Below are 57671 nucleotides of genomic sequence, written 5' to 3'. Positions count from 1 at the left end.
ATCACGTCTGCGACACTTTCCATGCCGAAGGCGAACGGCGCGAGGGCAAGGCCGCCGGTGAGGTTCTGTACACCGTTGCCGATCCACAATCCGCCGTTTGGCGCGAACCGCTTAAACAGGATCGTGCCGCCAACCAGTGAGACAAGAGCGCCGACGGTCAAGGCGATGCCGAAGGGACTGTCATGGCCGCCGGCAATCCTGCCTTCGACGATAAACGCCACACCGCCGACACCGAGCACGAGTCCCGTCGCCTCCACAGCCATCGGCAACCAGAATCACGTCCTTCTCGTGCGCCTGGCGCAGGAACTCGGCGCAGATGTCAGCAAGATCAATACCGCCGTGTTCGGCGGTGCCTCGGAGTCGACCGTGGCGCTTCTGGGCAACAACATCGACTTCTCGATCTCCGGCGGCGAGACTTTCGCGGGCTATCAGAAATCGGGTGAACTGAAGTGCGTGGCGGTGTCAGGCGAAGGCCGGCTCGGCGGCGAACTCGCCGACGTGCCCACGCTCAAGGAACTCGGAGTGGCCCTGTCCTACAGCCCGACGCGCGGCGTCATAGCCCCAGGCGGACTGTCGACCGAGCAGATCGCCTTCTGGGACAAGACGTTGAAGTCTATGAGCGAGAGCGCCGCGTGGAAGCAAGCCGCCGAGAAGGCCTACTGGCGCGTCGACTACAAGGACTCGAAAGCAGCCACCGAGGCCAACGCCAAGGATCGGGATGAGCTTCGTGCGGTCTATTCGACTCTGGGCATCATCAAGAAGTAACCGGCAAGCCGGCATCGCGCGGGCCACGAAAGCCGCAGGCCGCCTGCGCGGCCTGCGGATCAAACAACGGCAGGCAAACCGACTTTGAGGTTCGGCAAAGGCCCCAAAGGAGTCGGCGTCTGGCAGCGCCGGCAGGGTGCGGCCTGTCCGGATCTTGACTAACCCCCCGGCTCCCGCATATGCAGGGCGGCCTGTTCCAGGGTCCAGTTTCTGACGATCTTGACGACGTTGCCTTTGGAGAGCTGGCTTTCCGAAAGGTAGTATGTCCACGGGCTGGCGGCGCGCACCGGGAAGGGCTCGATCAAGAGACCGCGAGCTATGTAGGTTCTGGCGAGCGAATATTGCGTGGCGACGCAGCCCGCGCCCATCGCCGCGAGTTCCAGCGCGATGTTGGAGGCATTCGTGGTGATGCCTTTCTCATAGTCGGAAATGTCGATCTGCAGCGCGTCGCCCATGCACTGCCAGTATTCCTGGCGTCCATGCACGAAGATCCAGTCGACGCCGAGTATGTCGCTCGGCGCCTTCAGCGCCTTGGGGCCGGACAGCAGACTTGGCGCGCAAAGGATGGCAAGCTGGTCGCTCCACAGTTGTACGGCGCCCGGCGGCAAGTCGTCGAAGCGGCGGGTCGAGATGGTGATGTCGGCGATCTGCTCGCTGAGGTCCTCCCATATCGTGCCGTGCAGAACGACCTCGATCTCGGGATGGACCTGGCGGAACGCGCCCATACATCCGGCCAGCCAGTTTTCGGCAAGGCTCATCGGGCAGGAGATGACGACAGTCCGGTTGCGTGACGAGGCGACGATCGCCTCCGTGGCGTGGTCGATCTGGTCGAGCGCCTGGCGCAGGGTGGGCAGGAAGGCTTCGCCCATCTCCGTCAGTTTCAGGCTGCGCGGATAGCGCACGAAGAGCTGGCGGCCGAGATAATGCTCCAGCCCCCGGACATGGTTGCTGACGGCTGCCTGTGTGTAGCCAAGCTCGCTGGCGGCGAGGGTGAAGCTCAGGTGTCGCGCCGAGCATTCGAACGAGCGGATGTAGTTCAATGGCGGAGGTGGCTTCATGGCATCGCTCCTGATCGAGCCGAAAACTAGACCATCGCGAACGGGTTTCGCAATCGCTTGCCCTCGTTTTTTTTGTACCATGGCGCCAAACTAATCACGTGATCGGCCTGCGAGACCAAATTATTCGTAGTTATCTGGAAGCGCGCGGTTGGCGAGAGGTGGGCATCATGGACCTGCGGTTGGAACGGGGCGAGCCTACTTGCACCGTGTTCGGGCGTGTCGCGGAGTTCGTGCTGCGCTCCCCGGAGAATTTCTTTTCAGCCGATGTCCTGAAGGCGGCCTCACTCCAGTTCCTCGATACGATGGGCATCGCCATAGCTGCCGGGCCGATGCAGGCCGGCCGCATTGCGCGGGATACCGCCGTTTTGCTCTACGGTTGCGGAACGGACCGGCACGCCGCAAGGATGATCTTCGACGGCAGGCGGGTCAGCATCGCGGGTGCCGCCTTCGCCGCCGCGACCCAGACCGACAATCTCGACGGCCATGATGGCTATCCGCCGACCAAGGGCCATATCGGGGTTGCTGTCATCCCGGCACTGCTTGCGCTGGCAGAGGAGAAGCCAGATTTGAGCGGGATCGAAGCGCTCGCCGCGATCGTGGTCGGCTACGAAGTCGCGGGCCGCGCCGGCATCGCGTTGCACGCGACCGTTTCGGATTATCACACCTCGGGCGCCTGGAATTCCCTTGGCGTCGCTGCTGTCGCGGCCCGCCTGCTGCGGCTGAACGACACCCAGTTGCGCGACGCCTTCGGCATTGCCGAATATCATGGGCCGCGCAGCCAGATGATGCGTGAGATCGCGACGCCGACCATGCTGCACGACGGCTCCGGCATGGGCGCACAGGTCGGCCTGTCGGCCGCGGTACTCGCGCAAGCCGGGTTCGCCGGCGCTCCGGCCATCACTGTCGAGGCGCCGGAAGTGGCCCGATATTGGGCCGATCTCGGCGATTTCTGGCAGATGCCGCTACAATACGTCAAACCCTATCCCATCTGCCGCTGGGCTCACGCCGCGATCGACGCGACCCGGTCGCTATGCCTGCAGCATGGCCTGCGGCCGCAGGATATAGGCAGGGTCAACGTCAACAGCTTCCACTACGCGGCGACGCTGTTCGACGGCATGCCCGACACAACTTCCAAGGCGCAATACAGCTTGGCCTTCGCCGTGGCCACGATGATCCTGTACGGTCGGATAGCGGTGGAGCATATTTCGGGCCAGGGGCTGCGCGACGGCGCGGTTGGGGAGATGCTGGGGCGCGTCGAGGTTAGCGAATCGGCGAGGCACAGCGCTCGTTTCCCGGAAGGGCGCTGGGCTGACGTGCAGATCGAGACGACAGACGGACGCTTGCTGGATTCCGGTGACGTCCACGCACGCGGCGGTCCTGAAGCGCCCATCAGCGAGGCTGATATCGTCGCCAAATACATGGAGTTCTCGGCGCCGGTTCTGGGCGAAGCCAGGGCGGCCGCGATCCGCGATGCTATACTCGGCCTGACCGGCACGGAAAGCCGGTTCTCGGACCTGTCGGCGCTCATCTACGAACCTCCAGGCGCTCTGGGTGGCCATGCCGCTTAGGCTCCTCAAATACGGGTTCAGCCGCGATTATCCGGTGACCGGCGACATTCCCCGGACGCCCGAGCTCAAGCCGTCCTATGACGTGGTGATCGTCGGCGGCGGCGGGCATGGCCTGGCGTGCGCGCACTATTTGTCGAAATATCATGGCATCACAGACATCGCGGTGCTCGAGAAGGGCTATCTGGCTGGCGGAAACACGGCGCGCAACACCACGACGATCCGCTCCAACTACATCACCCAGGAAGGCATCGCCTTCTACAAGGAAGGCGTTTCGCTGTTCGAGACGATGTCGCAGGAGCTCGACTTCAACGTCATGTTCTCGCAGCGCGGCCAGCTCACGCTTGCCCATACGGAGGCCACGCTGCGCGCCTTCGATCTGCGCGCCGAGATGGGCAAGCACATGGGCACCCGCACCGAAGTCATCGACGCAAAGGAAGTCGAAAAGCTGGTGCCGGAACTGAATATGGATCGCGGCAACGCGCTCGAGATTCTTGGCGGCCTGTGGCACGCCGACGGCGGTACAGCGCGCCACGACGCGGTCGCCTGGGGCTACGCGGCGCAGGCCTCGCGCCGCGGTGTGGAGATTCACCAGCGCACCGAGGTCCAGGGCTTTGAGGTCGAGAGTGGCAATGTCCGGGCGGTGATGACAAACCGCGGGCGCGTCGCATGCGGCGCGGTGCTCATCGCCGCTGGCGGCATGAACTACGACGTCGCGATGATGGCTGGGGTGGAGCTGCCGATCCGCTGCTATCCTTTGCAGGCGATGGTGACGCAACCGCTGAAGCCGTGGCTGCACACGCTAGTCTCGTCGGTTTCGCTGCACACCTATCTTGTGCAGTCCTCGCGCGGCGAGGTCGTCATCGGCGGTGGTTCGGATCCGTACCAGCTCTATTCGACTCGCTCGACGCTGGGCATGAAGGAACATCTGGCCGAGGGCGCCGTGCATCTTTTCCCCTTCCTGCAAGGGGTTCGGCTGTTGCGGCAGTGGGCGGGCATCACCGACATGACGCCGGATTACAGCCCGATCATGGGCGCCAGCCCGCTTGCCAATCTCTGGCTCGACTGCGGATGGGGCACCTGGGGCTTCAAGGCAACGGCCGTGGCCGGAAAACGCATGGCCGAGACCATCGCCAAGGGCCGGGCGCCAGACCTGCTCAAGCCCTTCGCGCTGGAGCGCTTCGAGACCTTCCGGCTGCTCAATGAAATGGGCGCCACGGCGGCGAGCCATTGACCATGAAGCAGCTTGATTGCCCTATGAACGGCCTGCGCAACATCGACGAATTCCGGTCTTTCGGTCCGGTGCGCCAGACGCTCGATGCCGATGCGACCGCCGACGCCGACTGGGCGAAACATCTGTTTCGCGCGGACAATCGCAAGGGCGTCGTGACCGAGTGGTGGCGGCACGTGCCGAGCAATTTCTTTTTCCTGGCGGAGCGCGACGTCGTCACCAACGAGATCATCCGCACCTACGCGCCGGGCGAGGGCAATCAGGCATGACCCGGCTTGCGGCACCCTATGGCTCGCGCATCGATCGCACGCAGCCGATGCGCTTTACCTTCGAGGGCAAGTCCTATGAGGGCTTTGCCGGCGATTGCATTGCAAGCGCGCTCGCCGCTTCGGACCAGTGGGTGCTTTCCCGCTCATTTAAGTACCATCGACCGCGCGGCATCATGACCATGGCCGGCGCGGAAGCGAACACTTTAGTGCAGCTTCCGTCGGAGGCGAATGTCCCCGCCGACCTGACGCCGATTTGGGAAGGCATGACGGTGACGGCGCAGAACGTCAACGGCTCGCTGCGAAATGACCGCGACGCCATCATGGATCGGCTCGGGCGGTTCATGCCGGTTGGCTTCTACTATCGCACCTTCATGGGGCCGACGCAGGATAGCTGGCTTCGCTTCTGGGAGCCGATGATCCGGCGCAAGGCCGGGCTCGGGATCGTCGATACTCGCGCCCCGCATTTAAGCTTCGACAAGGTCGATCTTCACTGCGACCTGCTGGTCGTTGGGGCCGGACCGGCAGGCCTGGCGGCGGCGATCGCCGCCGCGCAAATCGGCGCCGACGTCGTCCTGTGCGACGAGAACCCGGAAATCGGCGGTTCACTGACCTATCGCCGCTGCGATCCGGGCGTGCTCGCCAGCCTGAGGGCTGCCGCGGCGGGATTGGCCAATCTGCGCGTCATGACCGCCACCGTCTGCAACGGCTGGTACGAGGACAACTGGCTGCCGCTGATCCAAGGCAACCGGCTCTACCGCGCCAGGGCTCACGAGGTGATCCTGGCAACAGGTGCCATCGAGCAGCCGGCGGTGTTCCGCAACAACGACCTGCCTGGGATCATGACCGTCGGCGCCGTGCAGAGGCTGATGCGGCACTATGCGGTGAAACCCGGCCGCCGCGCCGTCGTGCTGGCAGGCAATGACGACGGCTATGATGCCGCGTTCGACTTGATCGAGGCAGGCGTCGAACTCGCGGCCGTCGTCGATCCGAGACAGGGCGCGGGCAGCAGCGCTGGCGAGCTTCGGGCCAGGGGCGCGGAAATCATCACGGGCGCCCAGATCGATGAAGCGGCCGGAACCCGCGGCAACAAGCATGTCAGACGGGTCCGCGTCGGAAGCCGCTGGATGGACTGCGACCTCGTGGTGATGGCCGTTGGCTCGGCGCCGGCGTGGCAGGTGCCATGTCATGCGGGCGCCAAGGTCGGCTACGACGAAGCGACCGCGCGCATGACGCTGACGCTGCCGGACGGCGCCGTCCACCTGGCTGGCGCCGTTGCCGGCAGGACGGGACTATCGTCGGCCATGGCGGATGGCCGTCGCGCAGCGCACGAGGCGCTTCATGGGCTGGGACACTCCGATCTGCCCAATGCCTCAAGTGAATTCGAACCTGAAGCCGTGGCCTGGGCGCAGAAGCTGACTGGCCACGAGAAAGGGCGCGACTTCGTCGATCTCGACGAGGATTTGCAGGTCAATGATCTGCAGAACGCGATAAAGGAAGGCTATCGCGAACTCGAGCTCGTGAAGCGCTTTTCCACCGTCGGCATGGGGTCGAGCCAGGGCAGGCATTCGGCCCTTGCCACGGCGCGGATCGTTGCCGAGGCCACCGATCGCAAGGTCGGCCAGGTCGGCGTGACCACGGCGCGGCCCCCGACGGGTCCGGAAAAGCTCGGCGTGCTCGCAGGTCATCATGAGCCGCTGGAGCGCCGCACCGCGCTGCATGCTCGGCATCTTGCGCTCGAAGCCCGCATGAAGCCGATCGGCAACTGGTGGCGACCCTATTATTACGGGCCAGAAAGCCGGAGCGAACGCCTGATCCACGAAGAGGTCGCGGCCGTTCGCGACGGCGTCGGCATGCTCGACGTCTCGACGCTGGGCAAGCTGGAGATCCGTGGTCCGGACGCCGGCGCCTTCCTCGATCGAATGTACACCATGGCCCATGCCAATCAGCCGGTCGGCCGCGTCCGCTACTGCCTGATGCTGAACGAGATGGGCACGGTCATCGACGACGGCGTCGCCTATCGCTTCGCGGAGGACCAGTTCTACGTGACGGCGACGACCGGCGCGGTCGCTCGGGTGCAGGCCGACATGTTGTTCTGGAACGCGCAGTGGCGACTGAAGGTCGACGTGCTCAACGTCACGGCCGGGTTTTCCGGCATCAACGTCACAGGCCCCAAGGCGCGGGACGTGTTGCAGGCGCTCGAGGGAGACATCGATTTTGCGCGCGACGCCTTTCCCTATCTACATGGCCGTCAGGGTCGCCTGGCGGGCGTTCCGGTGCACATCATGCGCATCGGCTTCACCGGAGAAGTCAGTTTCGAGCTGCATTGCCCGTCGAGCTACGCCGTCGCGCTATGGGATGCGCTGGTCGCGGCGGGCAAACCCTACAGTTTGCGCCCGTACGGGCTGGAGGCCTCGCGCATCATGCGGCTGGAGAAGGGACATATCCTGATCGGCCAGGACACGGATGCGCTGACCACGCCCGATGAACTCGGATTCGGCTGGGCGGTTTCGAAGAAGAAGCCGTTCTTCGTCGGCAAGCGATCGATCGAGATGCGCGCCAATCTCGGAGAATCGCGCCGCCTGGTCGGCCTTTCCTTTGAAGGATTGCGCAATGTGCCGGGCGAATCCTGCCTCGTGCTGCGCGGCGGCAACCCGGTGGGGCAGGTCACCTCGGTCGGTTTCTCGCCGACGCTCGGCCATCACATCGCGCTGGCTTATGTCCATATCGACGATGCGGCACCCGGCAGCAGGATTACGGTGAAATGCCGCGACGGCGAGCTGGTCGAGGCACCGGTTGTTGGGCATGCCTTCTTCGATCCGCAGAACGTTCGGCAGGAGCTGTAGCGATGACCGTTCCCGGATCGCGCACATTTCCCTTGTCGCCGGACGGCTCGGCAGCGGAATCCGCCTTGCCGAAGGGCCGGCTGACATTGAGCGATCTGACGGCCCGGCCGCGTTTCGGCATCAAGGGGCCTGGAAGCGCCGGCTGGCTGGAAGCGCAGGGCCTGGCTCTACCGGCCGTCAATGGCGTTGCCACGCTGGGCGGCATCCGGCTGCTGCGTCTGGGGGCCGAGGATTTTCTGGCGGTTGACGATGGTGTCGGCAACGCAGTCGCAAAATTGACCGACGCTTGGCAGGCCGCCGATGGCGCGCGCGGCTACTGGTCCTGGCGGGAGGAGGGCTGGAGCTGGATGCGGCTCTCGGGGCCGCTGACGGAACCTGTGATGGCGCGGCTTTGCGCTCTGGATTTGCGGCCCGACCGTTTCGCCGCCGACGCGATCGCGCAGACGCGGGTCGCGCATGTCGAGGCTGTGCTGGTGCGGGGCGAGGGGGGCTTTGACATCTTCTTCGACATCGCATCGACAGCGTATTTCATCAGGACAGTTGCCACGGTGGCAAAGCTAGCCGCCGACGATACGATGACCAGGGGGATCCACTGATGAACAGCGTACAAGGCGTCATTGCACCGATCCTGACGCCCTTCGAAAAAGACGGCGGCATCGCCCGCGATCTGTGGATAAGCCATGCGAAATGGGTGCTCGCCCAAGGGGCGCATTATCTCTCGCCTTTCGGCACGACCGGCGAGGCGCTGTCGCTCTCGCCGGTCGAGCGCATGGAGGCGCTGGAGTGGCTGGCCGAGGCTGGTATCCCCGCGGAAAAGATGATGCCAGGAACCGGTCTGACCGCGCTGCCCGAGACGGTCGAGCTTAGCAGACATGCGCTGGACGTAGGCTGCGCCGGCGTCATGGTGCTGCCTTCGTTCTTCTACACGGCGGCAGGCGACAATGGACAGGCGCGCTACTATTCGGAACTGATCGACAGGGTTGCCGACCCGAAGCTGAAGCTGATCCTCTATCACATCCCGCAGAACTCCGGCGTGCCGGTCTCGCCGGCACTGGCCGCCCGGCTCAACGCAGCCTTTCCAGACACGGTCGTGGCCTACAAGGACAGCGGCGGAAACTGGGACAACACTGCCGCGATTATCGCCGCGGTCCCGAACATCTCGGTTTTTCCAAGCTCCGAAGGCCAGCTCACCCAGGGGCTGGATGCCGGCGCGGCGGGCTGCATATCAGCCTCGGTCAACCTCAACGCGAAGGCGATCCGAGCGCTCTACGACAATGCGCGCGCGGGGCGAGACGTCACGGCCGCTAACATCGCCATCAAGGCGTTTCGCAAGGCGGTTCAGGATGCTGGTCTGATCCAGGGCATGAAGGCGGCTCTCGCCGTTCGTTCCGGCGATCATCGCTGGCTCAACCTGCGCGCGCCGCATGAGAACGCCACCGTGCAGGAGGGCAAGGCCCTGCTGGATGTGCTGCGGCCTCTTGCCGATCACATTCCCGGCCCGAGGCGAGGCTGAGATGTCGGCGCGCCCGACCGTCATCGTCAGTGCCGATTCGCTGGACGGGCCGCTGGCCGTGCTGGCCGAGACGCATCCCGACATCACGGTGCATGGCTGCGAAAGTTACGAGGCGCTTCCGGCCCTGATTTCGGAAACCGGCGCCGAAGTGATCTTCAGCATCAGGTTTGGCCAGCGCTCACTCTATCCACGCAAGGCGGTGGTCGAGAACCCGACAGTGCGCTGGGTTTGTGTTGGCGGTTCCGGCACTGATCACCTGCGGCCGTGGGATCCCGCGCGGGTGACGGTGACCAATTCGGCAGGCGTCGCCGCCGACATGATGGCGGAATACGTCTTTGGCGCGATGCTGTCGTTTTCGCTTGGCCTGCGTGGCTTCGCACGCGAACAGGCGGCCGGCAACTGGATCGGCGGCAAGGTCGAGCCGATCCAGGGCAAGACGCTGCTGCTTCTCGGTCTCGGCAAGACGGGGCAGGCGGTTGCCGCGCGTGCCAAGGCGTTCGGCATGACGACGCTGGGGGTGCGAGCGAATCCGAAGCCGACTGAGAATATCGATGAAGTGCACGCCATAGCGGATCTGCCAAGACTTTGGGGCCGTGCCGATTTCATCCTGTGTGCCGTGCCCCTGCTCGACAGCACCCGCGGCCTTGTCGGCAAGGAAGCCTTCGCGGCGATGAAACCTTCGGTCGTGCTGATCGACGTGTCCCGTGGCTTCGTCGTCGACGAGGCGGCGCTTCTCGCGATGCTCGATGCCGGACGGATCAAGGGCGCGGCGCTCGACGTCTTTGCGACAGAGCCGCTGCCGCAATCGCACCCGCTATGGGGCTACGACAACGTGATCGTCACGCCGCATTGCTCTTCGGTCTATGACGGCTGGGATGTGAAGTCGGTGCGCATGTTCGCCGACAGTCTGGCCCGCTACCGGCGTGGCGAGCCGCTGAACAATGTCGTCGATCCCAAACGCGGTTACTAGGAGGACAGGCCGATGACGGCGCATGACAGGCGAAGCGGTGGACGGCGCACCAGAGCAGCGGGGCGCAGCGGCGGCGGCATCGCGCAACTGCCCTGGCAGAGCGTGACGAACCCTTACGCGCCGATGCGGATGCTGGACGAGGAGCAGATGGACAAGCTGCATCGCACCTCGATGCGGATACTTTCCGAGCTCGGCATCCGGGTGATGGGCGAGAAGGTGATGAGCATCTTCGAAGCCGCGGGAGCCATAGTCGACCGAGAGGAAAGCACGATCCGCATCGACGAGAGCATCGTGACCGAAGCGCTGAAGAGCGCGCCGTCGAGCTTCACGATCACATCGCGCAATCCGGAGAAGAGGATCAGGTTCGGTGGCAATTCGCTGGCGTTCGGCCTCGTTGCCGGCCCGCCCAACGTGCACGATCGCATCAACGGCCGGCGGCAAGGCAATCTCGCGGATTACGAGAATTTCATCCGCCTCGCGCACCACTTCAATGCCATCCACATCATCGGCAACCAGGTCGTGGCGCCGATGGAATTGCCGGCAAACTCCCGGCATCTCGACACCTACCGCGCAAACCTGGCGCTTTCCGATTTGGGCTTCCACGCCTCCGCGATAGGACGTGGCCGCGCCATGGACAGCATCAACATGATGGCAATCACGCGCGGCATTCCGGTTGAGGAGATGAGGTCTTCGCCGGGCGTCACAACCATCATCTCCGTGAACTCGCCGCGCCTGTTCGACGAGGCGATGGCGGAGGGGCTGATCGCCATGGCAGAGCACGGCCAGCCGGTGACAATCACGCCGTTCACGCTGATGGGCGCGATGACCCCGGTCACGCTGGCCGCCGCCCTGGCGCAGCAGAATGCCGAAGCGCTTTTCGGCGTGACGCTGACGCAACTGATCAATCCCGGCACGCCGGTGATGTACGGCGCCTTCACCTCGAACGTCGACATGCGCTCCGGCGCGCCTGCCTTCGGCACGCCCGAAAATGCCAAAGCCAACATCGTCGCCGGCCAGTTGGCCCGCCGCTACAATCTGCCGTACCGCACCTCAAATGCGAATGCGTCGAACGTCGTCGACCTGCAGGCCACCTACGAAACAGAGATGGCGACCTGGGGCGCGGTGCTCGGCGGTGCGAACCTGATCTATCACGCCGCCGGCTGGCTCGAGGGCGGGCTGACGGCCTCCTACGAGAAGCTGATCCTCGATGTCGAGATCCTGCAGAACATGATGGAGTTCCTGCGGCCGATGCCCTTCGAGGAGGACGACCTTGGCTTCGAGGCGATCAAGTCGGTGCCGACCGGAGGCCATTTCTTCGGCTCCGAGCACACCATGGCGCGCTACGAGACCGCTTTCTACCGACCGATGCTGTCGAACTGGCAGAACTACGGCGCCTGGCAGGAAGCCGGTGGCCATGACGCGCTGGAACGGGCGACCCAGCTCTGGCAGCAGGCGCTGGCCGAATATGAAGAGCCCGTCCTGGACCCCGCGGTCCGTGAGGAACTGGATGACTACGTGGCGCGCCGGAGACTTGAGATCGGCGACCAGGAGCCCTGATCGACTTCAAACAGAAGGAGTGGACTGGCATGACCAAACTGCATCTGCTCGGTACCGCGATCGCTCTTGCCCTGACAGCGTCTGCGCAAGCCGCCGACGTCAAGGTCATCAACGACGACGCCTGGTTCGCGGAAGGCCCGATCTGGTTCCAGGACAAGCTGTTCTACGTCGAATACGGGCGCAACACCGTCGATGTGTGGGATGGCAAGAAGAACGAAATCTTCTGGAAAATGGACGGCTGCGGGCCCTCGGCGGTCCTGCCGACCGCCAAGGGCGAGTTCGTCGTAACCTGCTACGACAGCAACTCGATCGGCCGCATTTCGGCCGATGGCAAGACCCTCGATGCCTACGACAAGGACAAGGACGGCAAGCCGTTCAGCGGCCCCAACGACTTCGCGCCGGACAAGGATGGCGGAATCTATTTCACCGGCTCTGGCAAGGGCGGCGCTGCGATCGACGCGTCGGCCTACTACATCGGCAAGGACGACAGCGTGGCGAAGGTCGCGGACGACCTGCACAACGCCAACGGCCTGGTCATGTCGAACGACGGCAAGATCCTCTATCTGGTCGAAACGGAAGACAACCGCATCATCGAATTCGATGTCGCCGCCGACCATAGCCTGAGCAACAGGCGCGTCTTCCTGCGGCTGGACGACCTGTTCCCGGACCAGCCGCATATCTGGCCGGACGGCATCAAGATGGACAACGCCGGCGAGATGTATATCGGCCAGAGCCCGCGCTCGCTCGACGCACCCGGCAAGATCATCGTCGTCGATAAGGACGCCAAGCTTCTTCGCACGCTGTCGGTGCCGTCCCCGTCGATGCCGAACTTCGCATTCGGTCCGGACGAGAAGGAACTCTACGTCATGGCCTTGGACCAGATCGACGCTGCGCCATGGCACGGCAAGGTCTACGAGATACCGAACAAGTAGCCGTTATCGAGCACGACTTATCGGTTCGCAATATGCAGGCTGGATGGCCGGTCAACCCGCCATCCAACCGCCGTCGACCACTAGATTGACGCCGGTCATGTAAGTGGACAGGTCGCTAGCGAGGAACAGGGCTGCGCCGGCGACGTCGTTCGGCTGGCCGAGCCGCGGCCATGGCGTGCGGCGGCGCGAATAGTCGAGGGCGTCGGGATCGTTGGCGACGCCCGGCTTGCCGGTGATGATCTTGCCGGGCGCCACGGCGTTGCAGACGACCAGGTCTTCCGCGTGGTCGACAGCGATCTGGCGCGTCATCTGGACGATGGCCCCCTTGCTCACCGAATAGGGGAAGTCGCCGGGGCAAGCCACCATGCCGTGCTGCGAGGATATGTTGACGATGCGGCCGCGCACGCCGTTCACCGGCTCCTGCCTGAGCATCTGCAATACCGCGTGCTTCGAACAGTAGAAGAAGCCGGTGACGTTGACCGCCATGACCTTCGCCCACTGTTCTAGCGTGGTCTGGGTCAAAGTCGTCGAGGTGTAGATGGCTGCATTGTTGACCAGCACGTCGAGCCGACCGAAATGGCCGATTGCCTGCTGAGTCATGTCTTCGACCGCGCCGTTGTCCGAAATGTCGACGGACAGGAAGATCGCCTCGCCGCTTGCCGATTGGATGGCCTGAGCGGTCGGCTCTCCGCCTTCGACAGGCTCTTCGCGCACATCGGCCACGACGACCCGCGCGCCTTCCTGCGCATAGCGCCGCGCGATGGCCCGGCCGATGCCGGAGCTCCCGCCGGTGACGATTGCTACCTTGCCTTCCATAATACCCATCTCGCTGCCTTAGCCTTCCCGCCGCGCCACCTGGCCTTGCCCCGGCCGGGTCAAAATGCCGTGGCGGACGATTTCCACGCCTCGAAGAAATACCTGCCGCAAAGTTGCCGACACGCTCCAGCCGTCGAACGGTGTATAATTCGCTTTGGATTTCTGGTCCGCGTTGCGCACGGTGAAAGTCCGCTTGGGGTCGAGAAGCAGGATATCGGCGTCGAACCCGACGGCGAGCCGGCCTTTGCGCTTGCCCAGCCCGAAACGGTCGGCGGGGTTGGCCGCGCACATCCGCACGATATCGGAGATGCCGATCAGGCCTTCGTCTGCCAGCTTCAGCATCACGGGCAGCAGCGTCTGCAAACCTGGCATGCCACCTGGAATATCGGCGAATGCGGGATAGGCGGCGGCCTTTTCCCGTGGGCTGTGCGGCGCATGGTCTGTGCCGATGACATCGATCATGCCAGAGGCAACGGCCTCGCGCAGGCGTCGGACATCTTCCGGCGATCGCAACGGTGGCGAGCCCTTCAGCGTGGCTCCCTGGGTCTCATAGTCGTGCGCCGTGAAAAACAGGCTTTGTGGCGTTGTCTCGACGCTGGCATCGGCCAGATCCCGCAGGCGGTGCCACGTCTCGACGCCGAGCGCCGAATTGATCTGCCGCACATGGATACGGGTGCCGGCCTCGGTCGCTGCCAGCACGGCGCGGGCAATGCCGTTGGCCTCCGCCGCCGGTGGCCTGCTCTTCAGGAACGCCGCTATGTGGCCGTCATGGTCACGTGCCATGCTGCCTTCGAGCAGCGATTGGTCGCCGGGCGACACCCCGATTGTCGTGCCGAAAGGCACCATCACCTTCAGGGCTTGCAGCACCGCATCCGTCGTCTGGAACAGAAAATCCTTTGGGACGTCGGCGGTGAAAAGCTCGAACGAGACCGGCGCCATTTCGGCCACGGCGGCGATCAGGCCAAAATCCTTGGTAAGCACGGCCTGGAAACCCACATCGACATTCAGTTTTCCGGTCGTCAGCGCCATCTTGTCGGCGAGTTGATCCGCCGTCGCCGTCCAGGGCTCGTCTGTCGGCATGTCGAGCACGGTCGTCACCCCGCCGAGTGCGGCCGCATGCGTGCCGGATGAAAAGTCCTCCTTGTGGGTCAGTCCCGGTTCCCTGAGATGCGCATGCGCATCGATCAGCCCAGGCAACAGGAAACAGCCGGCGGCGTCGATCAGGGTGCGCGCCTCGGCGGATTCTCCGGGCTGGACCAGGGCGGCGATCCTGCCGCCATGGATCGCGACGTTGCGGCGCGCTTCTCCATCGGCATTGATGATCGTGGCGCCTGTGATGAGCGTCTCAAACATGACGCATCTCCGCTGCTAGTGGCCCTGTCTGCGGGTAAAACTGTCCTGATTGTCAATCCAGTAGCGGGCGATGTCGGCCCGGCGCATGAAGATAACGCCAGGCGTTTTCTGTATATGCTCGATGACCGCCCGCAGGCCCGCAGCCCGGTTCGGCTGACCCATCCAGCGCGCATGCACGCAGATGTTCAGCATGCGCCCGCCGGTCTCGTCGGCTTCCCAAAGCATGTAGTCGATCGCCGAGCGGCAATCCTCGGCGAAGTCGCGCGGGTTGCTGTAGCCCGGCGCGATGAGGAAGCGGCTGTCGTTGAGCGTCTTGGAATAGGGCACGACCAGGATGCGCTGGCCGCCATGGTCGACGAAATAGGGCAATTCGTCGTTGCAGGGGTCGGAGTGATAGAGAAAGCCGCCCTCTCGCACCAGCAGGTCACGTGTGTTGACACTCGGGAACGACCGGCAATTCCAGCCCAGCGGCCGGCGGCCAAGCACCTTCTGGTAGAGCGTGATCGCCTCGTGCAACTGCCTTTCCTCTTCCTCGCGCGGCATGCCGGGATAGTCGGTCCAGCGCAGCCCATGCCCGAGCAGGTCGTGGCCGCGCGCATTCATCCATTCGGCGACGGCGCGGTTCTTCTCCAGCGCCACCGCGCAGGCCGAAACCGTGATCGGCACGTTGTAGCGGTCGAAAAGCCGGGCGAGCCGCCAGACGCCGACCCGGCTGCCATATTCGAAATGCGTCTCGGTGCCGAGGTCGCGGTGCGGTGATGTGCCGTTGTTGTTGTACTCGCCCCAATTGTCGTTGCGGCCGTCGTCCAGCCAGTTGTATTCCGAGCCTTCCTCGTAGTTCAGCACGAGGTTGATCGCGACCTTCGCGCCACCCGGCCAGATCACATAGGGTGGGTTCGCCCCATAGCCGACGAAGTCGCGCGGCTGGGCGTTCGCCGGATGTGAAGCAGCGTTCGGTGCCATGGCAATCCCTCTCAATTCGTCTCGTTGGCGGAAATCCAATCCATATAGGCGTGGAAGGCTTCCTTGCCGGGGCGCGGCCGCCACCCGGTGTCGCGCATGATCCGGGCGATATCGTAGGCCCCCCACATGCCGCCTTTCAGTGACGTGTCCTGGACGATATTGGCATCGGCGCCGGCGCTGACCTCGGCCTTCAAACCTGGAACCCGCTCGCGCGTCCACCCGATGATGTCGCCGATCGTCTGGCCGCCGCCGGAACCGATATTGTAGTGGCGATAATTGAGGCGCGGCGCGTCGATCAGCGCCAGAATGGCAGCGGCGACATCGGTGGAAGTGACGTAGTCGCCGACCGATTCAAGGCTGTTCGGCCTGATCGTCTCGCCGGCCAATGCCATGTGCGCGACGCGGTTTGGAACATGGCGGAAATTCCGGCTCTCCGTGGCGCGGTCCATCGGCCCATAGACGGACGCGAGACGCACCGAGATCGCCGACAGACCGAACAGGTCGGCGTACCGATTGGCCACCATTTCGGAGGCGAATTTGGAGATGCCGTAGAGCGTGAGCGGCGCGACATAGCCGTCCTCTGGCAGCGGCTCGCCGCTCCAGTCCGGCCCGTTGTGCCGGTAGACGGAGCCGGAACTGACATAGACGAAGCGCTTCAGGGCAGGCCGCGTGCGGGCCCAGTCCAGCATGCGCACCGTGCCCATGAGATTGACGTCGACGATGCGCGCCGGGTCCTCGGCCTCAGGCTGCCGCTTGGCTTCCGAAGCGCTGCCGCGCGAGATCGGGGTGATGGTCGCACCGTGCACGATGGCCGAGATGTTCTGCCCGTCCAGCGCGGCGGACCATGTCTTCGGGTCGAGAATATCGGCGCTGACGACGGTGAGCCTATCGCGCATCGGCGCGAAATGCTTTTCGGCGGCCGCGTCGAGATTAGACCGGTCCAGGATCACAGCCCGCGCGGTCGGGTCGCGGTCGAGCCAGGCGCGGGCGACGACGCTCATGACGAAGCCGGTGCCGCCAGTGACGAGCAGGGTCATCGGATCAACCTCCAATACCGGAAAGGGGTTCAGCGTACGGCATAGCCGCCATCCACGAGAAGGTCCGTGCCGGTGACGAATGAGGCATCGGACGAAAGCAGGAAGGCGCAGGCGGCGGCGATCTCTTCAGGTTGGGCAATGCGCCCGAGCAGATGCGCCGGCCCGAGACCCTCGTCGGCCGCCTTCAGGTCCGGCCAGCGTTGCAGCAGGCGCGCGGTCGCGACAGCGCCGGGCGACAGGCTGTTGACGCGGATGTGTTGCCCGGCATGGTCGACGGCCATGGCCTTGGCGAGATGCATAAGGCCGGCCTTGGCCGCGCAATAGGCCACCGCCTTGCCGACGGCGACGCGCGCGAATTGCGAGCCGATCAGGACGATCGAGCCGCCGCCGCCGGCCGCCATCAAGGGCACTGCGAATTTGGAGACCAGGAAGGCGCCGGTGAGGCTGACGTCCAGCTCCAGCCGCCATTTGTCGAGCGCGAGATCGGCGACCGTGCCGTCGGTCGATGGGGCGGCGGCATTGTGGACCAGACCGTCCAGCCCACCGAATGCCCGGCCTGTAGTGGCGACCGCGGATTTGACCGAATCCGGATCGGTGACGTCGCAGCCGACCGCCAAGGCGTTCGATCCGAGACTTGCGACAAGCGCCTGCGTTGCCGCCATGTCGCGATCCGCGCAGGCGACGCGAGCGTTCTCCTCGACGCATCGGCGTGCGATCGCGGCGCCGATCCCGCTTGCGGCGCCGGTGATCAGAATGACCTTGCCGGTCAGGCGGCCGGGCAGGGGGGATGCGGCGGCTGTCACGGCTCGCCTCCCGAGGGCTGCACGACCACAATCCCCACCGGGCGCTGCCGCAAGTTGATGCAAGCCGCGATTGCCACCAGAATGCCGCCGGTGCCGAGCACCAACAGCATGGCCTGCGGGGCGGTGTGCTCCATGAGCGCCGCGGACAGGCCGGGCGTCAGGATATTGCTGATTGAATAGAGCAGCAGCAACGTGCCGGAAGCGGCAACCATATGACGGCTGTGCATTCGCGAATTGGCGAAGGCTATCGCCACCGGATATACGGTCAGCGCCGTGGCGCCATAGATGAAGAACAGCAGGAAGAGGAATGGCAGCGGCCTGGTTCCGATCCAGGCGATGGATGCGCAGAGCGACACCGAAAGCAGGCCCTGGATGAGCAGTATCACACGCCTGTCGAACCGGTCCGAGAGCCATCCGACTGGCGTTTGCGCCAGCATCCCGGCGATGCTGACGGTCGTCACCAGGCCGACGGTCGCGCTGGCGGATAGCCCGATCTTGGCGCCATAGATCGGGGTCAGAACGAAAACGTTCATGTTGGTGACGCCGGCCTGGAAGACGCTGACCACCGTAACGGGCGCCAGCCGCAGCAACTGGATGACGCCGTAACGCTCTTCCTTCGCCGGGATGTCCGGCACGGACGGTTCATACTGCGGAGCAGGCAGGGCAGGCCATGGCTTTGAGACGAAGCGTGCAAGCACTGCCATTAATACCGTGGCCGCGCTGACCCCGAACAGATGGGGCGAGTGCGCCCCGACGATCTCCAAAAGCACCTGGCCGAGCAGCACGGCGATCGCTGTTGTCATCATGTAGACGGAAAACAGCCTGCCGCGATTGTGCTGGTCAGCATAAAGGTTGATCCAGCTTTCGCACACGACGAACATGGCCGCCATGGCCAGCCCTCCGAGCAGGCGGAAGCAGAACCATGCCGGCAGCAGATCGGTGAACACGAAGCCTGATGTGCCGATCGCCGCGATCACGGTTATGATGAAAAAGGCGCGCTCGTGGCCTACCCGCGACACCAGTGGACGAGCAATGAGGCAACCGACGAGGAACCCGAGCGGGTAGGCGGTGAGCACCAATTGCACGTTTGGGGGCGCGATGCCCGGCGCGCTCAAGGCCAGTGACACGGCCGTCGTCAGCATGGAGCTGCCGATGCCGGCCAGGCAGATGAGCGCCATGATCGGCAGGATGGCGCGCGATCGTTCCGCCTGACGCCAGAGACGGGCCAGCGACCATGTCCTCATTTAGGGCCACGCGCCTCGTCCATGAGGGTGAGCGCGGCCAGATCCGTCTTCGGGATATGGCAGGCGATCTCGTGCGTGGGGGACATTGTGCGGATCGGCGGCGGCTCGCTGTCGCAAATAGGACCCACCTTGCGATGGCACCGGCTGGCAAAGCGGCAGCCGGTAGGAACGTTGACGGGACTAGGCGTGTCTCCGGTCAGCGTGATCCGCCTGCGCCCGGCGCCTTCCGCTTTCGTGCTGCGGATCGCCGAAATCAGGGCCTCGGTGTAGGGATGGGTGGCGCCGCCGAAGATTTCATCGACCGTGCCTTTCTCCATCACCTTGCCGAGGTACATGACCACGACCTTGTCGGCGACATGGCGCACCAGCGCCAGATCGTGGCTGATGAACAGCATCGTCGCGTGGCGGGTCCGCTGGATGTCGAGCAGCAGCGTCACCACCGCCGCCTGCACCGAGACGTCCAGCGCCGATACCGGCTCGTCGGCGACGATCAGCGACGGGTCGGAAGCGAAGGCGCGGGCAATGGCGATGCGCTGTTTCTGTCCGCCCGACAACTGGCTTGGCTTACGCGCCGCGAAGTCCGGCGAAAGCCGCACCATCTCGAGCAGTTCGCGCATGCGCTGGTCGATGGCTGCCTTGCCCGTGCGAATGCCGAATTTCTTCAACGATCGGCGGATGGAGAAGCCGGCGCTGTGCGAGGGATTCAGCGTCGAATCCGGATTTTGGAACACCATCTGGATCGATTGCAGCAATTGTTTAGGCCGAGAGGCTGCTTCGATCTTTGCGATGTTTTCGCCGGCCATGCGGATTTCACCCGATGTGGCGCGGTCGAGGCCGGTGACGATGCGCGCAAGGGTCGACTTGCCGCAACCGGACTCGCCGACCAGCGCGACGATTTCGGCCTTGCCGGCCTCGAAAGACACATGCTCGTTGGCCTTCAGCGTCCTGTGGTTGCTGAGGTGGTAGAGCTTGGTGACATCCGATACGGCTATTGCGGCCTCCGGCGCCGTTCTCTCTTCGGCCAGCGTCGGCAGGTCGCGGCGACCGAGGTCGAGTTCAGGCCAGCGCACGCAGCGCACCAGATGGTGCTCTCCCGCCGGTTCGAGGATGATTCCGGGCTGGTCGCACAGGCCGGCCTTGAAACCGGCGCAGCGCGGCCCGAACAGGCAGCCGCGCGGCCGCTCCGAGGGCAGCGGGATGTGACCCGGAATGGCAGCCAGCGTGCGGCTGTGCTTGCCGTGGTCGATGTCGGGAATGCAGTCGATCAGCCCTTGCGTGTAGGGGTGCCGCGGTTGGCCGAACAGCTCGCCTGTCGGCGCTTCTTCGACCAGTTCGCCGGAATACATGATGCCGACGCGGTCGCAGCTCTCGGCGATCAGGCCGAGATTGTGGGAGATGAACAGCAGGCTGGTGCCGTAGCGCTGGCGCAGCTCCCCAATCAGGTCGATCACCGCCGATTCCACCGTGACGTCGAGGCCGGTGGTCGGCTCGTCGAGCAGCAGCAGAGAAGGCCTGCCCAGAAGCGCCATGGCGATCACGACCCGCTGCTGCTGGCCGCCGGAAAGCTGATGCGGATACCGCTTCAGCATGTCGCCGGCGTCTGGCAGGCGCACGTCCTTCAGCATGGCTGCCGCCATGTCGAGCGCGTCGGTTCGGCTGGCGTCGAGATGGAGCATCGGCACTTCGGCAAGCTGCGCGCCGATGGTCTTGACCGGATTGAGCGCGCTCATCGGATCCTGATAGACCATGGCGATGCGCCGCCCGCGCATGGAGCGCAGTCTGTGTGCCGGCGCGCCGACCAGATCCTCGCCTTCGAAGCGGATGCTGCCGCCGGCGATCAGGCCGGTGGCGCCGAGATAGCCCATGATGGCCATCGCGGTCGTGCTCTTGCCGCAGCCGGATTCGCCGACCAGCCCATAACTTTCGCCCGGTCTGACCTCGAACGACAAGCTTGGCACGGCAACGACGGTCTCCGCCTTGGCGCGAAACTCGATGCGCAGGTCCCGGACCTCGAGCAGCGGGGCGTCCGCGGCTTGCCCCTTCGGCGCTGGCGCCAATATGTCAGCAGTCGGAATCATGGCTTCCAGGCTTCCCGCAGGCCGTCGGCCAGGAGGTTGAAGCCGAGCACCAGGCTGACGATTGCAATCGACGGCAGCACCGACATCAGCGGCCAGACGTTGAGCACGGTCGTGCTTTCCTTGACCATGCCGCCCCAATCGGGGTTGGGCGGCGGCAGGCCGAGGCCGAGGAAGCCGAGGATGCCGATGGTGATGATCGTGTAGCCGATGCGCAGGCAGGCATCGACGATCAGCATGCCGCGGCAGTTGGGCAGCAGCTCGACCAGCATGATGTAGAGCGTGCTTTCGGCGCGCAGCCTAGCCGCAGCGATGTATTCCTGCTCCTTCAGGCCGAGCACCAGCCCTCGCGTTATTCGCCCGATGCCCGGGGCCGAAGCGACGGTCGAGGCGATGACGATGTTGAAGACGGACGGGCCGATATTGGCGATCAGTATGACGTAGAGGACCAGCACCGGGAAGGCGAGGATGATGTCGGACAGCCGACTGATGAGGGCATCGATCCAGCCCCCGTAATAACCAGCGATCATTCCCAGCGTGATGCCGACTATCATGGCGATGGCGACGGAGAGCGGCGCCACCACCAGCACGGTGCGGGCGCCGAAGATCAGCCGCGACAGCTCATCGCGGCCGAGGATATCGACGCCAAGCCAATGCGCGGCCGAAGGCGTCGGGTCGGCGAGCGCCATCACGTCCTGTTCGGTCGGCGAGTAGAGCGGCAGGACCGGCGCGAGGATCGCTGCTAGTACCCAGAAGCCCACCAGGAATAATCCGATCATCGCGGTCGGCGAGCGCAGCATCCGCGCCCATTTCAGGCGCGTCCTGCCCGTCGGCTTGGCAGCCGTCCCGTCCATCGCTCTCTGTTCGGCCACTGCGTTCATTTCAACCTTATGCGTGGGTCAAGCAGCATGTAACCGAGGTCACCGAGGAACTGCGTCGTGACCGCGATGGCGACGGTGATCAGCGTGGCGGCTTCGATGGTCGCGATGTCGCCGAACAGGCTGGCGTCGAGCAGCAGCCGACCGAAGCCGGGATAGGCGAAGACGAGTTCCGTCACCACCACGCCGCTGATGAGGAAGTTGATCTGCAGCAGAAGCACCGTGAAAGGCGCGATCATGGCGTTGCGTAGGGCGTGGCGCATCACCACTTGGCGCGTGCTCATGCCCTTCAGCACCGCGGTGCGGATGAAAGGTTTTTCCATCACGCCGATCATCGAGACTCGGATCATGCGCGCGACATAGCCGAAGTCGTAGATGACGAGCACCGCGACCGGCAGCACGAGTTGCGATGGAATGGACCAGCCGCCGTCGGAATCCAGCGGACTGGTGCCCGGCAGCACCGGCCACAGGATGACGAACAGGGTAACCAGGAAAACGCCGGAAGCGAATTCGGGGATCGAGGTGAAGGTGATGCATATGATCGACAATGCCCGGTCGAGTACGCCGCCTTCCTTGAGGCCCGACAGGATGCCGAAGACAATCGACAAGGGCACGATCAACAGGAAGGCCAGTCCGGCCAGGATCGCCGTATTGCCGAGCCGGTCCCAGATCACATCGTTGACGGGCAGCTTGTTGAGCGTCGAATAGCCGAAATTGCCGAAGTACTGGGCGCCTCGCGGGTCCGTGAAATTGAGCCCGGTGCTGGGGTCCTGAAGCGGGTCCGGAATGACGCCGAGCAGTATGCCCGCCCAGCGGCCGTAACGCACCAGCAGCGGATCATCCGCCTTCAGCTTCCTGGTGAGGAAATCGACCTGTTCCTGGGTCGCGAAAGGCCCGAGGGATTTGCGCGCGACGCTGCCCGGCGTGAATTCACAGACGGCAAAAACAAGAAACGAAGCCGCCACCATGGTGAGCAGCATCATCGCCAGTCGTCTCGCAACGAATCTCGCCATCGGCCGGAATGTCCGCTCCTGATGCAATCGGGGTTGAATGCCCGGTCGCCTCGAAGGCGGCCGGGCAAATTGGTCAGGCGGCGACGACCGCGTAGTCCTTGGCGAAAATATACTGCGAAGGATGGAGTTCGAAACCCTGCACCTTCTTGTCCATCACGGTCGAGAAGATGCGCCAGAATGGCTGCACGATCGGCCCTTCGTCCTGCATGATCAGCTCGATCTTCTCCATCACCTTGGAACGCTCCTTCGGGTCGAGGATGCCTTCGGCCTGGGTGAGCAGCTTGTCGAACTCGGCATTGGAGAAATGCGACTCGTTCCACGCTCCATTGGTGCGGTAGGCTAGGCCGAGCGTCATGATGGCGAGCGGGCGATGCCCCCATGCCGTCAGGCTGAACGGCGCGCTGGTCCACACTTCCCAATACTGGGCGCTCGGCAGCGACTTGATGTTGGCTTTGATGCCGATGTCCTTCAACTGCTCGGCCATCGCCTGTGTCGTGTTCAGTTCCCAGATCGGATCGGGCCTTGTCACGACGTCGATCTCGAAGCCATCGCCCTGGCCGGCGTCGGCCATCAACTTCTTTGCCTTCTCGATGTCGCGCGGCCATTTCGGCAGCGCGGCATACTCGGGATGCGACGGCGCCACGTGGTGGTCTTCCGCCGGCGTGCCGGCGCCGAGCAGGACCGTCTGGATGATCTTGTCGCGATCGATCGCGTAGCGCATGGCCTGGCGCACGCGCTTGTCCTTGAATTGCTCGACGTCGGGATGCATGCGCATCACGATGGTCTGCGTGGTTTCGACCTTATGGATCGCGACGTGGGGGAAAGCCTTCATAGAATTGATCTGGACCGCGTCGGCTTCCGACAGTCCGTCAACCTGCTTGGAGGCCATTGCCGCGATGCCGGCGCCCGGATTGTCGCCGAGGTCGACGAACTCGAACGTGTCGAGATGCGGCGCGCCGCCCCAATAATCAGCTCGCGCCTTGTATTTCGCGCCCTTGCCGACCGTGTATTCGACGATCTCGAACGCTCCGGTGCCATTAGCGCTCGGACCGAAGGCGCCGTTGTCCTTCGGGTCGAGAATGAACATAGGATAGTGGAACAGGTGTTCGGCGACCGCGATCTGCGGCGAGAACAGGTTGAGCCGCACCGTGCTGTCGTCGACCTTCTCGATCGCCTTGTCGGACCACAGCCGGCTCGACTTCTTGGGATTGCCCTTGTCGTCCTTTTCGCCGGTGTCGTATTCCTCGACCAGGTAGCCGGTGAACAGGCCGAGCACGGAGGACCCGACAGCCGGATCGCTGACCCGCTTCAGGTTCCAGACCACGTCGTCGGTGTTCAGCGCTCTGCCGTCGCGCCATTTCACGTCCTTGCGGATGTGCAGCGTCCAAGTCTTCAGGTCGTCGCTGACGTCCCACTTTTCGAGCAGATAGGGACGGGTGATGTTGTTGCGGTCGGTGAAGGTCAGATATTCGCAGACCTGGCGAATGATGTTCGACTTCTCGGCGAAGTCGGCCAGATGCGGGTCCTTGATCTCCATGCAGCGCATGCCGATGCGCAGGTTTCCGCCTTTCGGCAAATCCTGCGCGCGGGCCTGCGTCGACGGGTCGACGAGACCGGCCATGGCATAGGCCGCTCCGGCCGAAAGACCGAGCAGCGTCGACTTGCGCAGGAAGTCCCTGCGGCTGATCGCGCAGTCGTTGAGCTGATCGACGAGTGTCGGGATATACGCGTGTGGAGCCTTATCCAAGATATTGACCTCCGAGTTGTCACAATGCGCTGGTTGGATGGGCGTCCCGGCGCTGCCGTTCGGTCGGCAAGGAACCGAATTCGCTGGCGGACGCGCAACTCCAAGGCCCGTGGTGACAATGCGTGGTCGGCGAAAAGGCTTGCCGGAAAACCGGCCTGTCCCCATGCCGCGGATGCATGTCCATAGCGGTGGCTCCCATTCGTGGCGCCGTTGATACAGCTGCTCATTTCCCCACTAGAAGCTACACCGGGCCCCCCTGTCCACAAACGAAGATTAATGTGGCTATGACCTCGTTTTTTTTGGCCAAAATCATAGCCGAAACCGGGATTGGCGCCCAATTGCAGGCTTTACAGCCATTTGTCGGGCTTTCTACACTGCCGATAGTCGAAAAAGTGAGGTCATGCCGGCGAACGTAAGCCGAGCCCAGCCCTCAGTCACCATCATGCCAATTGCAAATCTGCCTGCCCTCGGACCTAGAGCCAAAAGGAACACGTGAAATGCGGACCCATGCCCAGGCTGTTGTGATCGGCGGCGGTCTGATCGGATGCTCCATCCTTTATCATCTCGCGAAACATGGCTGGACCGATGTCGTGCTATTCGAGCGCGATGAACTGACCTCGGGCTCGACTTGGCACGCCGCGGCCAACATCCACGGCCTGCACGACTCCACCAACATCAGCCGTCTGCAGCATTACACGATGGCGCTCTACAAGGAGCTGGAGAAGGAGACGGGGCAGGGCTGCGGCGTCTTCCAGCCGGGATCGCTCTACCTTGCCCAGACCGAGGCGCGGGAACATCAGCTCAGGCTGCAGGAGGCCAAGGCCCGCCGCTACAAGATGAATTTCTACGAGGTCGACCGGGCCGAGGCTGAGCGGCTGCACCCGCTGGTGGATTTCGATGGCATACGCTGCATCATGTACGAACCCGAGGGCGGCAACGTCGATCCTTCGGGCGTCACGATGGCCTATGCCGCCGGCGCGCGCCAGCGCGGCGCAGAGATCCACCGCTTTACCCCTGTGACAGGAACGGAGCAGCAGCCGGACGGCAGCTGGATCGTGCGCACCACCAAAGGCGACGTGCACGCGCAATGGGTGGTCAACGCCGCCGGCCTGTGGGGACGCGAGGTCGCCGCCATGGCCGGGCTGGAACTTCCGCTGATCCCCACCGAGCACCAGTATTTCGTGACCGAGACCATCCCGGAAATCGCCAATATGGGCAGGCGCCTGCCTTCGGTCGCCGACCGCGACGGCGAATACTACCTCCGCCAGGAGGGCCTTGGCCTGCTGATCGGCGCCTATGAGCGGGCGATGAAATTCTGGGCGGAGGACGGCACGCCGCTGGATTTCGGCCATGAGCTCTTCCCCGACGATCTGGAGCGCATCGAGGAAAACATGATGCGCGCCATCGCCCGCGTGCCGGCGGTTGGCGCCGCGGGCATCAAGAAGGTCATCAACGGGCCGATGATCTGGTCGCCGGACAGCGCGGCGCTGTTCGGTCCCGTGCCGGAGTTGAGGAACTATTTCTGCTGCAACGGCCTCATCCCTGGCTTCTCGCAATCCGGCGGACTCGGCAAACTCGCCGCAGAGTGGATGATCGAGGGCGAGCCGACGCTCGACATGTTCGGCTGGGATCTCGCCCGGTTCGGCCACTGGGCAAGCAAGGCCTTCGTCAAGGCGCGGGTGCAGGATCAGTACAGCCACCGTTTCAAGATCCATTTCCCGAATGAGGAGCGCGCGGCAGGGCGGCCGGTGCGGACGCGACCGGCCTATGCCATGCAGAAGGATAAGGGCGCAGTCTTCGGCCTGAATTTCGGCTGGGAGCATCCGCTGTGGTTCTCGACCGACGGCGAGCCTCGAGAAGAGACGATAGGGTTCACCAGGCAGAACTGGTGGCATCCCGTCGGCCGCGAGGCGCGCATGCTGCGCGACCACGTCGGCGTTATCGATGTTTCCAACTTCGCCAAATACGAGGTGAAGGGGCCGGGTGCCGAGGCTTGGCTGAACGCACTCTTCGCCAACAAGATCCCTGCCAAGGTCGGCAAATCCTGCCTGACGCCGCTGATCGGCAAGCGCGGCGGCATTGCCGGCGACTTCACGGTGACCAAGCTCGGCGAAGACGAATATCGCATTTTCGGCTCCGGCATGGCCGAACGCTACCATCAGCGCTTCTTCAAGATGGTGCCGTTGCCTCCAGACACCACGTTCCGCTCGCTGACCGAGGCGATGTGCGGCTTTAATGTTGCCGGACCGAAGTCGCGCGCGGTGCTGCAGCGACTTGCCAATGACGATCTGACGACCGAATCCTTCCCCTTCATGGCATCGCGCCGCATCACCGTTGCACGCGTCGATGTCATCGCATTGCGCGTCTCCTTCACCGGAGACCTCGGCTGGGAACTCTACTGCGAAGAGAAGGACCAGACTGCCCTTTACAGCGCGTTGCTCGACGCCGCGCGGCAGGAAGGCGGCGGGCCGGTCGGCTCGCGCGCGCTGATGTCACTCAGGGTCGAGAAAGGCTACGGCAGTTGGGGTCGCGAATATTCGCCCGAATACTGGCCGCAGGAGGTCAGGCTCGACCGGCTGGTCAAGATGGACAAGGGCGACTTCCTCAATCGGGGCGCCTATGCTGCGCTGGCCTCCAAGCCGGCGCGCGACGAGTTGATCATGATCTCGATCGAGGCGGAGGATGCCGATGCGACGGGCGGCGAGCCGATCTTCCTGCCGGACGGCACGCCGGTCGGCCAAGTCACGTCCGGCGCCTATGGCTACCATGTCGGCATGTCGCTGGCGCTTGGCTACGTGAAGGCGGGCTCCGTCAAGTCCGGAGAAGCGGTCACGGTCGCGATCCTCGGCCACCCGCACAAGGCCGTGTTGCTCGACCGGCCGCCTTTCGACCCCGATGGCAAGAGACTGCGGGCCTGATTATGAAAATCGTGGCGCGCCAAAAGGGTTATCGCATGATCTAGACCTGCGGCAACTGGGAGGTAATACCGTGGAAAAAGCATCGCATCCCTATATTCCTACGCTTCTCGACCAGATGAAGGACGGCCGGATCGGCCGCCGCGACTTTCTCAGGAAGGCAACGCTGCTTGGGCTTTCGGCGACGGCCGCCTATGCCATGGCGGGGCTGCCCGAGCCTATGTCCCAGGCTCGCGCCGAGGATATGCCGAAAGGTGGAAATCTGCGGATCGGCATGCGTTGCCAGGAGATCAAGGATCCCCACACCGTCGACTTCTACGAGAAGTCCAACGTCATCCGCCAGGTTTGCGAATTTCTGACCTTCACCGATCGCGATAACATCACCCGTCCTTACCTTCTGGAGAAATGGGATGTCAGCGACGACCTGAAAACCTGGACGCTGCATGTTCGCAAGGGCGTGAAATGGCACGACGGCAGGGACTTCACCGCCGACGACGTCGTATGGAACCTCAAGCGTGTCTGCGATCCCAAGGTCGGCTCTTCGATGCTGGGCCTGATGACGGGTTACCTCGTCGAACAGTACGATACGGGCGAGAAGGACGACAAGGGCAACGCAAAGATGTCGAGCCGCCTGTGGTCCGACAATGCCATCGAGAAGGTCGACGATCATACCGTCAGGCTGAATTGCAAGTCGCCCCAGGTGGCGGTGGCGGAACATTTCTTCCACTACGCGATGCCGATCATCGATCCCAACAACAATGGTGCGTTCGGCGTCGGCACGAACGGAACCGGGCCGTTCGAACTCATCGAGTACAACATCGGAAAGAACGCCAAGTTCAAGGCCAGGACGGACTATTGGGGCGGAGGCCCGTACCTCGACACGTTCGCCTTCGTCGATCTTGGTGACGGCGCCGGGGCCGGCATCGCCGCCATGGCCTCGAAACAGGTCGATGGCCTGTCGACTGCGGATCGCGTCGAAATCAACTCGATGAAGAGTTTCCCGCATGTTGCCGTCTACAGCGTCCCGTCGGCCCAGACGACGGTCGCGCGCATGCACCCGGAAGGTCCGTTCGCCGACAAGCGCGTGCGCCAGGCGATGAGGCTCGCCGTGGATCGCAACAAGATCATTCAATTGGCCCTGCTCGGCGGTGGAGCGGAAGGGGAGGATCACCACGTCGCCCCGTCGCATCCGGAGTATGCTCCGTTGCCCAAGATCGATCGAGACGTCGAGAAAGCGAAGAAGCTTCTGGCCGACGCCGGATTCCCGGATGGGTTCGAGCACGACATGATCACGCGCTCCGAACCGGCCTATGAGGTCGCCATGGCTCAGACGCTGGTCGAGCAGTTCAAGGACATCGGCGTGAAGATCAACATCAAGACCCTGCCGAATGCCCAATATTGGGACATATGGACCAAGGTTCCGTTCTCCATCACGGGATGGAGCCATCGGCCGCTCGGCATCATGACGCTGGGGTTGGCCTACCGCTCGAACGTGGCATGGAACGAGTCGCATTTCTCCAACGCCGAATTCGACAAGCTGCTGACCCAGGCCGAGGGCATCCTCGATCCGAAGGAGCGCTCCAAGGTGATGGAGAAGATCGAGCTGATCCTGCAGGACGAAAGCCCGATCATCCAGCCTTACTGGCGCGACCAGCAGACCGTGATGGACAAGAAGGTGAAGGGCTTCGAGAAGCACCCGTCGGAGTTCATCTTCGCCAAGGATTACGCAGTCGTGGCGGCCTAGACAGCGCCGGCTCGCCGTCGACTGGAAGACGGTTCACGCCCTCCCGAAATCTCTGGGAGGGCAGGGACCTTGCCCCTATCGGCGTCGCATCACGCGGTGCGCCCCTCTGAATTCTCACCAAGCTGAAGGTGGAAACTCCATGAGCTACGATCTGGCTATCAAAAACGGCACGGTGATCACCGCCAATGATACGTTTCTTGCCGATGTGGCTATAAACGGCGAACAGATCGCTGCCATTGGGCAGGGGTTGGTCGGGCAGAGGGAAATCGACGCGCGGGGTCGTTATGTGCTTCCCGGAGCCATCGATGCGCATGTGCATCTGACTGACCCGCGCTACGCCCCGCTCTATACGCCGGGTGCGGATTCGTTCGGGGTCGGCAGCAGGGCCGCTGCGATCGGCGGCGTGACGACATTCGTCGATTTCGCGTCGCCCTATGCCGGCGTCAATCTCGTCAAGGAATTGGATGTCCGGCAAAAGGAGGCCGAAGGCGAGGCGGTGATCGACTATGCGTTCAACCTCACGATACGCGACACCGACCCGTCGCGAATTGGAGAATTGCACGACATCTTCGATCGCGGGGTCACCTCCATCAAGATGTTCATGGCCTATGACGGCTATCGGCTGAACGACACCACCATCTTCAGCGCGATGGAAGTCATCGCCGAACGCGACGGCCTCGCGGTGGTCCACGCCGAAAACGACGACATCATCAGGATGCTGAAGGCCCGTCTGGCGAAGGAAGGCAAGACCGGCACGGAGTGGTATCTGTCGACACTTCCTTCCGCGACCGAAGGCGAGGCCGTCCATCGCGTGATAGCCTTCGCGGCCTACACCGGCGCCCGCCTGATCCTCTATCACCAGACCTGCGAGGAAGGCGTGCGCGAGATCAGGCACGCCAAAGCACGTGGTCAGAGCGTGTATGGCGAGGTCTGCGTGGCCTATCTGGTTTACACCAGCGACGACTATGAGCGAACCCTGGCCAACGGTTTCTCCATCCAGACCAGCCCGCCGATACGGGAGAAGCGCCATCAAGATGCGCTTTGGCAGGCTCTCGCGGACGGCACTCTCGACATCGTGTCCACCGACCATGGTCCGCGCAAGCGGCCCCCGGGCCAACCCGCCCATGGGATATCGGGTATCGAGGCCCGTCTGGCGCTGATTCATCATTTCGGCGTGAACGCAGGCAGGCTCAGCCTCAACAGGTGGGTCGAGGTGTGCTGCACCAACCCTGCGAAAATCTTCGGCCTCCCCAAAAAGGGTCAGCTCCTGCCCGGCTACGACGCGGATGTGGTGGTGTTCGATCCGAACAAGGAATTCACGTTCTCGGCCGAGACGCTCCATTCCGACATCGATTACAGCTCCTACGACGGCATATCGGTGCGTGGATATCCGCAAATGACGATCAGCCGCGGCGAGGTCGTCGCAGATGGCGGGTCGTTCGTGGGCAAGCCCGGGCGTGGCCGGTTCATCGAACGGGGAACAGGGAAGCGCTCCTCATAGAGGTTGCGCAAATACGCCAGGCTGTCTTCGCCGCGCCAAACGCGCGGCACGCCGCAGCGCGGCGCTTGCCAGAACTAGGCTGAATCGACATTCAGCGCATCCATAGCATTGCTGCGGCGAGGTGGATGAAAGCAAGGAAGTGGAGGGCGCGACGACCGAAGCGCGTTGCGCAGCGTCGCTGCGGCATGTTCGATGTCTCCGCCAGGACCGACAATAGCGGCCTTGCCATAGGAGACGACGGGTTTCGAAAGAAGCATCGCCGCCTCGCGCACGAGCAGTTCTCCGGGTTCGGCGCCATAGGAGACAAGCTCCAACAGGTCTTCGGCAGCCTTGCCTGCCAGCGGGTTCTGGACAACGGCGCACGCGGCGGCGCGCGTGACCGCGGAGTTGTCTACGCTAGGAAACGGTCGTCGCCGGAGGAGAGTCAGATGAAACAGAAAGCCTACTGGATTGCATCCTCGAGCTGTTCGGCAAGTATGGCGGCAGATATCTTGTAAGGGCAGGGCGTTCGAAGGTTGTGGAAGGCCAGGGGCGGGACCGTAACATCATCATCGAGTTACCGGACTACGACACCGCGCTCGCCTGCTACGAATCCCCGGAATACCGGAAGGCGATTGCCCTTCGGAAAGACGCGTCGATCAACGATATAATTGTTGTCGAGGGCGTGCTCTCGGATCCTTTGCAATGATGGTCGCAGACTGAACGCCGACAGCACTCTGTTGCCTTCGGTGCGCAGGACATGACCGACATTGGCGATGAACCGGCCGCGCTAGTTCAGCACCGAAGATCCGGCTTCGAAAAGATCGTCACGCCAGGTAGTGCTTCAGGATGGAGGCACCCAGCGTGTATTTCGGGTCCACCATGTTGCCCAGCCTGACCCGGCCGACCTGTGTCAGAAGCATATAGGCGTCGAGCTCGGTGAAGCCGTATTCGGCGGCCATCCAGCGGACCAGTTCGCGATAGGCGATGCGGACGGCGTCCTCCATCGGACGCCCGGAACCGATCGTCATGATCGACTTCTCGTTCTCGAGCCGGGCCCATTTGAAGTTCCAGCCCTTGATAAGGTCGATCTGCACGGTCGTCACGGTCGGGTGCTCGATGGCGACGCCGCAAAGCTCGCCGTCACCCTGGTTGGCGTGGCAGTCGCCGAGATAGAGCAGGCCGCCGGCCGCATTGACCGGCAGGTAGATGACGGCGCCGGGTGCGACATCCGGCAGATCCATGTTCCCGCCGTAATAGTCCGGTTGCAGGGAGGAGATCGCCTCGATCTCCGGGGAGGTGCCGATCGTGCCGATGAAGGGCTCGTAGGGGATCGTGATCTTGTCGTTCCAGACCACGCCCTTCTTGGCATCGACATGCAGCTTCTTGACCCGCTCGGGAAGGGGTGCGTTGAGCACGGCCGTATCGCCGGTGCCCACCAGCCCCCCGAATTCGGTAATCAGGCAGGTGGTGCCGCATGGCTGTTCCCCGCGGGGGCGGACCTCCTTGATGTAAACGGCCAGGCAGTCACCCTTTTCCGCGCCGTTGACGAAGATCGGTCCGTTCTGTGGATTGAGATAGGGGAAATTCAGAAGCTTGCTGGGTACGTCCGTTTCCTTCCTGATGACGCCCTCGAACGCGTCATGTGTCTCCACCGACACCTCGGCGCCGGGATCGACCCGCAGCACCGGCTCCACATAGGGTCCGTAGACATAGTGGTACTTCCCCTGGTCGGCCTCCGTCATGTTGTGGACGGTCTTGACCTTTCCCTTGGCGACGCCCCGTCTAGCCATGATCGAGTTTTCAAGCCAGGACATTTGTCTCTCTCCTTATGATCCGGCCTAGACGGCCAGGTATTTCCTGATGGTGTCGCGGTCTTCGAGTTCGTGCGGCGTCACATGCGCGACGATCCTGCCCTTGTCGATCACGTAGCAGCGCTGGGCCAAGGCCTTGATCATGTCGAGGTTCTGCTCGACGAACATGATCGTCATGCCGCTGTCCCTGTTGAGTTGCTTGATGATGCGGCCGATGTCCTGCACGATCGACGGCTGGATGCCTTCGGACGGCTCGTCGAGCAGGAGAAGTCGCGGCGATCCGACGAGGACGCGTCCGATGGCGAGCTGCTGCTGCTGGCCGCCGGACATGGTCCCGGCTTGCTGTTTCGATCTTTCCTTCAGGATGGGGAAGAGCTGGTAGATGTGCTCGTAGATGTCGGGCGCGACGCGCCCCTTCATGGATTCCCCGACCTGGAGGTTTTCCCGAACCGACATGCGGGGGAAAACGTCTCGCCCTTGCGGGACGTAGCCTATCCCGAGCCGCGCCCTGCGGAATGGCGTCAGTCCCGTCAGCTCGGTCGAATCCAGCCGGATTGTCCCCGCCATGCTGTCGACCAGCCCGATCAGGGTCTTCATCAGGGTCGATTTGCCGACGCCGTTGCGGCCTATGACGGCCACGATCTCGCCCTTGGCGACCTCGAGGTCGATGCCCTGCAGGACCGGCTTGCCGCCATAGCCGGCGCGAAGGCCTTTGATCTGGAGCAGGGCCTCAGTCATGGTTCTGTCCCAGATAGATGGCCGCGACCCGATCGTCGGCGACGATCTCGTCGATCGTGCCTTCGGCGAACAGCCGCCCGAAATGAAGGACGGAGACCCGCTGGGCGACTTGGCGAACGAACGCCATGTCGTGCTCGACGGCAAGCACCGTCATGCCCTCGGCGTTGAGCTGCTTGACGATCTCGCCTGTCATGAAGGTTTCCTCGGGGGACATCCCCGCGGTTGGCTCGTCCAGAAGCAGCAGCTTGGGTTTGAGGCTGATGGCCATGCCGATCTCCAGCCACTGTTTGAAGCCATGGCTGAGGTTGCCCGCCAGCTGAAGCGCCACCGGCCGCAATTGCAGGAAATCGAGCAGCCGCTCAACTTCCTCGTCGAGCGTCGCTGGCCCGACACGGTGCTGCAGGGCGATTTCGAGGTTCTGGCGGGCGCTCAGCGCGCCGAAAATGCCCGGCACCTGGAATTTCACGCTCATGCCCCGGTTGATGCGCTGGAACGGCTTGAGGTGCGTGATGTCCTCGCCGTCGAACAGGATCGTCCCGCTCGAGGGCTGGTGCTCTCCCAGAAGGAGTTTGAAGAAGGTGCTCTTGCCGGCGCCGTTCGGCCCGATCAGGCAGTGGATCTTGCCGGCCTCCAGCGAGAAGCTGACGTCGGCGGCGACATGAAGGCCGCCGAAGCGTTTGTTGAGTTTTTCCGTCCTGAGCAGCGCCATCGTCACTTGCTCCCGCCCTTGCGCGAAAACAAGGAGGCCAGGAGCAGCCCTGCATTCGCGACAAGGCCCTTGGGGGCCAGCAGGACCGTGCAGACCAGCAACAGGCCCATCACCACCAGCGCGTACTGGCTGCCGTAGATCGTCAACGCCTGGAAGGCGGATAGGACGACGAGCGTGCCGATGAGCGTCGCCGTGAGATCCGACCGGCCGCCAACCGCCACCCAGATGATTGGCAGCGCCGCCGAGGTGATGCCCATGGAGGAGGGCGTGATGTATTGGCCCCAACTGGTATAGAGCACGCCGCTCAGCCCGGCGAGGGCAGCGCCGAGGATGAAGGCCGCAAGCTGGTATCTGCGCACGTCGTAGCCCAGCATTTCGGCGCGTCCGGGATTTTCCCGGATGGCGACCAGCACGTTGCCGAACTTGGAATTGACCAGCACGCGCAGGCCGAGATAGACGGCGACGACCAGGCCTAGAACCACGTAGTAGAGGCCGATGTCGGGAAAGAGCACCAGTTCGCCGCCGAACCAGGGCAGGGTGAGCGGCGGCATGCCGCTCATGCCGTTGAAGCCGTTGAGCCGCGCCGATCCGACTTTCCATTCCGGACCGGCGGTCTGCGCCATGAAGCGCTCGAGGGCGAGCGTGACCGACAAGGTCACGATGCCGAGGAAGATGCCGCTGATGCGACCAAAGAACAGGAAGTAGCCCAGGATTGCCGCGAACAGCGCCGCGATCGCGACGGCGAGCAGGACAGAAACAAGGCCGAGACCGGAGGCGGTGCCGAAGTTGATCGTTAGGATGCCGTAGCTGTAGCCGGCGATGCCGAAGAACGCGGTCTGGCCGAAGGACAGCGAGCCGCCATATCCCCAGATGACGCTGAGGCCGAGCGCCATGAACGTCCAGTTCAGGAAGTAGATGTTGTTGCCGACATCATAGCCGTCGGCGAACAGCGGATAGACGAGGGCGGCGACGAGAACCAGCCCGAACAGGCTCCAGAACACAGGCCCGCGGCCCATGGTCTGCGGCCCCTCGAAGCGTTTGAAAATCCGTGACAGCATCATCTTGCCTACGCTCGGTCCTTGAGGATCAAGCCGGTGATGCCCTTGGGCAGCAGGCGGATGACCAGGATGACCGCCAGCAGAAGGCCGATCTGCCCGGCCAATTGGCCTTGCCAGGACGTCAATGAGGCCTTCACGACCGCGAGCAGCGCCGCGGCCGGAGCGGTTCCGATGAAGATGTCGGCTCCGCCCACCACGACCGTCACGAAGGCCTCCATGATGAACGTCGTCCCCATCGTCGGCACCATCGTCATGGTGGGGGCATAGATGCCTCCGGTCAGGCCGGCCAACGCCGCGCCGATGCCGAAGGTCAGGGCGTAGACGCGGTTCGTGTCGACGCCGAGCGCGCTGGCCATGTGCGGCGCCTGGATGGTCGCCCGCGCAAGCACGCCGAAGCGGGTCTTGTTGAATATGAAATAGAGGAGCAGCAATACCGCCAGGGCGGTCGCGATAAGAACCAGCCGGTAGTAGGAGAAGGACAGGTTCCCCACCGTGAAGCTGCCGAGCGGCGTGCCGACGCCGCGCATGGTCGGACCGAACAGGATGAGCGTACCCTGCGAAGCGATCAGGCTCACGCCCCATGTGGCGAGGATGGAATCGAGCGGTCTGGCGTAAAGCCTGCGCACGATGAGCCGTTCTATGACGATGCCGACCAGTCCCGCGAACAGGCTGCCGCAGATGATCGCAAGGGGCAGCGGTATGCCCCAGCGAACCGCGAAGACGGTCACATAGGCGCCGCACATGATGAATTCGCCATGGGCGAGATTGATGACGCCCATCATGCCGAAGATGACAGCGAGCCCGCAGGCCGACAAGACGAGGAAAGCGAAGGCGTCACCGAACTGGTAGGCCGACGATACGAGTGCTGTCATGAACTGCATGGGCGGCTCCGGTCCAACAGGCGGGCATGCCGCCGGGCGGGCACGACGATGCGCCCGCCCGGCAAGTCGGGTCTACTGCTTGGGCGGAGGATTGGATGGCGCGTACTGTTCCATCGGGTCCGACTTCGTCAGGTCGCAGCCGGCTTCGCCCAGCCAGTATGGCTTGATGTCTTCCCAGACTTTCGGGAAGTCGATCGAGTGGTCCTTGTTGACATGGGCGAGAAAGATGGTGTGCGACATGTGCTGGCTCTTCGGGTCGAGGCAGACCTTGCCGGACGGGCCATCGAAACAGACGTCGCCCTGGGCGATGACCTTGCGCAGATCGTCACGCTTGGTCGAACCGTTCGCGCGCTCCACCATCTCCTTGTAGAGATTCATGGCGATGTAGGAGTTCGCGGCTTCCTGGTTCACGTATGGCTCGTTGGGGAACTTCGCATGGAACTTCTCCAGGAAAGCCTTGCTGGCCGGCGTGTCGACTTCCTCGATGTAGTTCGTCGTCACATACATGTTGGCGAGGCTCGGCGGGGTGAAGCGCTTGTGCTCGTAACCCTGGCCGACGTTGACCGATGACGCCATGGGCAGACCGAGATTGGCCGATGACGCCTGTTCGTAGTAGGACGCCTGCGCGGCGCCGACTAGCAGCGTCACGACGAAGGAAGGCTTCGCGTTCTGGATGTTCTGGATGGTCTGCGAGAACTGCGAGACGCCGAGCGGGATGAACTCCTCGCCGACCATCTCGCCACCATTCTCCTTGACGATGTTGCGGACCCATTCGGCAGAGATCTGGCCGAAATTGTAGTCGGCCGCGATCGTGTAGACGCGCTTGCCGTACTTCTCCATCATCCAGGGGATGAGGGTCGAGAACTGCTGTTCCGGCACGGCGCCGGTCACGATCATGTGCGAGTCGCACACGCCGCCTTCGTACTGGTTGTTGTAGAAGGCCAACCCGTCAAGCTGGTCGACGATCGGGCGGTAGGCTTCGCGCGAAGCCGAGGAGAAGCCCGCGAAGACGACATCGACCTTGTCGCGCTGCAGTACGCGGCGCATGAACTCCTGGTATCTGTTGTTGTCCGACTGGGTGTCGTAGATGACCAGCTCGATCTGGCGCCCGGCAATGCCACCCGCCTTGTTGATCTCGTCGGTCGCGAGTTGGATGGCGTGGACCTTGCCGATGGTCGCCGCGGCGAAGTCGCCCGACTGATCCTCGAGAACGCCGATCTTGATCGGGTCCGCGGCGTAGGCCGCTCCCGAGAGGGCAAAGGCGCATGCCAGCGTCCCGGCCCGTAACCACTTTGCAGTCATATCGATTTCTCCTCCGGTTACAGTTTTTTTGCGTAGGGTAAGCCTGTCCCGATGGGCGGCTCGGCTTCATCCAAGTCGGGACCATGGGCCTGGACGAACGATGCACAGAACTCCTCGATGCTTTGCCGCGAGCGCATGCTTTCACGACGTAGATGATCGTAGGCGGCAGCGTGGTCGCTGCCGGTGCGTTGCATGACGATCAACACCGCCCTGACCAAGCTCCTGCGCAGGAGCCGGCGCCGCTCGTATTCCTCGACACGATCGGCGAGATAGCGCCGGCGGCGGAACTCATTGATGCCGACGAACAGCGCCGAATAGACGGTCGCCCGATGGACCGGCTTGCGCAGGGTGGCCGTCGCGCCAAGTTGCATGAGCCACCGCAGCCGGCTTGGCGCCTCGACGCCGATGATGCCGATGACGGGCAGGCAGCGGCTGGGCTCCGATGCTCCCGTCTCGACGGTGACGTTGAGATCGGAATCGATGAACAGCACGTCCTTGTCGCTGGGATCGATCTGGATCTTGCAGTCATTGATCTCGGCGGCGGCGGAAGAGATGCCAAGCTTCGCCAGCATATCCAGGAGCTGTTCCACGGCCGCGGGCTGCTCCGTGGCGATCGTGGCGCGATAGCCGATGAAATTTTGGATGATCCGCGGCTCGCTCATTTGATTGACCTCAGCTTCGGAACGCTGTTGCGGACCGCGTAGCGTGGGGTGGTCTGAACGAGATACGGATCGGGCTGGACGGGACGGTTTGCCTGCCAAAGGATTTCGAACTGGCCCGAGGCTTTGGATCGGCCGATGCGTGGCGTCAGAAAGGCGTGATTGGTGGGGCCGTCCACGCTGACCGTTCCCTGAGGAGCGTCTATCGAAAGCGTGGGAAGCGTGAGCCGCACGGCTTGGACGTCGTCCGACCCGGCCGCGGCGATAGCGGCTGCGAGCATCTTCACCGCGACATAGGAAGCCTCGGCATCCGCCGATGGCGCGGCATCCTGCCAGCGTCGACGGTAGGCGCCGATGAAACGGCGGTTGGCGGGGGTGTCTATGGAAGAAAAGTACACGCTCGAGCTGATGTGCCCATCCATCGCGCGGTCGCCGATCTCGCCCAGTTCGGGTTCGGAAAGGCTGCAGCCGACGGCAGGCATTTCGGCGGGCTGGTCGATGCCGCGCTCGATGCACGCGGCGCGGAAATCCTGGAAGAAGCGGTAGGCGCTGGTGCCGATCAGCGTGTTGAAGATGAAATCCGGCCTGGCGTCGAGGATCGAGGCGATGGTCTTGGAGAAATCTGTGTCGCCCACCGCGTGGTAGCGTTCGGCGAGGACGGTTCCGCCGGCTACCGACAGCCCCTCGCGCAGGATGCGGTTGTTCTCCCAGGCCCAGATATAGTTGGAGCCGATGCAGTATGCCCGCCGGCCCATATGGGTAAGCAGGAACTCGATCAGCGGAATGATGTGCTGGTTGGGCGCCGCACCCGTGTAGACGACGTTGGACGAACTCTCGAACCCCTCGTAATGCGAGGGATACCAGAGCAGCGCGTCATATTTCTCGAAGAGGGGGATAACGTCCTTGCGGCTGGACGAGGTGTAGCAGCCGACGACATGGCGCACGCCGTTCCGGCCGAGAAGCTCTTGGCTCGAAACGGCGTACTGGCCGAAGGAACCTGCCGGATCGGCCACGATCGGCACCAGGTCGAAAGGAAAGTCGGGAGACGCCCTTATCTCATCGAAGGCGAGCATCGCGCCGTTGAACATGGAACGCGAAACCACGCCGTAAGGCCCGCTTTGCGAGAACAGGACGCCAATATGGTACTGCGTTCTTGCCATGACCCCCTCGACGCAAAAAGACGCCCAACAGTCGGCACTGTGGGCGTTCTTGCCATCAATATGTCACGCAATTTTCGCGCTGCATGGGCTCATTTGCCCTGCGCATTGTCATACTTCAATGAAACATTAGCCGTGTCAAGCATCGATGCGGCGGCCTCTGCAAACGCATCGCGGTCCGGCGATCGGGAGAATGCTCAGCCGCCGCCGATCAGCACCGCGTCGGCAGGCTCGACGACTACGGAAACCGCGCTGCCGTCGGCGATCAGCCTCGTCGTATCGGGCGATGACACAAACAGTTCCATGGCGGGATCAACGAGGCCGACGCGGTATTCCATATGGTTTCCGAGATAGGACGATTTCAGCACGGTGCCGGCAAGGCTGTCCGCCGCGGCGGCGAACTTTCAGCCGCGCCGGTCCCGCCTGGACTCGACATGCTCGCCGTCCGTCGGCCACGTCACCGGTATGAGGTTGGCGTCGCCCATGAAGTCGGCGATGAAGCGGTTGTCCGGCTGGTTGTAGAGCTGGCGCGGCGTGCCGTCCTGCGCGATCTTGCCTGCATTCATGACGATGATGCGGTCGGAGACGGCCAGCGCTTCCTCCTGGTCGTGGGTGGCGTAGGCCACGGTCAGCTTCAGCTCCTGCTGGAGATCGCGGATTTCTTCGCGCACGCGCCGGCGCAGCTTGGCGTCGAGGTTCGACAACGGCGACGCGCTACTTGCGCGTGAAGTCATGTGTGAGGCCGTCGCACTCTGACGGTCCGAAGTCGCCTGACATGACCCACCTCCAATTCAGTACGATCGCCCTCCACGGCCATACTGACGATCTCGGCCACCACGTCCAGTACCCGCCGCCGCCACTGCGGCAGCTAATGCGAGCACTGTCGCCACCGCAGCCCTCGGTAACATTGATCGGTGAGGCAATAGGAGGGGTCAATTTCTCATTTCGCCTGACATGGAGCTTGGCAAGCATCGGAGCCGCCGCGCTCTGAAGAGCTAGCCAAGCGGCTCGCCCTTAACTCGTAACGAGCCGTTGGGTGCGCTGACAGAGCAAACGTCACGCTGCCTCCCCTAAATGATGAGCGGCGGCGAGCCGAGTAATGCTGCCGCGATCGAGATCTTCGCACGGGTGCCGAGCGAATTCTCCGATCGGCCGATCGAGCCACGGGTCGAGTGCGAGCCGCGAGACGAGATCGCTACCAGGCCAGCCGGTAGCGCTCCAGGAACGGATCGAGGCGACGAGTTCGAGATATTGCCGCCCGGACAGGAACGGCGGCAGGTCCGGGGCATCGATGGCGAGCCCGAAGCGAGCCTTGGCGCGCTCCGGCGCATGCGCCAGCGCGATGTCGTCGATGGTGACGGTTCCCGATCGAGGGCGGATCTGGCCGGTCATGGTTTTGATCAGGGTCGATTTGCCGGAACCGTTGGCGCCGAGAAGCCCAAGAATGTCCCCACGCCGCAACGTGAGGTCGATATCGGTGATTACCAGCCGTCCGCCATAGCCGACGCTGAGGTCCGACAGGGCCAGGAGGGCCTGGTCGGCGTGTGTCTTGTTGGTCATCTCATCCATGATTGTATCTCTGCCGTGCCCAGTACCCTAGCCACAGCACCAATGCGGCAAAACCGATGATAACGGTGCGGCCGTATTCCAGGGATTCGTAGCTCGTGTAGGCGATCGCTGCCAGGAAGCTGATGGATGCGACCAGCGGCGTGTTCAGGAAATACGCCGCGAACACCGCATAGGTGCCGTTGAGGATCAGCAGCCACACTCCGCTTGCAGCCGGTATCGCCCATGATGATGGCTCGGCCGCCAGCGCGGCACTGGCGGGCACGAAGAAGAATGCAGCCAACAGTATCAGTGGAAGCTGGATGAGCCGCAACCACGCTCGCGCAAAACCGATCGGTGCGGTGCGCAAGACCGGCGAGCCGAGAGGATGACAGCGCAGGCAGAGCATGAAGACAAGCAGGCCGCCGGCAAGACCGACCGTAGCCCCCACTTCGGCATGATGTTGGACCAATGTGGTGGCTGCCGAGACCGCGGCAACCAGCTTGTCGCAACCGTGGCGGTGACAACACGCCATGTCGGCGTCAGTTGGCCGGCCGGCAGGCACCAAGCCCATGCGCTCAGCCGAGCTGGTCGGCCGCGATCGAGGAAGCCTAACGCTACATGTTTAGATGGGGTATTCGGCTGTCCGAGCCCCTCGTTTCCCCGTTGAGGTGCTGCGCTTCGAGCTGATGGTAAACGTGGTCTGTTTTGGAGCAGCCACAAGCATCAGATGGAGAAGCGCAGCATGTCATATTATGTTGGCCTGGACGTCTCGGTCAAAGAGACCTCGGTTTGTATCGTGAACGACGCCGGCAAGATTTGCCGTGAGACCAAGATCCCGAGCTATCCCGACGATTTGGTGAGGTTGCTCAATGATCCTGCGATGCCAGCGACTCGCATCGGTCTTGAAGCCGGGCCGCTGTCACAGTGGCTGTTCAGCGGGATGGCGGAAGCCGGGCTACCGGTGGTTTGCATCGAGACCCGGCACACGAAGGCCTACCTGAAGGCGCAGGTAAACAAGAGCGATCGCAACGACGCCCGTGGCATTGCCCAGATGATGCGGGTCAACTTGTTCCGACCCGTGCATGTGAAGACGCTCACCAGTCAAAAGCGCCGGGCTTTGCTGACTGCGCGCAAACTGTTGCAGGAAAAGGCTGTGGCAATCGAGAATGATATCCGGGGGCTGCTGCGCAACTTCGGGCTTAAGGTTGGCATTGTGAGTGTAATCAAGTTCGGCGAGCGTATCCGTGAGCTTGTCGATGGCATCTCGCAGGGAAAATATTCGATTGTGAAGGGTGACCCTGTTTGCAGACGATTGATGACCGTGCCCGGGGTGGGTCCCGTTGTTGCGCTGGCTTTCAAAGCCACGATCGACATTCCGGCACGCTTCAGAAATTCGAAGGCTGTGGGTCCTTCTCTCGGTTTGACGCCGCGGCTGCATCAATCAGGGGAAGACCATCGCGTCGGACGTGTCTCACTGTGCGGCGACGCTATGATGCGGACGCTGCTTTATGAAGCCGCGCAAGTCTTGTTGACCGTCGTGAAGAAGTGGTCGTGGTTGAAAGCGTGGGCGATGAATGTTGCCAAACGCCGTGGTCGACAAAGGGCTACAGTCGCTCTTGCACGCAGATTGGCGGTCATCATGCACAGGATATGGATTGACGGCAGCGAGTTCCGCTGGGCTCGAGAAGATACGCCAGCGGTGATGTAGCTGATTCATCGAAGAACAGAACGCAACGACCAATAACGGAATCCGCCTTGGGGTGGATAGATGTCCTTCGCGGGACGGAGGATGAGGAAGAGCGTGCCGGGACTCGTGTCGGCCATGGCAACATGGTGAGAACGCTGTTTAGATTGCTCCCTTCATTCCAACTGATCCCATCCTGGGAGGGCCAAAGCGCCGATCCCGAAGAGAAGCGAGGCCCCGCGAAGGCACCAAAACCCCTTGGATGAGGGAGCTCGAAAGCGCTTGACTTCAACACGCCGAATAGAGAAGTCCCGGCATTTGCTGGATCGGGTTGAGAGTGAAGCGCTCGGGCTGGGAAGCCCATGCCTTGCAGATGAACTCGTAGGGGGTGAGACCTTTGAGGGTCTTGAGCCTGCGACCGAAGTTATAGGCTGTGACGAAGTCGGCAAGGTGCCGACGCAGTTGGTCGTGATCGTCGTAGTGGAAGCGCTTGACCGTTGCGTCCTTGATGGTGCGGTTCATGCGCTCGACCTGGCCGTTGGTCCAAGGATGCTTTGGCTTTGTGGTCCGATGTTCGATATCGTTCTTGGCACAGGTGTATTCGAAGGCATGAGCCCGGAATATCTCACCGTTGGCGATCGCTTCCTTGATCAGTGGAACGGCCGAACCGCCAGCTCCTGGCGTGGTGAACTGTATGCCGTTGTCGGTGAGCACGGTATGGATCTTGTAAGGGACGGCGGCAATCAGGCGTAGCAGAAACTCTTTGGAAATGGCTGTCGGAGCCTTCTCGTGCAGTTCGACGAAGGCAAATTTCGAGGTCCGGTCGATGGCGACAAACATGTGTAGCTTGCCCTGCTCGGTTCGGACCTCCGCGATATCAATGTGGAAGAAGCCGATCGGATAGGCCTTGAACGTCTTCTTCGCCGGCCTGTCGCCTTCGACATCCTGCAATCGGCCGATGCCGTGGCGCTGCAGACAGCGGTGCAATGAAGAGCGTGTCAGATGCGGGATTGTCGGCTGCAATGCGTAGAGGCGATCATCGAGCGGCAGCAGCGTGTGCCGGCGAAAGGCGACAATAACGGCTTCTTCCTCGACAGACAGAACCGTCGATCTCGGCTCCCTGGGGCCGGTGGGTAGATCGGCGGTCGAACTCCGCTTCTTCCACTTAGCGACCGTCTTAGGATTGATGCCGTAGCGCTTCGAAAGCGTCCTCAGGCTCGCTTGACTATGCTGTATCGCTCGACGGATCGCCTCTGTCGTTGTGGCGCTCCCATGCAGAACCTGGCCCATAGCGCATCCTTTGATTCGGACGACAATGATGAACCATCAAAACCTGGGATCAAACATTCTAATCGGTGCGAAAGTCTGTCGCGAGCGTCGCGTGGCTCATGCGAAGCTGGGCGATCGCGGTGTTGGCGGTCACCTCTTCAGTCCCGGCTACGAACCAGTCGACCATACGACGTGCAATCTCGCGCGCAAAATCGCCGCTGGCCGAACCCGACATCGATCCATCGAGAACGATGGCCAGGACGGCGTCGCCGCAGATGCCTATGCCTGTATGGTCTCGGTTGTCGGCCGTCCGCGTTCCTTGGCGGCAATGCCACTGGATTTGCAAGGTCATGTCAGCGCGCTTTGAGGGTGCTGATCGCGACCAGCCGCTGGTAAACGATGTCGACACGGCCCGCCGGTCCGCGAATGTTTCCCTCAAGGAAATGGTCGAAGTTCGGATCGTTGAGTAGCGCCGCAATCTGTTTGGCGATGTAGACCCGGATCTCCGGCTCTGCTTTCGCGATCTCCTCGACGAGCTCTTCCCGCCCGTCGACCAGAAGGAGAATGTCCTCGGCGTCTCGGCTGCCGATGAGGTCGCCTTCGCCTCGTCCGCGGTAAGCCTCCAACTTGGTCGCGACAAACAGCTCCGGAGTAAGGCGCCGGATCTTCAGCGCCTTCTCCAGCTCTTCTGGCACGGCCGTCTCGATCCCTTTTGCGTACCAGCGATTGCTGAAGCCCAGGATCGCCTTGTCGTCCGGCATGAAGTCTACCTTGAACTCGCCAAGCTTCATGCGGCAGATGACGGTGTCATCAACCGCTTCGGTGAAGCCGCGTGCGCGCAAGTGCTCCGTCAGCTCGACCCATTCTGCAAAGCCAGCGAGATCGACGATCAGGTCGACATCGTCGGTCGCTCTCACCCCTTCGAGAACGATGGGGTCGGTGATGTAGAGCGCGGTCGTGCAGCCGCCGACGAAGACCAGACGCGCGCGCAACTCCTCGCCGAGCGCCTCGGCGACGGTCTTCAGCATTGCTTTCAACTGACCCTGGACTGTCATTCCAGCCTCTGTGCGAGCAGGTCGGCGGCGTGCTTGCTTTCGCGCTGATTACCGATGCGGATCGCGTCGATGAGGGCGAGATAGGCATAGAGCCGCTTATCTTTCTCGCAGGCCTCCGGCACGCTTTTGAAGAGCGGATCGACCGATTGACCCATGTCTTTTGCGTGCGCGTACGGCCAGACGCAGATGAGATTGCCGGCGCTGTGCAGGGATTCACGCAGCACGGGGGCGGCGAACGCCGTCGGCAACCCACGCTGCATGGCGCCGGGTTTCGCCGGAAAGACGAATTTCAGACCGTGGACGATGAACTCGCGCAGATGGCGCCGGCTCGGTTTGGTCCGACCTGTCTTCCTGTCCTTGATCGCGAGGCCCGACACGATGCTGCGCTTGAGCGAAGCGCTGATCTCGGTCTTGCTGATTCCGAGTGCTGCTTCGAGAGCGCGCACGGAATAGGGGTCCTCGCCCGCGGCTAGCCCGGCCGGTGGAGATTCATGACCGATATCCTTTGCGTCGTCCTCCAAGCTCGCTAGCTTGAAAAGGACGACAACATCCTGGCTCTTCATCATCAGCGCCGTCCTCTGTCCTCGGACAGAGGACACTAAGCACTGCGCAGCCCCCCTGTCAACGATCCCGCCTGTGAAGCGGGTTGAGCGGGCGGTACAGCAGCGCAACCGGTCTTTAAGCTTTGTCCTCAGTCCCGGGACAGCGGACAAGCATGGGATTGGCGGAGCACACCAGGATAGCGGCTCATGTTCCGTTCCGACACTGCGCCGATTACCAAGAACGGCGGTCCTGTCGCCTCACACGACGGCGTACTTCCTTCCCCACAATTCGAAAGCTCGCATTCCGCCTTCCATTGTTTCGGGTTAACCCTCGCATCCGGACCAGGTGCGGATGACCGCGACCCGCGCGATTGCCGGCACCAGCCGCGCGACCGCGCGCAGTTGCAGCGGAAGGCGCGTGGGATCGGCCGTCGCATGGCCCGGCTCCAGGTCCACCTGCACCCTTTTGGCCGCGCCGCCGAACACGATATTGCCCCGCTCGACTTGACGGAGATAGGCGCCGTGATCCTTGTCGTGGGTCCAGATGCCGACCACTGGCAGGATCCGATGCGGCAGCGGTTCGGTCACCTCCATCTGCGGGCCGCGGGCATCGAGCGGAACCTCTTCGCCGAATTGTTCAGCGATGCGCGCGCCCCAGGCTCCGGCGGCGTTGAGGTGCGCAAGCTGCGCTAAACCTGTTGGAATTCAGCCGCTACATTGACAATAAGGCCGATCTCATTCCGAACTATGCCGAACGGCACCGCTATGGCGAGGTCGTTTCGACGGCTTTCGTCGAGTCAACGTTCAACCAGGTGATCGCCAAGCGTTTCGCCAAGAAGCAGCAGATGCAATGGACGCCGCGCGGCGTCCATCTCCTGATGCAACTGCGAACCCGCGTCTTCGACGGCAATCTCCACAACAACTTCAAGCGCTGGCGCGAGACGCGGCAGAAATCTGAAAAAAAATGCACTCAAGCCGGCCGCCTGATGACCCCCAACTTTTTCATGCTCCCCAGATTGACCGTGCGGCCCTGAACCAGCGCCAGGATCAGAACCGCCAGCGTTTCCAGTCGCGAATCGCGCAGCACGAAATGACTTTTTGGGGTCTCGACGAGGCGGCGTGAACCGTTGCTTGACATGGGAGGATCCTTTTGGCGAAGAATCCCCTATTCAATCACTTCAAACCTTCCTCGCCCTTGACGTCGTGTACTGTGGCCGAGGCAGGGGTGCGTGAGCTTTTCGCTCAGGCGCGCACCGGTGCGTCACTGTCGCATTTCTAACTTGCTGTCGATGTCGCGTCTCTAATTCGCTTGACACAAATAGAGATTGGAAACGAGACTTCGAATTACCAAAATTCTCGTTCGGAATTGTTCTCGAAATCGTAGATCTCGCTCGCCAATCTGTTCTGCAATCGCTCCATCTCTTTGACTGTCTGTCCGCCGGAAAGACCGTTACGCTCGATGCCATCGCAGGCTTTGGCCAAATTCTCGGCGGCATCCTGAATTGATTCGGTATCATAAGAGCACAGGAATTCCGCTGTGCATTCTTCATCTGCAACGGTCTTGGCCCGCTTGAGCGCCGCTTTGGCCATTTCACACCCGAACCGATTTAGAACCATGGTCTGCGAGGGCTTGGTGCTGACCCAGTACGCGGGGTCTCTGAAGAAGCCCGTCAGGTTCTCGAACGTCAGATCCCCTGCAATCTTGTATATCCCCAGAGCGTCTTTCGTTATTGCAAGATCGTGTTTCCTGGCGAGGCTCTGGACAACGGACAAATTGTCCTCCGAGATGGTCGGGACGTTCAGAACCCAGTGCCCCTTTGTGAACTGGAGATAGCCGAATATGGTATCCCCATCCTTGGGCATAAGAGCCACAGCGTTTATTTCCTCTCCCTTCACACCACATTGCAAACAGCCGAATATTCCAAGGGCTCCAAAATGCGCCTCTGCAGGGTCTTTGTCGGGAGCGGGAAACGCAATCTGGTAGAGTCCTTGCTTATCATGATGGACGGTGAAGACCTGCACCTTCTCGTTCTCTCCCGTATAGTAGATGTCATCCAGCGGCTTTTCGGGTTTGAAGTTGGCGGGCATCTGATTGAGTGGCTCGCTCTCCACGCAGCCGATCAAGAGCAGTGCAGCCGCTAGACTGCTGATGGTTCCCAACGAGGACAGGATTTGCACTGTACGCCCCAGCACATGTTGCGCGGGAACAGTAGCACAGCCGAAACTGGGCTAGAACACCTACTTAGGAAGGTAGCAGCGCACCGCTGAGAGGGCGCCGGCACGCGGCCAGTGAACCGCGCCTGGTTTGCCGGAGGCTATTTCGTTTGAGTCATGCTGCCATGGCCGGCTCTTCCGGGACGGCATAGTAGCGTTCCTCGCCTTCGGCCGGCGGGATGTTGCCGACGGGTTCCAGCAGCCGGCGATTGTTGAACCGGTCGACCCATTCCAGGGTAGCGAACTCCTCCGCCTCGAAGGATCGCCAAGCCGGCGCGCACGCCACCGTCCACCTCCGCCTTCTTGACCCACTCATTGAGCGACTGCGCCGTGCAGCCGACCTTGGCCCCGATCGAACAAACCGCCGCCCAGCGCGACCGATGCTCGCTCTCGTGATCCAAAACCATCCGCCGCTCGGGCGCGGACCTCCGGAGAAAACCTGTTCGTCATCTTGCTTGTCATGGCTCCACTTTCTCAAGGTTCGGAGCCTCCGGCAAACCCGGCGCGGTTCAGGACCTTTGGTGGAGTCCAATTTCGCACGCCGATTTACAGAATGCGTATGGAATCGCTCTTTCTTACTCTGATGCATTTCAGTTGTGGCCGCGCCGAGTGCTTTCGCTGCCATCTTGAGGTCGTCGACGCCGTGAAAGATCAGCCGTACAAAGTTGTGCGCTGCACCTTCGTCGTTGGGAGGTCATGCTTGATAGTTCCAATCGTCAGGGATTCCCCTGAACCGAACACACTACTCCCTTCGGCTAAAATGACTTCCTGAGATTGGAGCTGTATTCTGGTTCTTTTCGAAGGAGACAGCTGGTCCGACGCGGTACGGATCGCCAATTCCAGGTCCAGCCCCGCGCCGTCGCAAAAGCAAGCAAGGGGGTCCATATGACTGACCACACATTGATCCATGGAACGGCTTCGATAGGCCGTAACATCCTATGGTGTGCAGGGATCGTGTTGGCGAGTTTCCTCAACCTCGCGCCTGCGGCAGCGGCAGATGCTGAAGCATCCGCCCGGACAGCGGGACAGACTGCCGCGACATCGCAGCTCGAAGGGACCTATTCAGTCCAGGGGACCAATCCCGACGGCTCGCGATATGCGGGTGCCTGCAAGGTCACGAAGGTCGGCGAGAACCGCTTTCGGTTCGAATGGTCAGTTGGCAATAGCTACAAGGGCGAAGGCTTGCTGAAGGGTGATATCCTTACCGTCGACTGGGGAAGCGACGCGCCCGTTATCTACCAGGTGAGACCGAATGGAAAACTTGAGGGGAGTTGGGCAAGGGGCCGGGCAACAGAGGTCCTCGCCGAGCGGAAAACGGTCGTAACCCGTACTCCCGATGCCGCGGATGGTTCCGGTTCGGTGTCTGATCCGACCGTTGAGGTGATGAAAGGCATTCTTACAATACTGGGAGCGGCTGCATTGAGGAAGGCGCAGCAGTCGCCTGGCCCCGGCGCCGACGATTCCAATGCGGCAATCGAGGAAAACCGCAAGACAGAGGAAGAGATGCGTGAAGATCAAAGACACTGGAACTGCCTGACCGCGCAGGGCTTAGGCGACGAGTCGGGAATGGCACTCAACGGATGCTAGAATCCTTCCGTGCCAACGGGAAGGCGAGGTGCTTGCGGTCGGCAAGGGCGGACTCGGAAAGGCTGTAGCGCTTAACTGGATAGCCGCCCAAAGCGGAGCTGCCTATTGAGAAGTTGCGCAGCATACCAAGGCTATCAGGCCGATGTTCCTGATGCTGCACGACGCCTACGGCGTCCAAAAGAACAGCAAGCACACATATGACCTTGCCAAGGATTGCATGAAATTTTTTGGGCGCCCGATGCGGCCCGACGCGTCCGTTGCTCGTGGACGAATATCAGAACTTCACACCCACTGTTTTGCGGGAGCTGCTGCATCTTCAGGAGCGATGCGGCTTCGCTTTACTGCTCGCCAGCAACACTCAACGGTTAGCGGCACGAGCCGTGATATCCACGCTATGAATCAGATCGAAAGCCGTATCGGCATTCGTTTCGAGATCGGGCAGCCGACGCGGGAGGATTGCGTGAGGATCGGCGCCGAACACAACGTTGAGGGGAGCCGACGCCTACGAGGCAAACGCCACCTACGGGCGAAACACCTCCCTTCGCGCGCTTTGCCACCTGTCCAGAACTGCGCCCCCGCCACCAGCGGCGACGGCAACATTCGTCTTCCCCGAATCGAGACCATGCTTCGCGGCAGGTCGTGCGGCAGCGACACTAAATTCGGACGACGACAGAAAATTCCGGACATCACACTGGAATTGGTGCGATGGCGAAGTTAGCCCGCTCGCTGATCAGCCGTATTTGCCTCGCTCCTCAACTTTTCAAGCCGTGATCGGCAGATCATTTCGATACGATCGATCAACTCGGAGACCCGCTCGGCAAGCCACTGGAGCGCTTCGCGAGTGATCTCGAAGTGCCTCGAATAGCGCGCTTTCACATAAGCCTCGTTAATGACGTTGAACCAAGCTACGAAACGCTGCTGGTCGCGGGGCCAAACTTCGGCAAGTTCCTGTGCTTGATCTTCAGCGAGGCTGCGGAGGAATTTAACGTTGTGAGAGGCAGGGCTGTAGTTCGTTAAAACCAATAACAACACCGCGTAGGCCTGCTCGATTGATTGGTGAAGGAGAAAGGCCGCTTCCTTGAAGTTGGATTCGCTGAGAAGAAATCCAGCTGTCTTTGCAAATACTCGGGCGTGCGGCAGCCTGTCTTCGAGGTGTTCGGCCGCTAATCGGAATGCATCGGCCGGCTTTGTAGGTGCCGGATGCGCCAGCGGTTCCTCGTCGAGCTCGTAAAGGACAATTCCCTCACGACGGATGTCGACGAAGAAGTACTGACCCTCCCTGAGGGCAGTGTTCACCTCCCGGCGAGAATGCACAATGAAGCTGACTGGCGTGTTGATTTCGCGCATCAGGCGGTCTGCGGCCGTCTGCCAATAGCCGGCGAAATCGGTCAGTTTGCGATTGTTCACCACCACAAGCAGGTCGAAATCCGAACGGTAGCCCTTTCTGGTATGCGGCTCGTCGACCCAGCCACCACGTGCATAAGACCCGAAAAGTATGATCTTGAGAATGCGCCCGCGCTTTTTGAAGTCGGTCGTCCCTCCCTTGAGGGCATCCTCAAACTCCTCGAGGAGCAGCTCAACCGTCTTTCTCAACTCGCGCTGCTTTGGTGGCGGGAGGTGGTCGATGCTGGATTTCATAAACAAGGATCTGTCGTCCATCTTGTGTGCATAGCCGAGACGAGGCCCCGAATCCACACACTGCCTCGTTCGGCCGAATTGAGCAACGCACACAGTGCGGCATCAAATGGAAGAGTTGTTAAGTCAGCATGCTAAACATTGCAGAGGGATTTAAGCTCATCACGCATCACTGCAATGTTGGGGATTTCCTCAATACATGCCCCACTATTTCCCAGCGCTTTTATCTGCGGAGGGTCCGTCCCGCAGCGTCACTCTCCGTCGACGCATAAGCGAACAGACTTTTACCTCGGAAAGATGTCGGCGAACTCATGCGGAAGGGGGGCGGCGGTGTCGACCGCCGGATTTTCTTGAGATTTTCCCTGTCGAGCCGCGGTCGAACACCGGTATGTTCAAACCGGAGATTTCCAATGCCATTTCGATTCGTCCACACCGCCGACATCCACCTCGACTCGCCGCTGCGTTCGCTGGCGATGCGAAACCCCGACCTTGCCGAACTCGTCGGAGACGCCAGCCGTCAGGCGTTTGTCTCGATCATTGACCTCTGCCTTGCGGAACGTGTCGATGCCCTGGTCATTGGCGGCGATCTCTATGATGGCGATCAGACTTCGATGAAAACGGCCCGCTTCCTGGCGTCACAGATGACACGGCTTCATCAGGCCGGCATCAGGGTTTTCAAGATCCGTGGCAATCATGACGCCCTGTCGCGGATATCGAAACAGCTGGTGTTCCCGGACACGGTCACGATGTTCGGCGGCCGTCCCCAGACCGTGCTGCAGACAGCCGGGGGGCTCGACGTTATGTTCCATGGCCTGAGCTTTGCCAGCCCCAAGGCGCCGCACAGTCTACTCCCGAAGTACTCAGCGCCGCGCGAGGGCGCGGTCAATGTCGGCATCATGCATACCAGCCTGGCCGGATCGCCGGGCCACGACGTCTATGCCCCCTGCAATGTCGCTGACCTGCACGGCCACGGTTTCGACTACTGGGCGCTTGGGCACATCCATGTCCGCCAAGTCCATCCCGGGGCAAGCACCGTGGTGATGCCAGGAATTCCACAGGGCAGGGACATCAACGAGGCCGGCGAGAAATCCGTCACCCTGGTGACGATACGAGACGACCGCACCATCGAGATCGAGGAAAGGCTTACCAGTATCGCCCAATTCGAGCGGGTGAGCGTCGACGTGACCGAAACGGTGGAATGGTCCGAGATCGTCGAGCGTGTCCGATCCGCGCTCGAACATGTACGCGCCTCCGTTAGATCCCGTCATGCTGTGGTTCGCCTCGGCCTGACCGGGGCGTCACCTCTATCGTGGGCACTGATCCGCGACCGGGATCTGCTGCTCGCAGAAGCCGAGCAGGTCGCGGAACAGGTAGGCGAAACCTGGGTGGAGAAGCTCGAGCTGAACGTCTCGCCACCCGCAGCCGAATCATCCGAGGGCGTCGCCGATCCGATTTTCGAGCTCGCAGAGTCCATGCGCGCCGATGCCGGCTCGGAAGCCTTCCGTGCCGAGGCGAGGGCTTTGGTCCAAAAGATGATCGCGGATCTTCCGCCTGAGGGGCGCGATTTCGCCGGCAAGGACGAGGCGGGGCTGGAAAAGTTCCTCGACAGGGTGCTTGCCAGCGGCGCCGACCTGGTCACCGCGCGCCTCAAGACCGGCGGGTCGCAATGAGGCTCCGGCGACTTGATCTCATCCGTTATGGCAAGTTCACCGACAGGACGATCGACTTCGGGCCGAGACCGGAAGCCGGTCCCGACCTGCATATCGTCTTCGGCCTCAACGAGGCCGGCAAGTCGACCGCGCTTTCCGGCTATCTCGATCTGCTGTTCGGCATCGAGGAACGCAGCCGCTACAATTTCGTGCACGAATACAGCGCCATGCGCATCGGCGGTGTGCTCGAGCTCGGCGGCGCGGAGCAGATTTTCACGCGCACCAAACAGCGCACCAACTCGTTGCTGAACGCGACTGGCCAACCAGTCAGCGAAATGGCGATATCATCCCATCTCGCCGGCCTGTCTCGCGACGCATACGAGACCATGTTCTCGCTGGACGACGAAACGCTGGAAGCCGGTGGAAAATCAATCCTGGAATCGCGCGGTGACCTCGGCAAGCTGCTGTTCACGGCCAGCGCCGGCCTCGGGCATGCAAGCGATACATTGAGCCTGCTCGAGGCCGAGGCGGACAGGCTCTATCGCAAGCAGGCACACGGAACCGAGCTTGCTCTGCTCAAGAAGCGGCTTGCGGAACTGAAGTCCAGGAGGGAGGCGATCGACACCTTGGCGTCGACCTTCGAAACCCTCCAGACAGAGCGCCTGGACGCGACAGAAAAATACGACCGCAGCATCGCTGAACGGTCGGTGCTGTCGGCCAGGCTCGATACGATCGCGAAGTATCTTCGCGCGATCCCGATCCTTGCCGATATCAGGCGCAAGCAAGCCCAGCTGGCCGAGCTGCCTGAGATCGCGTCACCGCCACGGAGCTGGACCGGCAGCGTCGCCGACATGATCGAGGCCGACGCCACTCTGAGAACGCGGCTAGCCGCGAGCGAAGACGAGCTCGAGCGGGTGACGACGAAAATCGCCTCGGTCCATGTCGACGAAGCGGTCCTTGCGATTTCCGAACGGGTTCGCGGCCTGGCCGACCGCAAGGTGCGTCACGTCTCGGCCGGGCTGGACCTGCCAAGTCGCAGGACCGAGCTACAAATCCTCGACAATGCCGTGGCGACCTGCCTTGCCGCTCTTGGAAGGCCCGCCGAGCCGGACCCTGCCAAGCTGCTCCTGCCTGCCGCAACCATTGGCGCTGTGCGCACCATGCTCGAGCAGCGATCGGGGATCGTTACCGGCGTGCGTGTTGCGCACGAGGAGGCCGCGGCAGCAGCCGATGCGCTCCAGGATGCGCGCGACCGGGTCGGCGAAGAACGGGCCGTGCCCGAGCCTGCCCGGGCAAGGCTGGTTTCGGCTTTGTCGACGGCAAGGGCCGGCGGATACCTGAGGGAGACCAAGGCGGCGCGTGAGGCCACGGATGCGGCAGCAATTCGATGGCAGGCCGCGATCGCGCGCTTGCATCCCTGGTCGGGAGATGCGCAAGGCTTGGCCAGGATCGCCGTTCCGAATGCTGGACAGCTTGGCGCCTGGAAGGCGCTGGCTGCGGAGTTGGGGAAGAGCAGGGGCGTCCTTGCCGAACGTCTTGCCGAGCACCAGGGCAATCACAATCTGTTTGCCGCGCGGCTCAATGCCCTTCGTGCCTCGGTCCATGTCAGCGACGATGATGCGGCCGGCGCCATACGGCGCGCCCGCGACGAGGCTTGGGCGCGGCATCGCGGTGACCTGACTGGCGAAACCGCGGATGATTTCGCGGCGGCACTGGCCCGAGACGACAGTGTCGGAGCAGGCCGTCTGGCCAACGCCCGGGAGCTCGTTGAGATTCGCAGCGCCAACCGCAACCTCGCTGAGACCGCGGCCAACATCGCGCATACGCGCGACCAACTTGCACGCATCGGCTCAGATCTGCAGGCAGTGCACTTGGAAATGCGCGCGGCCGCAAGAGACTTGCTCGGGCCGTGCCAGGAAGCTTCCCCCGAACAGCTGGTCGAGATGATAGAGGATCGCATTGCTGCTCGGAACGATGCGCTCGCGGGATGGGAGGAGATCGAGCTTTCCCGCAAGAAGTCCGAGCGCGCGGTTGATGAGGAAGGCCGAACACGCCTGGCGCTGAGCGGCGCCCTGGCGAGCGTCGGCGTCGGTTCGGATCCTGGTGACAGCCTGGAAACGGTCATGGCCGTGGCAGAGCTGTTTCTTGACAGGCAATTCAAGGTGGACGCCGAGCGCGCCGAGGCGCTCAAGACCGTTGCCGCAAGGCAAGAGGATCTGGCCGCCAGGCGCCGCGCCATTGAAGTCGCTGAGCGGCGTGAGGATGAATGGCAGGCCGGCATTGCCGAAGCGCTCAAGGGTACCTGGCTCGAGAGTGGCATCTCGGCGCCCGGCCTCGGCGGGGTGCTGGATCAATTGGCTGAGCTGTCCAGATGTCTTCAGGACCGGAACGCCATGCAACTGCGTATCGACAAGATGGAGGCCGACAGGGACAGTTTCCTGGTCGAGGTTGCCGCCGTTGCAGCCGAAGCGGGGGAGGCGGCCGATGACGACGGACCGGAACAGCTGGCGATTGGGCTTGCCGAGCGCCTGGAGCGCGCGGAGCGCACACGCGAGGCCAAGGCAAGCCTCGTCAATGACCTGCGGCGCCTGCACGATGCGCGTGAGATCCTCGATGGCGAGATTTCGGCACATGAGCGCCGCAAGAACGAGGTCCTGAGCGTCTTTGGCGTGGCCACGCTGGCGGAGGTCGTGCAACGCGACGAACTGCTGCGCGACAGGGATCGCCTGCGCACAACCGTGGCCGAGCTTGAGGAGCAGGTGTCATCCGAGCTCGCGACGGAAGGCTTCGAGCAGGCGCGTTCGATATTGGATGCTGTCGATCTCGACAGTCTCGCAATCGAGAAGGCTGAGGCCGAGCAACGGCTTCGCGCTTCCGACGAGGCAATACAGCACCAGCTCATTCGGCAGATGCGCGCGACCGACAAGCTGGACGCCATTGGCGGCGACAGCGCTGTTGCCCGCATAGATGCCGAACGGCGCACCGTCCTTCTGGAAATCGAGGAAAAGGCCGTCCGCTATATCGAGCTGAAATTGGGAATAATGGCGGCTGGAAATGCTCTGCGCGTCTACCGCGAGCGCCACCGCTCCGGGATGATGCAGCGCGCATCTAACGCATTCGTCCTCATGACGCGCGGCCAGTACTCTGGCCTCACAACGCAACCTGTTAAGGGTGGGGAAGTGCTCATCGCGTTGCAGCGCGATGGGCAATCCAAGGTCGCCGACGCGCTGTCAAAGGGCGCGCGTTTTCAGCTCTACCTGGCGCTCAGGCTTGCCGGGTATTACGAGTTCGCACAGTTTCGACCCTCAGTGCCATTCATCGCCGACGACATCATGGAGACCTTCGACCATGTCCGGTCCGAGGAGGTTTTCAGGTTGTTTGGGGAGATGGCAAGTGCAGGACAGGTAATCTACCTGACACATCACCAGCACCTGTGCGAGATCGCCAAGACAGTAGTGCCGGGCGTAGCGGTCCATGAGCTCGGATGAGATTGGACTTTATTTGATGCGCTGCGGTAACTACCGTGCTGTTCGATTTTCCCCTTAGGTAGTCTAATCGACATTTCCAAGCGCCGCCTTTGGCGTCAGCTTTGCGCCTCATTTCGGCCGTTCAGCTTTCCGATGCATAAACCCTGAAGCTGCCGTCCGTCAGCCCGCTACGGCTGGTGACGTGAAGGACCGACAGGTTATCGATGATCTACAATATCACCGGCGACCTTCGCGCGGTTCAAATCCTGCTGGGTCACACGAAGATCGAGAACACCGCTCGGTATCTCGGCCTCGAAATAGAGGACGCTCTGACCCTCGCAGCGCGAACCGAGGTCTGACGGTGGAGTGGCCTTAAGGAGGCGCTCTCCTATGCCGGCTGGCTAAATGTCGAGTTAGTGGCGCAATCTTTGGCATAGGAAGAACTGCTTACCCGTTATACCCTGGGGCGAAATGGCAGAGCAGATTCCCATCAACCCCGCCCTCTTGGTTTGGGCCCGCCAGCGAGCGGGCCTGAGCCGTGACGAGGTCGCACAGAAGTTCAAGCGGATCGCCGACTGGGAGGCAGGTGCATCCGCGCCGACCTACCCGCAGCTTGAGCAACTCTCCGACATGCTCAAGGTCCCGATCGCGGTGTTTTTCTTCCCCGACCCGCCGGATGTGCCGCCGATCAACGAGACGTTTCGCACGCTGCCTGAGGCCGAGTTGGATCGCCTGCCGAGCCGGGTTCGCATGTTGATGCGCAAGGCAAAGGCAATGCAGATCAATTTGGCGGAACTCACCCAAGGACGGAACCCGGCAGAGCGTCTTATCACGCGGGATCTACAGTTCGCTCCGAACGTAGATATAGCCCAGATGGCCGCCGCCGTGCGTCAGTACATTGGGGTGACCGTCCAGCAGCAGCAGACATGGCACGGTGATGATGCGGCTCTTAAGGAGTGGCGGACGGCTCTGCTGAACGTGGGCGTCTTCGTCTTCAAGGACGCGTTCCGAGCGGACGACTTCTCGGGGTTCTGCCTCTACGACGATGAGTTCCCAGTAATCTATGTGAACAACAGCTCGACCAGGACCCGGCAGATATTCACCTACTTCCACGAACTCGCGCACCTCATCTTCCATACCAGCGGAATCGATATGGTTCGCGACCGATACGTGGATCGGCTCGTTGGCGATGCCCGGCAGATTGAGGTTATCTGCAACAGCTTCGCTGCCCAGGTACTGCTGCCAGAAGACGCCTTCCAACGCGCGATGGTCGGAAGGCAAGCCACCGAAGTGACTGCAGAGACTCTCGCGGCCCAGTTCCACGTCAGCAGGGAGGTGATTTTTCGTCGCCTGTTGGACCAAGGCAGAGTGGCAGAGGACCGGTACGACCAAGCGGTCGAAAGGTGGAACGCGCAGCGCCAGATCGAGCGCGCACCGGGCGGAAATCCGTATTGGACCAAGCTCGCGTACCTGGGCCGTGAGTACGTGGCCCTGGCACTGTCGCAGTACCACCAGAACAGGATCGACGAGGGACAGCTGGCAGACTTCCTCGATACGAAGCCGCGTCACGTTGGGGCTCTGGAGGAGTATTTCAGCCGGGGGGCTTCTTAATGTACGTGTTCGACACCTCGCCCCTCTCAACCCTGTTCAAGAACTACTACCGACGCCGCTTCCCGACGCTTTGGGACCGCTTTGACGGGCTGGTAGCGGATGGCCAGATCATCTCAACCCGCGAGGTCCGCCGCGAGTGCGTGGACGGTCCTGTGGAGACCTTGAGGGACTGGGCTGGGACGCGGGAAGAATTCTTCCACATACCCGGCGCAGCTGAGGGCGCGTTCGTGGGCCAGATATACGGGGTCGTGCACTTCCAGCAAAACATCGAGCAGCGGAAGCTGCTCAGGGGCGGGCGCAACGCTGACCCGTTCGTGATTG

At 62.5% G+C, this 57671-nt stretch carries 50 protein-coding genes and 6 pseudogenes (2 of these 56 running past the window's edge); 23 read left to right on the top strand and 33 right to left on the bottom strand.

Translation table 11 applies throughout. The features are described 5' to 3' along the window. Nucleotides 1-263 carry the 5' portion of a hypothetical protein gene (locus tag LB545_RS31170; protein ID WP_411971077.1) on the bottom strand. The gene continues 55 nt to the left of window position 1, outside the view, so only the first 263 of its 318 coding nucleotides appear in the window; it begins with the start codon at nt 261-263; the stop codon falls past the left edge of the window. Between LB545_RS31170 and LB545_RS09260 the strand changes: the two genes are divergently transcribed. Continuing rightward, the gene (locus LB545_RS09260) at nt 166-765 is read left to right on the top strand and encodes a tripartite tricarboxylate transporter substrate-binding protein (protein WP_140581564.1); all 600 of its coding nucleotides are present in this window, start codon (nt 166-168) and stop codon (nt 763-765) included. The two genes, LB545_RS31170 and LB545_RS09260, sit on opposite strands and share 98 nt — an antisense overlap. Nucleotides 766-923: 158 nt before the next feature. Here the strand turns inward: LB545_RS09260 and LB545_RS09255 are convergent, their stop codons facing one another. Next, nucleotides 924-1823, bottom strand: coding sequence for a LysR substrate-binding domain-containing protein (locus tag LB545_RS09255; protein WP_140581567.1), 900 nt, complete (start codon nt 1821-1823; stop codon nt 924-926). Nucleotides 1824-1990: 167 nt separating this feature from the next. On the opposite strand from LB545_RS09255, the gene LB545_RS09250 reads away from it, so the two are divergent. Genes LB545_RS09250 through LB545_RS09210 form a run of 9 tightly spaced genes read left to right on the top strand, consistent with a single transcriptional unit; the run spans nt 1991 to nt 12703 of the window. Further along, on the top strand, nt 1991-3391 hold the full coding sequence (locus LB545_RS09250; RefSeq protein WP_224704902.1) for an MmgE/PrpD family protein: 1401 nt from the start codon (nt 1991-1993) through the stop codon (nt 3389-3391). Next, entirely contained in the window at nt 3381-4622 is a 1242-nt protein-coding gene (locus LB545_RS09245; protein ID WP_140581572.1) for an FAD-dependent oxidoreductase, read from the top strand. Before LB545_RS09250 ends, LB545_RS09245 begins: the two co-directional genes overlap by 11 nt. A gap of 2 nt (nt 4623-4624) precedes the next feature. Beyond that, the gene (locus LB545_RS09240; protein ID WP_140551861.1) at nt 4625-4888 is read left to right on the top strand and encodes a sarcosine oxidase subunit delta; all 264 of its coding nucleotides are present in this window, start codon (nt 4625-4627) and stop codon (nt 4886-4888) included. Next, complete coding sequence (locus LB545_RS09235; protein WP_140581575.1) at nt 4885-7731, top strand: 2Fe-2S iron-sulfur cluster-binding protein; 2847 nt, start codon at nt 4885-4887, stop codon at nt 7729-7731. The genes LB545_RS09240 and LB545_RS09235 overlap by 4 nt, the downstream gene beginning before the upstream one ends. A 2-nt stretch (nt 7732-7733) precedes the next feature. After that, a complete protein-coding gene (locus tag LB545_RS09230) occupies nt 7734-8327 on the top strand; it encodes a hypothetical protein (protein WP_181171887.1) in 594 nt (197 codons plus the stop codon). Then, nucleotides 8327-9244, top strand: coding sequence for a dihydrodipicolinate synthase family protein (locus tag LB545_RS09225; RefSeq protein ID WP_140581581.1), 918 nt, complete (start codon nt 8327-8329; stop codon nt 9242-9244). Before LB545_RS09230 ends, LB545_RS09225 begins: the two co-directional genes overlap by 1 nt. 1 nt (nt 9245) lies before the next feature. Further along, entirely contained in the window at nt 9246-10214 is a 969-nt protein-coding gene (locus LB545_RS09220; RefSeq protein WP_140581584.1) for a D-2-hydroxyacid dehydrogenase, read from the top strand. A gap of 12 nt (nt 10215-10226) precedes the next feature. Beyond that, nucleotides 10227-11771, top strand: coding sequence for a trimethylamine methyltransferase family protein (locus LB545_RS09215; RefSeq protein ID WP_140581587.1), 1545 nt, complete (start codon nt 10227-10229; stop codon nt 11769-11771). Between the two features lie 29 nt (nt 11772-11800). Beyond that, nucleotides 11801-12703, top strand: a complete 903-nt coding sequence (locus LB545_RS09210; protein WP_140581590.1) for an SMP-30/gluconolactonase/LRE family protein — start codon at nt 11801-11803, stop codon at nt 12701-12703. 51 nt (nt 12704-12754) lie between these two features. Here the strand turns inward: LB545_RS09210 and LB545_RS09205 are convergent, their stop codons facing one another. The 10 genes from LB545_RS09205 to LB545_RS09160 form a co-directional block, all read right to left on the bottom strand. Then, on the bottom strand, nt 12755-13528 hold the full coding sequence (locus LB545_RS09205) for an SDR family NAD(P)-dependent oxidoreductase (protein ID WP_140581593.1): 774 nt from the start codon (nt 13526-13528) through the stop codon (nt 12755-12757). A 9-nt stretch (nt 13529-13537) separates the two neighbouring features. After that, a complete protein-coding gene (locus LB545_RS09200) occupies nt 13538-14872 on the bottom strand; it encodes a dihydroorotase (protein WP_140581596.1) in 1335 nt (444 codons plus the stop codon). 15 nt (nt 14873-14887) lie between these two features. Continuing rightward, nucleotides 14888-15835, bottom strand: coding sequence for a polysaccharide deacetylase family protein (locus tag LB545_RS09195; RefSeq protein WP_140581599.1), 948 nt, complete (start codon nt 15833-15835; stop codon nt 14888-14890). A gap of 11 nt (nt 15836-15846) precedes the next feature. Further along, the gene (locus LB545_RS09190) at nt 15847-16872 is read right to left on the bottom strand and encodes an NAD-dependent epimerase/dehydratase family protein (protein ID WP_140581602.1); all 1026 of its coding nucleotides are present in this window, start codon (nt 16870-16872) and stop codon (nt 15847-15849) included. Between the two features lie 29 nt (nt 16873-16901). Further along, the gene (locus LB545_RS09185; RefSeq protein ID WP_140630272.1) at nt 16902-17675 is read right to left on the bottom strand and encodes an SDR family NAD(P)-dependent oxidoreductase; all 774 of its coding nucleotides are present in this window, start codon (nt 17673-17675) and stop codon (nt 16902-16904) included. Continuing rightward, entirely contained in the window at nt 17672-18919 is a 1248-nt protein-coding gene (locus tag LB545_RS09180; protein WP_140581608.1) for an MFS transporter, read from the bottom strand. Before LB545_RS09180 ends, LB545_RS09185 begins: the two co-directional genes overlap by 4 nt. Continuing rightward, nucleotides 18916-20997, bottom strand: coding sequence for an ABC transporter ATP-binding protein (locus LB545_RS09175; RefSeq protein ID WP_140581612.1), 2082 nt, complete (start codon nt 20995-20997; stop codon nt 18916-18918). The genes LB545_RS09180 and LB545_RS09175 overlap by 4 nt, the downstream gene beginning before the upstream one ends. Continuing rightward, nucleotides 20994-21875: an ABC transporter permease gene (locus LB545_RS09170; RefSeq protein WP_224704900.1), complete on the bottom strand. Its 882-nt coding sequence runs from the start codon at nt 21873-21875 to the stop codon at nt 20994-20996. The genes LB545_RS09175 and LB545_RS09170 overlap by 4 nt, the downstream gene beginning before the upstream one ends. Further along, nucleotides 21872-22885, bottom strand: coding sequence for an ABC transporter permease (locus LB545_RS09165; protein ID WP_140581615.1), 1014 nt, complete (start codon nt 22883-22885; stop codon nt 21872-21874). The genes LB545_RS09170 and LB545_RS09165 overlap by 4 nt, the downstream gene beginning before the upstream one ends. Nucleotides 22886-22958: 73 nt before the next feature. Next, a complete protein-coding gene (locus LB545_RS09160) occupies nt 22959-24632 on the bottom strand; it encodes an ABC transporter substrate-binding protein (protein ID WP_224704897.1) in 1674 nt (557 codons plus the stop codon). A gap of 497 nt (nt 24633-25129) precedes the next feature. Between LB545_RS09160 and LB545_RS09155 the strand changes: the two genes are divergently transcribed. The 3 genes from LB545_RS09155 to hydA all read left to right on the top strand — a co-directional run bounded on the left by LB545_RS09155 (nt 25130) and on the right by hydA (nt 30792). Next, nucleotides 25130-27550 (top strand): FAD-dependent oxidoreductase, encoded by a 2421-nt coding sequence (locus tag LB545_RS09155; RefSeq protein WP_140581620.1) that lies wholly within the window; start codon nt 25130-25132, stop codon nt 27548-27550. A 70-nt stretch (nt 27551-27620) separates the two neighbouring features. After that, a complete protein-coding gene (locus LB545_RS09150) occupies nt 27621-29291 on the top strand; it encodes an ABC transporter substrate-binding protein (protein WP_140581623.1) in 1671 nt (556 codons plus the stop codon). A 139-nt stretch (nt 29292-29430) separates the two neighbouring features. Next, on the top strand, nt 29431-30792 hold the full coding sequence (gene hydA / locus LB545_RS09145) for a dihydropyrimidinase (protein WP_140581626.1): 1362 nt from the start codon (nt 29431-29433) through the stop codon (nt 30790-30792). 74 nt (nt 30793-30866) lie between these two features. Here hydA and LB545_RS31165 read toward each other — a convergent pair whose 3' ends face one another. After that, nucleotides 30867-31133 carry an amino acid synthesis family protein gene (locus tag LB545_RS31165; protein ID WP_411971075.1) on the bottom strand — a complete coding sequence of 89 codons (267 nt, stop codon included), beginning with the start codon at nt 31131-31133 and terminating at the stop codon, nt 30867-30869. Between the two features lie 176 nt (nt 31134-31309). On the opposite strand from LB545_RS31165, the gene LB545_RS09135 reads away from it, so the two are divergent. Next, nucleotides 31310-31480: a DUF1330 domain-containing protein gene (locus LB545_RS09135; protein ID WP_246678959.1), complete on the top strand. Its 171-nt coding sequence runs from the start codon at nt 31310-31312 to the stop codon at nt 31478-31480. Nucleotides 31481-31598: 118 nt separating this feature from the next. On the opposite strand, the gene LB545_RS09130 is transcribed toward LB545_RS09135, so the two are convergent. From LB545_RS09130 to LB545_RS09075, 11 genes and pseudogenes are all read right to left on the bottom strand, one after another. Continuing rightward, entirely contained in the window at nt 31599-32588 is a 990-nt protein-coding gene (locus tag LB545_RS09130) for an acetamidase/formamidase family protein (protein ID WP_140551882.1), read from the bottom strand. Between the two features lie 24 nt (nt 32589-32612). Further along, nucleotides 32613-33323, bottom strand: coding sequence for an urea ABC transporter ATP-binding subunit UrtE (gene urtE / locus LB545_RS09125; protein WP_140581628.1), 711 nt, complete (start codon nt 33321-33323; stop codon nt 32613-32615). Beyond that, on the bottom strand, nt 33316-34032 hold the full coding sequence (locus LB545_RS09120) for an ABC transporter ATP-binding protein (protein ID WP_140581631.1): 717 nt from the start codon (nt 34030-34032) through the stop codon (nt 33316-33318). The genes urtE and LB545_RS09120 overlap by 8 nt, the downstream gene beginning before the upstream one ends. 2 nt (nt 34033-34034) lie before the next feature. Continuing rightward, on the bottom strand, nt 34035-35090 hold the full coding sequence (locus LB545_RS09115; RefSeq protein WP_411971070.1) for a branched-chain amino acid ABC transporter permease: 1056 nt from the start codon (nt 35088-35090) through the stop codon (nt 34035-34037). Nucleotides 35091-35098: 8 nt separating this feature from the next. Then, complete coding sequence (locus LB545_RS09110) at nt 35099-35962, bottom strand: ABC transporter permease subunit (protein ID WP_140551984.1); 864 nt, start codon at nt 35960-35962, stop codon at nt 35099-35101. An 81-nt stretch (nt 35963-36043) separates the two neighbouring features. Further along, nucleotides 36044-37273 carry an urea ABC transporter substrate-binding protein gene (locus LB545_RS09105; RefSeq protein WP_224704895.1) on the bottom strand — a complete coding sequence of 410 codons (1230 nt, stop codon included), beginning with the start codon at nt 37271-37273 and terminating at the stop codon, nt 36044-36046. 17 nt (nt 37274-37290) lie between these two features. Further along, a complete protein-coding gene (locus LB545_RS09100; protein WP_140646432.1) occupies nt 37291-37935 on the bottom strand; it encodes an ANTAR domain-containing response regulator in 645 nt (214 codons plus the stop codon). Next, complete coding sequence (locus LB545_RS09095) at nt 37932-39092, bottom strand: transporter substrate-binding domain-containing protein (RefSeq protein ID WP_140581640.1); 1161 nt, start codon at nt 39090-39092, stop codon at nt 37932-37934. Before LB545_RS09095 ends, LB545_RS09100 begins: the two co-directional genes overlap by 4 nt. A 194-nt stretch (nt 39093-39286) precedes the next feature. Then, a pseudogene (locus LB545_RS31160) lies at nt 39287-39796 on the bottom strand (TOBE domain-containing protein); the annotation flags it as partial. A 349-nt stretch (nt 39797-40145) separates the two neighbouring features. Beyond that, nucleotides 40146-40658, bottom strand: coding sequence for an ATP-binding cassette domain-containing protein (locus tag LB545_RS09080; RefSeq protein ID WP_224704893.1), 513 nt, complete (start codon nt 40656-40658; stop codon nt 40146-40148). Continuing rightward, a complete protein-coding gene (locus tag LB545_RS09075; RefSeq protein WP_140581646.1) occupies nt 40651-41202 on the bottom strand; it encodes a hypothetical protein in 552 nt (183 codons plus the stop codon). Before LB545_RS09075 ends, LB545_RS09080 begins: the two co-directional genes overlap by 8 nt. Nucleotides 41203-41379: 177 nt before the next feature. Here LB545_RS09075 and LB545_RS09070 point away from each other — a divergent pair, with 177 nt between their 5' ends. After that, nucleotides 41380-42345: an IS110 family transposase gene (locus LB545_RS09070; protein WP_140581648.1), complete on the top strand. Its 966-nt coding sequence runs from the start codon at nt 41380-41382 to the stop codon at nt 42343-42345. 264 nt (nt 42346-42609) lie between these two features. Here the strand turns inward: LB545_RS09070 and LB545_RS09065 are convergent, their stop codons facing one another. The 5 genes and pseudogenes from LB545_RS09065 to LB545_RS09045 all read right to left on the bottom strand — a co-directional run. Then, nucleotides 42610-43611, bottom strand: coding sequence for an IS481 family transposase (locus LB545_RS09065; RefSeq protein ID WP_140581651.1), 1002 nt, complete (start codon nt 43609-43611; stop codon nt 42610-42612). 58 nt (nt 43612-43669) lie between these two features. After that, nucleotides 43670-43942, bottom strand: a complete 273-nt coding sequence (locus LB545_RS09060; protein ID WP_140581654.1) for a hypothetical protein — start codon at nt 43940-43942, stop codon at nt 43670-43672. Between the two features lies 1 nt (nt 43943). Continuing rightward, nucleotides 43944-44618 (bottom strand): hypothetical protein, encoded by a 675-nt coding sequence (locus tag LB545_RS09055; protein ID WP_318012531.1) that lies wholly within the window; start codon nt 44616-44618, stop codon nt 43944-43946. 23 nt (nt 44619-44641) lie between these two features. After that, complete coding sequence (locus LB545_RS09050; RefSeq protein ID WP_318012530.1) at nt 44642-45211, bottom strand: hypothetical protein; 570 nt, start codon at nt 45209-45211, stop codon at nt 44642-44644. A gap of 303 nt (nt 45212-45514) precedes the next feature. Next, nucleotides 45515-45862, bottom strand: a pseudogene (locus LB545_RS09045) (FAD-dependent oxidoreductase); the annotation flags it as partial. A 26-nt stretch (nt 45863-45888) separates the two neighbouring features. Between LB545_RS09045 and LB545_RS09040 the strand changes: the two are divergent. After that, nucleotides 45889-46221 (top strand): annotated as a pseudogene (locus tag LB545_RS09040) (hypothetical protein); the annotation flags it as partial. Nucleotides 46222-46531: 310 nt separating this feature from the next. On the opposite strand, the gene LB545_RS09035 reads toward LB545_RS09040, so the two are convergent. The 3 genes and pseudogenes from LB545_RS09035 to LB545_RS09025 all read right to left on the bottom strand — a co-directional run. Further along, nucleotides 46532-47365: a hypothetical protein gene (locus LB545_RS09035; RefSeq protein ID WP_140581659.1), complete on the bottom strand. Its 834-nt coding sequence runs from the start codon at nt 47363-47365 to the stop codon at nt 46532-46534. A 151-nt stretch (nt 47366-47516) separates the two neighbouring features. Beyond that, nucleotides 47517-47669, bottom strand: a pseudogene (locus LB545_RS09030) (IS3 family transposase); the annotation flags it as partial. Between the two features lies 1 nt (nt 47670). Next, nucleotides 47671-47851: pseudogene (locus LB545_RS09025) on the bottom strand (IS3 family transposase); the annotation flags it as partial. Nucleotides 47852-48286: 435 nt separating this feature from the next. Here LB545_RS09025 and LB545_RS09020 point away from each other — a divergent pair. Together LB545_RS09020 and LB545_RS09015 are read left to right on the top strand one after the other, a co-directional pair. Further along, a complete protein-coding gene (locus tag LB545_RS09020; protein ID WP_140581661.1) occupies nt 48287-48988 on the top strand; it encodes a hypothetical protein in 702 nt (233 codons plus the stop codon). Between the two features lie 142 nt (nt 48989-49130). Continuing rightward, the gene (locus tag LB545_RS09015) at nt 49131-49706 is read left to right on the top strand and encodes a hypothetical protein (protein ID WP_224704892.1); all 576 of its coding nucleotides are present in this window, start codon (nt 49131-49133) and stop codon (nt 49704-49706) included. On the opposite strand, the gene LB545_RS09010 is transcribed toward LB545_RS09015, so the two are convergent. Continuing rightward, nucleotides 49703-50626 (bottom strand): nucleotidyltransferase and HEPN domain-containing protein, encoded by a 924-nt coding sequence (locus tag LB545_RS09010; protein WP_140581899.1) that lies wholly within the window; start codon nt 50624-50626, stop codon nt 49703-49705. The two genes, LB545_RS09015 and LB545_RS09010, sit on opposite strands and share 4 nt — an antisense overlap. 407 nt (nt 50627-51033) lie before the next feature. Between LB545_RS09010 and LB545_RS09005 the strand changes: the two genes are divergently transcribed. The 5 genes and pseudogenes from LB545_RS09005 to LB545_RS08985 form a co-directional block, all read left to right on the top strand. Continuing rightward, nucleotides 51034-52293: an exonuclease SbcCD subunit D gene (locus tag LB545_RS09005; RefSeq protein ID WP_140581664.1), complete on the top strand. Its 1260-nt coding sequence runs from the start codon at nt 51034-51036 to the stop codon at nt 52291-52293. Beyond that, nucleotides 52290-55760, top strand: coding sequence for an AAA family ATPase (locus LB545_RS09000; protein ID WP_140581666.1), 3471 nt, complete (start codon nt 52290-52292; stop codon nt 55758-55760). The genes LB545_RS09005 and LB545_RS09000 overlap by 4 nt, the downstream gene beginning before the upstream one ends. A 200-nt stretch (nt 55761-55960) precedes the next feature. Next, nucleotides 55961-56098, top strand: a pseudogene (locus LB545_RS08995) (integrase); the annotation flags it as partial. A 112-nt stretch (nt 56099-56210) separates the two neighbouring features. Further along, a complete protein-coding gene (locus tag LB545_RS08990) occupies nt 56211-57350 on the top strand; it encodes an XRE family transcriptional regulator (protein WP_140581669.1) in 1140 nt (379 codons plus the stop codon). Beyond that, nucleotides 57350-57671, top strand: the 5' portion of a protein-coding gene (locus LB545_RS08985; RefSeq protein ID WP_140581672.1) for a PIN domain-containing protein. 146 nt of this gene lie beyond the right edge of the window; the window shows 322 of its 468 coding nt (coding positions 1-322); it begins with the start codon at nt 57350-57352; its stop codon lies off the right edge, out of view. Before LB545_RS08990 ends, LB545_RS08985 begins: the two co-directional genes overlap by 1 nt.

The organism is Mesorhizobium sp. BR1-1-6 (assembly GCF_020165355.1).
Taxonomy (GTDB): Bacteria; Pseudomonadota; Alphaproteobacteria; order Rhizobiales; family Rhizobiaceae; genus Mesorhizobium.
The sequence above is the reverse complement of the archived record's forward strand: the minus strand, read 5'-3'. Positions and strand labels throughout refer to the sequence as shown.

Excerpts from the sequence above, each read along its gene's own strand:
- LB545_RS09065 (WP_140581651.1), bottom strand. The coding sequence starts at position 43,611 with ATGGGCCAGGTTCTGCATGGGAGCGCCACAACGACAGAGGCGATCCGT.
- LB545_RS09255 (WP_140581567.1), bottom strand. The coding sequence starts at position 1,823 with ATGAAGCCACCTCCGCCATTGAACTACATCCGCTCGTTCGAATGCTCG.
- LB545_RS09240 (WP_140551861.1), top strand. The coding sequence starts at position 4,625 with ATGAAGCAGCTTGATTGCCCTATGAACGGCCTGCGCAACATCGACGAA.
- LB545_RS09010 (WP_140581899.1), bottom strand. The coding sequence starts at position 50,626 with ATGAAATCCAGCATCGACCACCTCCCGCCACCAAAGCAGCGCGAGTTG.
- LB545_RS09105 (WP_224704895.1), bottom strand. The coding sequence starts at position 37,273 with ATGACTGCAAAGTGGTTACGGGCCGGGACGCTGGCATGCGCCTTTGCC.
- LB545_RS09060 (WP_140581654.1), bottom strand. The coding sequence starts at position 43,942 with ATGACCTTGCAAATCCAGTGGCATTGCCGCCAAGGAACGCGGACGGCC.
- LB545_RS09005 (WP_140581664.1), top strand. The coding sequence starts at position 51,034 with ATGCCATTTCGATTCGTCCACACCGCCGACATCCACCTCGACTCGCCG.
- LB545_RS09210 (WP_140581590.1), top strand. The coding sequence starts at position 11,801 with ATGACCAAACTGCATCTGCTCGGTACCGCGATCGCTCTTGCCCTGACA.
- LB545_RS09020 (WP_140581661.1), top strand. The coding sequence starts at position 48,287 with ATGACTGACCACACATTGATCCATGGAACGGCTTCGATAGGCCGTAAC.
- LB545_RS09200 (WP_140581596.1), bottom strand. The coding sequence starts at position 14,872 with ATGTTTGAGACGCTCATCACAGGCGCCACGATCATCAATGCCGATGGA.
- LB545_RS09190 (WP_140581602.1), bottom strand. The coding sequence starts at position 16,872 with ATGACCCTGCTCGTCACTGGCGGCACCGGCTTCGTCATGAGCGTCGTC.
- LB545_RS09180 (WP_140581608.1), bottom strand. The coding sequence starts at position 18,919 with ATGAGGACATGGTCGCTGGCCCGTCTCTGGCGTCAGGCGGAACGATCG.
- LB545_RS09220 (WP_140581584.1), top strand. The coding sequence starts at position 9,246 with ATGTCGGCGCGCCCGACCGTCATCGTCAGTGCCGATTCGCTGGACGGG.
- LB545_RS09235 (WP_140581575.1), top strand. The coding sequence starts at position 4,885 with ATGACCCGGCTTGCGGCACCCTATGGCTCGCGCATCGATCGCACGCAG.
- LB545_RS09015 (WP_224704892.1), top strand. The coding sequence starts at position 49,131 with ATGTTCCTGATGCTGCACGACGCCTACGGCGTCCAAAAGAACAGCAAG.
- LB545_RS09155 (WP_140581620.1), top strand. The coding sequence starts at position 25,130 with ATGCGGACCCATGCCCAGGCTGTTGTGATCGGCGGCGGTCTGATCGGA.
- LB545_RS09260 (WP_140581564.1), top strand. The coding sequence starts at position 166 with ATGCCGAAGGGACTGTCATGGCCGCCGGCAATCCTGCCTTCGACGATA.
- LB545_RS09230 (WP_181171887.1), top strand. The coding sequence starts at position 7,734 with ATGACCGTTCCCGGATCGCGCACATTTCCCTTGTCGCCGGACGGCTCG.
- LB545_RS09175 (WP_140581612.1), bottom strand. The coding sequence starts at position 20,997 with ATGATTCCGACTGCTGACATATTGGCGCCAGCGCCGAAGGGGCAAGCC.
- LB545_RS09215 (WP_140581587.1), top strand. The coding sequence starts at position 10,227 with ATGACGGCGCATGACAGGCGAAGCGGTGGACGGCGCACCAGAGCAGCG.
- LB545_RS09130 (WP_140551882.1), bottom strand. The coding sequence starts at position 32,588 with ATGTCCTGGCTTGAAAACTCGATCATGGCTAGACGGGGCGTCGCCAAG.
- LB545_RS09120 (WP_140581631.1), bottom strand. The coding sequence starts at position 34,032 with ATGGCGCTGCTCAGGACGGAAAAACTCAACAAACGCTTCGGCGGCCTT.
- LB545_RS09205 (WP_140581593.1), bottom strand. The coding sequence starts at position 13,528 with ATGGGTATTATGGAAGGCAAGGTAGCAATCGTCACCGGCGGGAGCTCC.
- LB545_RS09095 (WP_140581640.1), bottom strand. The coding sequence starts at position 39,092 with ATGGCAAGAACGCAGTACCATATTGGCGTCCTGTTCTCGCAAAGCGGG.
- LB545_RS09225 (WP_140581581.1), top strand. The coding sequence starts at position 8,327 with ATGAACAGCGTACAAGGCGTCATTGCACCGATCCTGACGCCCTTCGAA.
- LB545_RS09195 (WP_140581599.1), bottom strand. The coding sequence starts at position 15,835 with ATGGCACCGAACGCTGCTTCACATCCGGCGAACGCCCAGCCGCGCGAC.
- LB545_RS09245 (WP_140581572.1), top strand. The coding sequence starts at position 3,381 with ATGCCGCTTAGGCTCCTCAAATACGGGTTCAGCCGCGATTATCCGGTG.
- LB545_RS09165 (WP_140581615.1), bottom strand. The coding sequence starts at position 22,885 with ATGGCGAGATTCGTTGCGAGACGACTGGCGATGATGCTGCTCACCATG.
- LB545_RS09170 (WP_224704900.1), bottom strand. The coding sequence starts at position 21,875 with ATGAACGCAGTGGCCGAACAGAGAGCGATGGACGGGACGGCTGCCAAG.
- hydA (WP_140581626.1), top strand. The coding sequence starts at position 29,431 with ATGAGCTACGATCTGGCTATCAAAAACGGCACGGTGATCACCGCCAAT.
- LB545_RS08990 (WP_140581669.1), top strand. The coding sequence starts at position 56,211 with ATGGCAGAGCAGATTCCCATCAACCCCGCCCTCTTGGTTTGGGCCCGC.
- LB545_RS09115 (WP_411971070.1), bottom strand. The coding sequence starts at position 35,090 with ATGCTGTCACGGATTTTCAAACGCTTCGAGGGGCCGCAGACCATGGGC.
- LB545_RS09110 (WP_140551984.1), bottom strand. The coding sequence starts at position 35,962 with ATGACAGCACTCGTATCGTCGGCCTACCAGTTCGGTGACGCCTTCGCT.
- LB545_RS09100 (WP_140646432.1), bottom strand. The coding sequence starts at position 37,935 with ATGAGCGAGCCGCGGATCATCCAAAATTTCATCGGCTATCGCGCCACG.
- LB545_RS09050 (WP_318012530.1), bottom strand. The coding sequence starts at position 45,211 with ATGATGAAGAGCCAGGATGTTGTCGTCCTTTTCAAGCTAGCGAGCTTG.
- LB545_RS09070 (WP_140581648.1), top strand. The coding sequence starts at position 41,380 with ATGTCATATTATGTTGGCCTGGACGTCTCGGTCAAAGAGACCTCGGTT.
- LB545_RS09055 (WP_318012531.1), bottom strand. The coding sequence starts at position 44,618 with ATGCTGAAGACCGTCGCCGAGGCGCTCGGCGAGGAGTTGCGCGCGCGT.
- urtE (WP_140581628.1), bottom strand. The coding sequence starts at position 33,323 with ATGACTGAGGCCCTGCTCCAGATCAAAGGCCTTCGCGCCGGCTATGGC.
- LB545_RS09080 (WP_224704893.1), bottom strand. The coding sequence starts at position 40,658 with ATGGATGAGATGACCAACAAGACACACGCCGACCAGGCCCTCCTGGCC.
- LB545_RS09250 (WP_224704902.1), top strand. The coding sequence starts at position 1,991 with ATGGACCTGCGGTTGGAACGGGGCGAGCCTACTTGCACCGTGTTCGGG.
- LB545_RS09000 (WP_140581666.1), top strand. The coding sequence starts at position 52,290 with ATGAGGCTCCGGCGACTTGATCTCATCCGTTATGGCAAGTTCACCGAC.